The sequence below is a fragment of the Streptomyces sp. NPDC059169 genome (genome assembly GCF_042755225.1).
Classification (GTDB): domain Bacteria; phylum Actinomycetota; class Actinomycetes; order Streptomycetales; family Streptomycetaceae; genus Streptomyces.
This window is the reverse complement of the sequence record NZ_JBHZCF010000004.1, coordinates 406,455-458,414: the sequence shown is the minus strand read 5'-3', so window position 1 is coordinate 458,414 and position 51,960 is coordinate 406,455. Positions and strand designations below refer to the sequence as shown.

Sequence of the window (51,960 nt, the reverse complement as noted above, 5' to 3'; positions counted from 1 at the left end):
TGGGGGGGGGGGGGGGAGGGGGGGGGGGGGGGGGTGGCGGGGAGGGTGCGGGGGGGGGGGGGGGGGGGGGGGGGGGGGGGGTGGTGGGGGGGGGGCGCCCCCCCGCCCCCGCAGGCGCGCCCTCCTGCGCAAATGCAGTACGTTCAGGGCATGTCCCAGCCCGCTGATGCCCGCCGACGGAACTCCCGAGCCTCCGCCACCACCGATGCCCCGGAAAGCGCCGCAGGCAGTCGCGCCGCAGCCCAGCGGCTCAAGATGCGGCGCGAACTGGCCGCAGCGGCCATGGAACTGTTCGCCACCAAGGGGTACGAGGCGACGACCGTCGACGAGATCGCTGCGGCGGCCGGCGTCGCCCGGAGGACTTTCTTCCGGCACTTCCGCTCCAAGGAAGAGGCGATCTTCCCGGACCACGACGACACGCTCGTTCGGGCCGAGGCCGTGCTGAACGCCGCTCCGGCCCACGAGCACCCCCTCGACACGGTGTGCCGGGGCATCAAGGAAGTCATGAAGATGTACGCGGCGTCGCCCACGGTCTCGGTGGAGCGCTACCGCCTCACTCGTGAGGTGCCTACGCTGCGGGAGCGCGAGATCGCTTCGGTGGCCCGCTACGAGAGACTCTTCACGCGCTATCTGCTGGGCCACTTCGACGAGCGCGACCACCACGACGGCAACGACGACCCGCTGCTGGCCGAGGTGGCCGCGTCCGCCGTGGTCACCGCGCACAACCACGTGTTGCGCCGCTGGCTGCGGGCGGGCGGTCAGGGCGATGTGGAGACGCAGCTGGACCACGCGTTCGCGATCGTCCGCGAGACCTTCGGCACGGGGATCGGCGCCGGACGCTCGGGAGCCGACCGGAAGCGCACGGCCGCCGTGCAGCCGGCCGGAGAGGTTTTGGTGGCGGTAGCGCGCACGGACGCACCACTACCCGAGGTCATGCGCACCATCGAGCAGGCACTCAGGCAGCAGCGAGGCTGAACGGGCACCAACCGGCCGCACCATGATGACGCCACGTCAGTTCCGGGTTCCCGCAGGGTCGCTGCACCGCCTTCCCGGCGGCACCGGGCCCCGGCGCAAACCCATCCGGAGCCGGTGACACCAGCCACACCCACCGGACACCCAACCGACAGGCTCGAACACGAGACGTGACGGCCGCCCCCTCCGGGGCGGCCGTTTGTCCTTTCCGGCGGCCTTTGTGTGATCGATCATCGCGCACCTCGATCGATCATCGCTCATCTGTGACGAACAGATTGCATCTGAGTGAAATTCTTGGCACCCAGTGTCTTGCGACCTGGCACGGCGTGCCATACGTTGAAGGTGTCCGGGCGGCCGGCGTGCAGAGATCCCTCGTACGCCGGCTGTCCCCGCAAGCCTCTCCGGCCTGCGCGCCCGGGCGCCTGCGTCACAGGCAACTCCCCCTCACCGCGCGGGGGAACCCTCACCCCGCGCACACCAGCGCTGCCACAGCACCACCCCCGCCGAACCGACGGCACGTCCCAGCAACACACCGACGTTCCCCTCAGCGTTCTCGTCTCGAACGCCTCCCCGACCTCCGGCCCGCCGGACACGGGGAGAACCATTCGCCGGAGGCAACACCGTGAAGGAAATCCTGGACGCGATCCAGTCGCCGGACACCACGTCCGCCGACTTCGCCGCACTTCCGCTCCCCGAGTCGTACCGTGCGGTGACCGTGCACAAGGACGAGGTCGACATGTTCTCGGGCCTCACCACCCGGGAAAAGGACCCCCGCAAGTCGATCCACCTGGACGACGTCCCGCTTCCCGAGCTCGGCCCCGGCGAGGCCCTGGTCGCCGTCATGGCCAGCTCGGTCAACTACAACTCCGTCTGGACCTCGATCTTCGAGCCGCTGTCGACCTTCGGCTTCCTGGAGCGCTACGGACGCACCTCCGAGCTCGCCAAGCGCCACGACCTGCCGTACCACATCATCGGCTCCGACCTGGCGGGCGTGGTCCTGCGCACCGGCCCGGGCGTCAACGCCTGGAACCCGGGAGACGAGGTCGTCGCGCACTGCCTCTCGGTCGAGCTGGAGTCGAGCGACGGCCACAACGACACGATGCTCGACCCCGAACAGCGGATCTGGGGCTTCGAGACCAACTTCGGCGGCCTGGCAGAGATCGCCCTGGTCAAGTCCAACCAGCTGATGCCGAAGCCCAGGCACCTCAGCTGGGAGGAGGCCGCGGCCCCCGGCCTGGTCAACTCCACCGCCTACCGCCAACTCGTGTCCCGCAACGGCGCCGCGATGAAGCAGGGCGACAACGTGCTGATCTGGGGTGCCAGCGGCGGCCTCGGTTCCTACGCCACCCAGTTCGCCCTGGCCGGCGGCGCCAACCCGATCTGCGTCGTCTCCAGCCAGCAGAAGGCTGACATCTGCCGCGCCATGGGCGCCGAGGCGATCATCGACCGCAACGCCGAGGACTACCGGTTCTGGAAGGACGAACAGACCCAGGACCCCAAGGAGTGGAAGCGCTTCGGCAAGCGCATCCGCGAACTCACCGGCGGCGAGGACGTGGACATCGTCTTCGAACACCCCGGCCGCGAGACGTTCGGCGCCTCCGTCTACGTGACCCGCAAGGGCGGCACCATCGTCACCTGCGCCTCCACGTCCGGCTACAACCACGAGTACGACAACCGCTACCTGTGGATGTCGCTGAAGCGGATCATCGGCTCGCACTTCGCGAACTACCGGGAAGCGTGGGAGGCCAACCGCCTGATCGCCAAGGGCAAGATCCACCCCACCCTCTCCAAGGTCTACTCCCTGGAGGACACCGGCCAGGCCGCCCACGACGTCCACCGCAATGCCCACCAGGGCAAGGTGGGCGTGCTGTGCCTCGCCCCCGAAGAGGGCCTGGGCGTGCACGACCAGGAGATGCGCGGCAAGCACATCGACGCCATCAACCGCTTCCGGAACATCTGAGGTCCGTTAGATGACAGAGCGCCAGAAGGACCGGCCGTGGCTCATGCGGACGTACGCCGGCCATTCCACGGCCGAGGCGTCCAACGAGCTGTACCGGCGCAACCTCGCCAAGGGCCAGACCGGCCTGTCGGTCGCGTTCGACCTGCCGACGCAGACCGGGTACGACCCCGACCACGTCCTCGCGCGCGGCGAGGTCGGCCGGGTCGGGGTCCCGGTCTCACACCTCGGTGACATGCGCCGGCTGTTCCAGGACATCCCCCTGGAACAGATGAACACCTCGATGACCATCAACGCCACCGCCATGTGGCTGCTGGCGCTCTACCAGGTGGTCGCCGAGGAACAAGGCGCCGACATCACCAAGCTCCAGGGGACGACGCAGAACGACATCGTCAAGGAGTACCTGTCACGCGGGACGCACGTCTTCCCGCCCGGCCCGTCGCTGCGCCTCACCACCGACATGATCACCTACACGGTGGCGAACATCCCCAAGTGGAACCCGATCAACATCTGCAGCTACCACCTGCAGGAGGCCGGAGCCACGCCCGTCCAGGAGATCGCGTACGCGATGTCCACCGCGATCGCCGTGCTGGACGCGGTGCGCGACTCCGGACAGGTGCCGCAGGAGAAGTTCGGGGACGTCGTCGCACGGATCTCCTTCTTCGTGAACGCGGGGGTCCGCTTCATCGAGGAGATGTGCAAGATGCGCGCCTTCGGCCGCATCTGGGACAAGGTCACGCGCGAGCGGTACGGCATCGAGAACGCGAAGCAGCGACGCTTCCGCTACGGCGTCCAGGTGAACTCCCTCGGACTGACCGAAGCGCAGCCGGAGAACAACGTCCAGCGCATCGTGCTGGAGATGCTGGCCGTGACGCTCTCCAAGGACGCCCGCGCGCGTGCCGTGCAGCTCCCGGCGTGGAACGAGGCGCTGGGCCTGCCCCGGCCCTGGGACCAGCAGTGGTCCCTGCGCATCCAGCAGGTCCTCGCGCACGAGAGCGACCTGCTGGAGTACGAGGACATCTTCGCCGGCTCCCACGTGATCGAGGCCAAGGTGGAGGCGCTGGTCGCCGACTCGCTGGCGGAGATGGACCGGATCCAGGAGATGGGCGGCGCGATGGCGGCCGTCGAGTCCGGCTACCTGAAGTCGCAGCTGGTCTCCTCGCACGCGGAGCGGCGGGCGAGGATCGAGGCCGGGGACGAGAAGATCGTCGGTGTCAACATCTTCGAGACCACGGAGACGAACCCGCTGACCGCGGACCTGGACACCGCGATCATGACGGTCGACCCGGCCAACGAGGCCCGCGTGGTGTCCAAGCTCCACGAGTGGCGCGACAACCGCGACGAGAGCCGGGCCCAGGAGGCCCTGGCCGCGCTCAAGGCCGCGGCGGCGGGTGACGCCAACCTGATGGCCGCGACCGTCGAGTGCGCCCGCGCGGGCGTCACCACGGGCGAGTGGGCCTGGGCCCTGCGGGACGTCTTCGGCGAGTTCCGCGCCCCGACGGGCGTCTCGTCCGCGCCGGTCGCCGTGACCGCGGAGGAGGGCACCCCGCTCGCCGTCGTACGGGAGAAGGTCGCCCGTACCGCCGACGAGCTGGGCTCGGGCCGGTTGCGCCTGCTGGTCGGCAAGCCCGGCCTGGACGGGCACTCCAACGGGGCCGAGCAGATCGCCGTGCGGGCGCGTGACGCCGGCTTCGAAGTGGTCTACCAGGGCATCCGGCTCACACCCGAGCAGATCGTCAGTGCCGCCCTCGCCGAGGACGTGCACTGCGTGGGTCTGTCGATCCTGTCCGGCTCGCACGCCGAGCTGGTGCCGGACGTACTGGACCGCCTTCGGGAGGCGGGCGCCTCCGACGTCCCGGTGATCGTCGGCGGAATCATCCCGAACAGCGATGCCGAGGACCTGAAGCGCGCGGGTGTGGCCGCCGTCTTCACCCCGAAGGACTTCGGCATCACCGAGATCATCGGACGTATCGTCGACGAGATCCGGAAAGCGAACAAGCTCGACCCCCTGGAGGTCCTCGCATGACCAGCCCCGTGAACCGCCTGCGGCCGCGCCGCTCCTGCCTCGCGGTCCCCGGTTCGAACCCGCGCTTCCTGGAGAAGGCCCAGGGGCTGCCGGCCGACCAGGTCTTCCTGGACCTGGAGGACGCGTGCGCACCGCTGGCCAAGCCCGAGGCCCGACACACCATCGTGAAGTTCCTGAACGAGGGCGACTGGACCGGCAAGACGCGCGTCGTGCGGGTCAACGACTGGACCACCCACTGGACCTACCGGGACGTCGTGACCGTCGTCGAGGGCGCGGGCCAGAACCTCGACTGCATCATGTTGCCGAAGGTGCAGGGCGCCGAGCAGATCGTCGCCCTCGACCTGCTCCTGACGCAGATCGAGAAGACGATGGGCTTCGAGGTCGGCAAGATCGGCATCGAGGCGCAGATCGAGAACGCCCAGGGGCTGAACAACGTCAACGCGATCGCCCAGGCGTCCCCGCGGGTGGAGACGATCATCTTCGGCCCGGCCGACTTCATGGCCTCCATCAACATGAAGTCGCTGGTCGTCGGTGAGCAGCCGCCCGGCTACCCGGCGGACGCGTACCACTACATCCTGATGAAGATCCTGATGGCCGCCCGCGCCAACGACCTCCAGGCCATCGACGGGCCCTACCTCCAGATCCGCAACATCGACGGCTACCGCGAGGTGGCGCAGCGCGCCGCGGCACTCGGGTTCGACGGCAAGTGGGTGCTCCACCCGGGCCAGGTCGAGGCGTCCAACGAGATCTTCTCGCCCTCGCAGGAGGACTACGACCACGCCGAGTTGATCCTGGACGCGTACGACTACTACACGTCCGAAGCCGGCGGCAAGAAGGGCTCCGCGATGCTGGGCGACGAGATGATCGACGAGGCCAGCCGCAAGATGGCCCTGGTCATCTCCGGCAAGGGCCGGGCCGCCGGCATGCAGCGGACCAGCAAGTTCGAGACCCCCGCCGACTAGGAGCCCTGAGAACCATGCAGTTCGGACGCACGTACGAGGAGTTCGAGGTCGGCGCCGTCTACAAGCACTGGCCCGGGAAGACGGTCACCGAGTACGACGACCATCTCTTCTGTCTCCTGACCATGAACCACCACCCCCTCCACATGGACACGAACTATGCGGAGAAGACGACGGACTTCGGCAAGAACGTCGTCGTGGGCAACTACATCTACTCCCTGCTGCTCGGCATGTCCGTTCCGGACGTCTCCGGCAAGGCGATCGCCAACCTGGAGATCGAGTCACTGCGGCACGTGGCGCCGACCTTCCACGGCGACACGATCTACGGCGAGACGACGGTCCTCGACAAGACCCCGTCCAGGTCCAAGTCGGACCGCGGCATCGTCTACGTCGAGACCAAGGGCTACAAGCAGGACGGCACGCTCGTGTGCGTGTTCCGCCGCAAGGTGATGGTCCCCACCGAGACGTACATCAAGGAGCGGGGCGGCGAGCAGCCCGGCCGCCCGGAGCTGAACGAGCCCGAGAAGAAGGCGGAGAAGTAAGCCATGGCCCGACTCGCCCAGACCGCAGGTCTGACCGATGTCCAGCAGGAGATCCTCCGCACCGTCCGGGACTTCGTCGACAAGGAGATCATTCCGGTCGCGACGGAGTTGGAGCACCGTGACGAATACCCCCAGGCGATCGTCGACGGGCTCAAGGAGCTCGGCCTCTTCGGACTGATGATTCCGGAGGAGTACGGGGGGCTGGGTGAATCCCTGCTCACGTACGCGCTGTGCGTCGAGGAGATCGCACGCGGGTGGATGTCCGTCTCGGGCATCATCAACACCCACTTCATTGTTGCGTACATGCTTAAGCAGCACGGCACCCAGGAGCAGAAGGACCACTTCCTTCCGCGCATGGCGGCCGGCGAGGTGCGCGGCGCCTTCTCGATGTCCGAGCCGGGTCTCGGGTCCGACGTGTCGGCCATCACGTCCAAGGCGGTGAAGGACGGCGACGAGTACGTCCTCAACGGCCAGAAGATGTGGCTCACCAACGGCGGGACGTCGACCCTGGTGGCCGTCCTCGTACGGAGTGACGAAGGACACCCCGAGGGCACCGCCCCGCACAAGTCGATGACGACCTTCCTGATCGAGAAGGAGCCCGGCTTCGGGGAGGTCCGCCCGGGCCTCACCATCCCCGGCAAGATCGACAAGATGGGCTACAAGGGCGTCGACACGACCGAGCTCATCATGGACGGGCTGCGCGTTCCGGCCGATCGGGTCCTCGGCGGCACGACGGGCCGGGGTTTTTACCAAATGATGGACGGCGTCGAGGTCGGTCGCGTCAACGTGGCGGCACGTGGTTGCGGCGTCGCCCAGCGTGCCTTCGAGCTGGGCGTCTCGTATGCCCAGCAGCGTCACACTTTCGGCAAGCAGATCGCGCAGCACCAGGCGATCCAGTTCAAGCTCGCGGAGATGGCTACCAAGGTCGAGGCCGCTCATGCGATGATGGTCAACGCAGCGCGCAAAAAGGACTCCGGGGAGCGAAACGACCTGGAGGCAGGGATGGCGAAGTACCTCGCCTCCGAGTACTGCAAGGAAGTCGTCGAGGACGCCTTCCGGATCCACGGCGGCTACGGCTTCTCCAAGGAGTACGAGATCGAACGCCTCTACCGCGAGGCTCCGATGCTGCTCATCGGCGAAGGTACCGCCGAGATCCAGAAAATGATCATTGGTCGTCGACTCCTCGAGGAGTACCGGTTCCAGGGCTGAATGGGGCTTTTGAGTCGGTTCGGCCGCGAAGAAGATCACACCCCGTTATCTTCTTCCGGCCGCCGACTCGGCTTCTGGCTTGCCCAGTTGCGGCCCGCAACCGATAGCATCGCCAAAAAGCCGCCGTCCCCCTTGTTGCCAGTGCGGCATCATCCGCTACGAAGGTCATCCATGCCCCACAGCCAAACCTCTGCACCTCGCGACAGCCAGTTCGGCGTACGCCTCGCGCGCGGAGCATCGCCGTGGCTCCTGCCGACCGTCGCGACGGCGGCCCTGAGCCTGGCGCGTGCGCGCCGTTCGAAGCGTGCCGCCGCCATCGCCGTGCCCGCCACCGCGCTCGCGGCGGGCATGCTGTGGTTCTTCCGCGACCCCGAGCGCGAGATCGCTCAGGGTCGGGTCATCTCCCCGGCCGACGGCGTGGTGCAGAGCATCATGCCGTGGAAGGACGGGCGTACTCGCGTCGCCATCTTCATGAGCCCTTTGAATGTCCATGTCAATCGGGCTCCGCTCGCCGGCACCGTGACGTCCGTCGAGCACGTGCCCGGCGGTTTCGTTCCGGCTTTCAACAAAGAGAGCGAGAACAACGAGCGCGTCGTCTGGCACTTCGACACCGAGCTCGGTGACATCGAGATGGTCCAGATCGCCGGTGCCGTGGCCCGCCGCATCGTTCCCTACGTCCCCCAGGGCACCAAGGTGGAGCAGGGCGAGCGTATCGGTCTGATCCGCTTCGGCTCGCGCGTCGACATCTACCTCCCCGAAGGTGTCGAGGTGGCCGTCGAGGTCGGCCAGACCACGACTGCGGGGGTGACTCGCATTGACCGTGATTGATCCCGACACACAGGCGGGCTGGGCCTCCGAGGCCGGGTCCGGTTCCACGGACGAAGCGGAGGAGATGCCCCTCTCTCTGCGGCTGTCGATAGCGGACACCCTCACGCTCGGCAACGCGACGTGCGGATTCATGGCGGTGTACTTCACCACCACCGGGATCCTCATCCCGCACCTCGTCGGCAGCGGTGAGAGCGGCATGGCGCGGCACTCCGCGGCGACTGCAGTGATCCTCATGCTCTGCGCGGCGGTCTTCGACCTCTTCGACGGGCTGGTGGCGCGCAAGCTGCGCAGCTCGCCGATGGGTGCCGAGCTGGACAACCTGTCCGACCTGATCAGCTTCGGCCTGGCCCCGGCCTACTTCGTGCTCGTCTACGGCATGGTCGCCGACGACGCCCACCAGAAGGTCTCGGCCGTCGCGGCGATCGTCGTCCTGCTGGCCGTCGTACTGCGGCTGGCCAGATTCTCCTGCGTGACAATGAAGGACGGCATGTTCCAGGGCATGCCCAGCCCCTTCGGCGCGCTCACCGTGGTCTCGATCGTGCTGCTGGAACTGCCGTTCATCCCGACGCTGCTCGCGATCATCGGTACGGCCTGGCTGATGGTGAGCAGGGTCGAGTACCCGAAGCCTCGGGGCGTCCTCGCGGTGGCCATGCTCGGTTGGATCGTGTCCGCCATGGGCCTGCTGGCGGCCTGGGCCTTCGACGCCCCGGGCGGGCAGATGCTGCTGCAGACGGGCTGTGCACTGCAGATCGTCCTGGCGGCGACCATCCCGCTGTTCGCCACGGCACGCCGTGTGAACACCTTCCGCGACAACCGTCGTGAGGCGCGGGCCTCGGCACAGCTTCCGTAGCGGTAACGGCGGTCTTCCGCACAGGAGAGAGGGCCCGGGTGCACTGGCACCCGGGCCCTCTCCTGTTGCACGGCGCCGGCTCCCCCCGGTGCGGCGCCCTCACGGTGGTTCTGCTGTCACGGCTTCGGTGTTCCACCCGGGGCCGTGAGACCCGTGCGAGGCTGCGGGCGGCACGGCGCAGTCTCAGGCGGCGTGCACGGGCAGTGGCAGGCTCGCCCACACCGTCTTGCCCCGCGGTGGCGTCAGCGACCACGACCAGTCGTCGCTCAGCTCGTCGATCAGCCCCAGGCCCCGGCCGGCGGGCTCCGGTCCACCTGCGGCGGGCAACCGCGGGGGTTCCGGACTCGGGTCCGCGACGGAGCACACGAGGCTCTCGGGGTGCCTGAAGAGACCCAACCAGAGCGGATACTCCGCGAGGTCCCCCGACGCCTCGGGGGTGAGCGCGTGGTGCACGGCGTTGGCGACGAGTTCGCCGGCGATCGCCGCCATGTCGGACACGAGGTCCTCCAGCGCCCAGTCGTTGAGGGTGAGGGCGACGAACCGCCGGGCTTGGTCCGCGTTCTCGGGCCGACCATCCAACCCGCAGGCCGCGAACCCGCCCAAGCCGAACAGTTCGCCGAGCTCGTCGGCCTGCCGGGCAGCGCGCTGCCCCCCGGACGACGGTTTCGCGCCGCATTCCGTGGTGGAAGCCCGGCTACCGCGCCCGGCCGCCGTGGTCGAAATGGTTGACATGTGAATCGTCACTGCTCATGTCCCCCTGCAGGCCTCGGTGTTCGATGCTGCCGCCGCCGGTGCAGGACGAGTATTGTCGAGACCGCCTCAAAAATGCAATTGCATCTGGGATTGCATTGGCCAGATCCGGAGCAAACTGATGTGCGAAACACGGAGGGGTTTGTGGGCATGGAGTTCCGCAATGGAATAACGGCCGATACTCTGTCGTCGGCGAAATGGATCAAGAGCAGCCACAGCAATGCCACCGGCAACTGCGTGGAAATGGCAGCTCTACCGGGCGGGCAGGTGGCCGTGCGCAACTCCCGCGACCCGCACGGGCCGGCGCTCGTCTACACGCGCGAGGAGATCGCCGCCTTCGTCGCGGGGGCCAGAGACGGCGATTTCGACGCCATGATTGGCTGAAATCGACTGCGTGACGCACCAGTTCCCCATGGCTCACGCCCCTGGGTACGGGATAGTGTCGTCGTCTTCTCAATGCACCCCAGGAGCACCCGATGGCTGCAGTGGAACGGAGCCCGTCGTTGTTCGCCGGGTCGATGGGGGCGGTCGAGAGCAACCCGACCGCCCTGAAGGTGATTCTGGGCGGCAAGCTGCGCGAACTGCGCACCGCCGCGGGGCTCGATCCCTCCGCGGTCGACGTACGACTCGGATTCTCCCGTTCCAAGACCAGCCGCATCGAACTGGGGCGGCACGGCTGCAAGCCGGCCGACGCACTCGCCCTGCTGAACCTCTACGGCGTGCAGGACGAGGAGCGCGTCTCGGAGTTCCTGCGTCTGGTGGAGCAGTCCCGAAGGACCGACTGGTGGCGTTCGTTCAGTGATGTCCTCTCGGACTTCTTCGCACCACTGGTCGCACTCGAAGGCGCGGCAGCGACGATCCGCACCTACGAACCGTTCTACGTGCCGGGGCTGCTCCAGACGCCCGCGTACGCGCGGGCCGTCATCCAGTCCGGGCCCGGACACCTCTACGCGCACGACGTCGAACGCCGGGTGGAACTCCGGCAGGAACGCCAGCGCCAGCTCGGGGTGTCCAACGGACCGCGCCTGTGGGCCGTGATCGACGAGTCCGTGCTGCTGCGCACCGTCGGTGGCCGGGACGTGATGCGCGATCAGCTCATGCACTTGGTCGCCATGGCCCAGCAGGCCAGGGTCACCCTGCAGATAGCCCCACTGGACGTGACCGCATCGGTCGGTGTCGGCACGGGCGTGACCTATCTGCGGTTCGCCCTGGGCGACCTCAAGGACGCCGTGTACATCGAGCACCTGACCGACAGCACGTTCAGCCAGAAGCCGCAGGTCGTCGAGCAGTACCGCGACATGCTGGACCGACTGGGAGCGTGTGCCCTGACGCCGAGGCAGACGCGCGCGATGTTGGAAGAGCGGTTGTCCTGCCTGTGAGCGCGGCCGTGCCCGGGCGGAGGTCCGTCCCGGGCACGGCGCCTGGTCGCGACGGCTAGCGGATGCGGCCGACGCCGCCCCACTCGATCCATTCGTCGGTCAACTGGACGGGCGCGAGATCGGTGTCGGGACGCCAGGTCGAGACCTCCACCAGACCGGGTTCGAGGATCTCCAGGCCCTTGAAGTACTCGGTGACTTCGTGTTCTTCACGCACCCGGCCCCAGTGCCCACCGGTCGCCTCGGCCATGAAATCGGTGACGAACTTCCTGATCTCCGGACGGTCACTGACGAGTTGGCAGACGACGAGGAAGCTGCCCGGCACCAGGCGCTCGGCGACCCTGCGGACCAGACCCGCCGGGTCGTCGTCGTCCGGGATGCAGTGCAGGACGGAGACGAACAGTGCGGCGACCGGCTCGCTGAAATCGATCAGCCGGGTCGTCTCCTCGTGGCCGAAGATGCCGTCGGTGTCCCGCATGTCGGCCTGGATGACCGCCGTGCGGTCGTTCTCCTCCAGCAGGGCGCGGCCGTGGGCGAGCACGATCGGATCGTTGTCGACGTAGACGACGCGTGCCGTCGGATCCACGGACTGGGCTACCTGGTGGACGTTGTCCTGGGTCGGCAGTCCGGACCCGTGGTCCACGAACTGGCGTATGCCGTACTCCGTCGCCAGGGCGTGCACCACGCGCCGCAGGAAGCGGCGGTTGTTGACGGCGAGCACCTTGCTGCTGGGGACCTGCTGGAGGAGTTGCTCGCACGCGTCGCGGTCGGACTGGTAGTTGTCGTCACCCCCCAGCAAGAAGTCGTACATACGGGCCACGCTCGGCACCTTGGTGTCGATGGCGTCCGGGCGCCACGACTCGCGCTGCATCCAGTCCTCATTCACGTCCGGGGTTCGGTCGGGTAGGACGCACATGCTAGGGAGCCCCGGGAAGGCGGGACAGGTCGTTCACGAGTCGGTGGCAAAGGAAGGGCCTCTTTCAGCCATACGTGGCAACGGCTCGGGCCCGACGGGGAAGCCGGGGCCCCGGCCATGCCGGGGGGCGGGAGCCCCGGTGCGGTAAGCGGTGGCGACGCTAGGCCAGGAAGTCCTGCGCGATCTTCTCTGCGACCCGTTCCAGGAGGGGACCCGCCTGCGCCATGCAGACCGCCGGATCGGGTTCGAGGTCCAACAGCGGGTAGGCACGCCGGATGCCCGCCGTGCGGAGGTCCTCCGGCGCGAGTGCGAGCCGGCCGCAGACCGCGACGACGTCGACGCCCTCCGCACGGGCCGCCGCCGCGACACCGGCGGGGGCCTTGCCATGGAGGGTCTGCTCGTCGAGCGAGCCCTCACCGGTGATGACGAGGGTCGCCCGTGCCAGAGCCGGGGCGAAGCCCAGGATGTCGAGCATCACGTCGATGCCGGGGCGGAAGCGCGCACCGAGCGCGACCAGCGCGCCGTAGCCGATGCCGCCCGCCGCGCCCGCGCCGGGCAGCTCCGCCTGCTCCGGGCCGAGGACCGAGGCGTACCGGACGAGCGCGGCGTCGAGTGCTGCCACGTCCTGCGGTGAGGCACCCTTCTGCGGACCGAAGACGGCGGGAGCGCCCTTCGGTCCGGTCAGCGGATTGTCCACGTCGCTGGCCAGCACCAGATCAACGCCCTCGAATCGGGCGTCCAGCCCCGAGAGGTCGGCCGACGCGATGTCGGCGAGGGCGCCGCCGCCGGGCCCGACCGGCTCGCCGTGCGCGTCCAGGAAGCGTGCGCCGAGTGCGGCGAGCATCCCGGCCCCGCCGTCCGTGGTCGCACTTCCGCCGACCCCGAAGACGATCGTCCGCGCCCCGGAGTCGAGAGCGGCGCGCAGAAGTTCCCCGGATCCGTACGTCGTCGCGGTGAGCGGCGCGAAGACTCCCGCGGGGAGGTGCTGGAGACCGGACGCCTCCGCCATCTCGACCACCGCGACAGTGTCCCGCAGGGCGTACGACGCCGTGACGGGGGAGCCCGTCGGCCCGGTGACGCGCACCTCCCGGCGCTCGAAACCCGCCGCGACCGCAGCCGCTACCGTCCCGTCGCCGCCGTCGGCGACGGGCAGGGTCTCCACAGGCAACCCGGGAACGGTCCGCCGGAGCCCGGTGGTGACCCGCTCGGCGACCTCCACGGCCGTGAGGGAGCCCTTGAACTTGTCCGCCGCGACGAGCACGTGCGCGGCGGTAACTGCTCCGTTCGCCACCTTCTATCCCTTGCTTTCGAACAGGCAGTCGCGCCGCCCCGACCCTATCCGCACCCCGATGGGGCATGCCACCCCCGTCGGGTGACGGTGATCGTGGCACGGGCGGGCTCAGGGACGATCGCCGCACGCACACGGGAGAATGCGGGATCAAAGCGGACAGAAATTGACCTATATCATCTCCTGCAGTACGGCTCGGACCGTGTCCCCCGCGCGTCCCGGGCCGGAACGGAGTACACCGGAGTCATGAATCCTCCGGCCCCACCTGCCCGGCACTCCGACACGGCCGACCGGATCCTCGGCGGCTGGCTGGGCAGGATCGCCGGCAACATGCTCGGGAAGCCGGTGGAACGTGGTGACTACTGGACACGCGACCGGATCGACCGCTACCTGCGGGTCACCGGTGCACTGCCGCTGACGGACTACCTGCCCGAGCCGCCACCGGACGCAACGGGTTTCGAGCTGCGCCCCGAATGGCGCAGCTGCGTACGAGGCCGGATCCACGGCAGCTGCCGCGACGACGACGTCGACTACGCCATCCTCGGCCTCCATCTGCTGGAGACCCACGGCTTCGCCTTCACCACCGAGCAGGTCGGCGAGCTCTGGTTGCTGCGACTGCCGTACCTGCAGACCTTCACCGCCGAGCGGGCCGCGTACCGCAACCTCACGGCCGGTCTGAAGCCGCCGCTCACGGCCACCCACGACAATCCCCACCAGGAGTGGATCGGCGCGCTGATCCGGGCCGACATCTTCGGCTGGACCTGCCCGGGCGACCCCCACCGCGCCGCCGCGCTCGCCCGCCGGGACGCCGTGCTCTCCCACACCGGCAACGGCGTGTACGGGGCGATGTGGGCGGCCGCGGTGATCGCGGCCGCCTTCGCCGCCGCCGATGCGCGCGAGGCCGTGGAAGCGGGTCTGGAGCACGTCCCGGCGGGCAGCCGCCTCGCCCGGACCGTACGCCGCACGACCGCCCTGTACGAAGCGGGCGTCGCATGGCCGGAGGCACTGGCCGAGCTGGACCGGGAGACCGGAGGACTCAGCTGGATCCACACCGTGCCCAACGCCGCGGTCATCACCGCCGGACTGCTCTACGGTCAGGGGGACTTCACCACCACGATCGCCCTCACCGTACGCGGCGGACTCGACACCGACTCCAACGGCGCGACGGCGGGGTCGGTCGCCGGGGTGCTGGGCGGCGCCTCGGGCATCCCGCCGCAGTGGACCCGGCCGCTGGAGGACCGGGTGCGCAGCGCGGTGTTCGGTTTCGACGGCGCACGGATCGGTGAACTGGCGGACCGGACGGCACGATTGGCCGCAGCCTGACCGGAAATCCCCTCCCACCGCCCCCCTTGACCGCAACAATGGCCGGGTGCCCGAGTACATGGATGTTGAACTGACCGACGGTTCGCACGTGCGGATGGAACTGTCCGGGGCCGGTGACACGCTCGCCGTGACCGACGGCAAGGCCGTTTCCGACGACCTGCCGGAAGGCTTCGGATCGGCGGTGCCCGTCGCCCGGGGAGGTGGCGAGGCTCGGGCGACGACCCGGGCCGCCGACGCACTGCGGACGGTCCTCAGGCCGATGGGTCCGCTGCTGGACGAGATCCACTCGGCCGTGGCCGGCGCCGAGAACGCCCCTTCGGAGATCACGGTCGCGTTCGGCGTGGAGATCGGGCAGGACCTCAAACTGGGCATCGTCGGGGCGAACGGCAAGGCCACGATCACCGTATCGGCCACCTGGCAGCCCGGGCAGCGGCAGAACTGACGCATGGCCTGGTTCAGACGACGGTCGACGGCCCCGGCCGCGCGCCTGTCGATGCTCCACGCCGACGGGCGTGCGGCGGGCGCTGCCGCCCTGCTGTCCGCCGGTCGCGTACTGACCTGTGCGCACGTCGTCAACGACGCCTTGGGGCGGGACCCGTACGAGACCGTGCCGCCCGAGGGCCGGGACCTGACCGTCGCCCTGCACCACGACGTGCCCGGAGAAGGCCCCTCGTACCGATCGGCACGGCTCGCCGTCTGGGTTCCGCCGAGGCCCTCCGCGTCCCCCCTGGTCTGGCACGGCGACCTCGCGGTCCTCGACCTGACCGAGCCCGCACCGTCGGGAACACGACCGGTGGTCTGGCGGGACATGGCCGAGGGGATGCCCCTGCGGGCCTGGCACGGCGGCGGAGCGGCGATCACCTTCGCGGACACCCGCGTCAAGCTTCAGGAGGGCGCCGTGGGGTACCTGGACGGGGAGCTGTCCGGGGCCGCGATCGGGCCCGGATTCAGCGGTGGTCCGCTCTGGTGTCTGGACGACACCACTGTGGTCGGGCTGGTGGTGGCCCACGTGCTCCCGGACCGCGACCGGCCGCTGGGTACCCAGGACACCGTGCGGCGCAGCTGGGCGGTACCGTGGGGGACCATTCGGGACGAACTGCACCGGGCCGGCGCGGCGCAGGTGCTCGCCGACTGCACGGTGCACGCCCCGGGCGACCGGGACTCCCCCGCGACCGCAGCCCTGACCGCCGAGCTGTGGCAGCTGCTGGGCGATCCGGTGCGCCGCGCGCAGCACGCCCGTGCCCTTGCGATCGCCCTCGGCTACGGCACCCCCCGGGGCGACTCCGCCCCCGCCGTCGAGGAGCTGGCCGGGCTGCTGGTCGCCGAGGAGCGGGCGCTGGCGACACTGACCGAGTCGCTCGCCCCCGCCTGCGGCGCCGGAACGGGGCGAGAAAGCTTGGACCGGCTGCTGTTCGCCGGCCAGCTGGCCGGGGCGCGACTGCTGTCGGTGGACGAACACCGTCGGCTCGTCACCGAGCTGGAGAAGGTGGTGGCGACCGATGCGACCCTCCTGCCGCGCGCAGCGCGAGAGGCCCTGCGCTACACCCCGCTGCCGGCGCCGCTGCGCGCCGCCCGGCTGACCTGTGGGGCCGTCGACCGGGTGGTGACGGAGCTGGAGGCCTACCGGCACTGCGGTCCGCTACCGGACGGCACGCCCCCGGTGCCCACCCTGCTGACCGTGGTCGAGTACGCCGCCGCAGGCGCGTGCGCCGACTCCCGGCAGGCGTTGTCCGGCTGGTCGGACCGGGTCGCGGGGCGGCTCGGGGTCCACCCGGCCGCGCTCTCCCAGCGACGCGGCGACGCGGCGACCTGGGCCGCCCACCGTCCCTCGCCGGTGGTGCGCCTCGTGGCCGAGGTGACCGCGGTGCCCGGCGACCGCGAGCGCCGCTTCCGCTGCGAGGTCTGGGAAGTACGCAGGGACGGCGCGGCCGCCCGCCTCGTCCCCGCGGACCCGCCCCGCAGTGCACCGGAGATCGGCCGGCTGATCCACGAGTCCGCGGAGCGCGCCGCGCACGACGGTGGCCCGGCGGTGGAGCAGATCGACGTGGTCGTGGGCCGTGACGGTCTCGACCTCGACGTCGACGAGTGGGACGCGGGCGGTCCGGTGGAATTCCTCGCCGGGGTGCCGCTGGGCGTCACGTACCGGATCGCCCTGCGCTGCCCCGAGGTGAGCGCCCGCGCACCGCGCCGGGACGCCGAGCTGCGCCGCCGCTGGGAAAGCGGGCACACCGGCCCGCTGGTGGTGGACGAGCACTGCGCCTCTCCGGAGCGGTTGTACGCGCTGCTGGAGACCAGCCATCGGGACACCGCCCAGGTCGTCGTGCACGGCGGGCGGGCGGACCGGCAACGGCTGCTGCAGTTGTGCCTCGCCGTCGGTGTTCCGGTGGTGCTCTGGGACCGTGAGGCCGAGGGACTCGAGCACGCCCACCGCCTCGACGCGGTCGTGCCCACCGGCCCCCTGCACCAACTCCCCGAGCGGGTCAGACACTTCCGGGCCGAGCGTTTCGGGGCGCCCGACCCCGGCTCCGCACGGCCCTCGCTGGTGTGGGAGGACGCCGAACTCCCGCTGCCCAACACGCTCGAACTGCTCGACCCCTTGGAAGGAGCGGACATCCGATGATGGATCGTCAGGCAGGGGCGGCCGACTGGCGGCTGTTCCGGGGCGATGGCGAGCCCCGTGAGGTCGTCTTTCCCGAGGCCCCGCCCTGGCGGCGGTTCGGGGGCACGGACGACGGCGACGCCGACGGTGGTGTGCACCGGGCTGCGGCGCGCGGGCACCTTCCGTACCAGATCGCCGCGGCCGAGGCCGACGTGGTCAACGCCGCCCTGCATCTGCGGCGTCCTCTGCTGGTGACCGGGCGCCCCGGTACGGGCAAGTCGTCCCTGGCCCACGCCATCGCACACGAACTGCGGCTCGGCCGGGTGCTGAGGTGGCAGGTCAACAGCAGGGCCGCGCTGCAGGACGCCCTCTACCGCTACGACGCGATCGGACGGCTGCGCGAGACGAATCTGCGGAGGGACCAGGACGGGGCGGCCGCAGAGCCCGACATCGGCTCCTACGTACGGCTCGGACCGCTCGGCACGGCGCTGGTGCCCGGCCCGCGTCCGCGTGTGCTCCTCGTCGACGAGCTGGACAAGGGAGACGTCGACCTGCCGAACGACTTGCTGGGCGTCTTCGAGGAGGGCGAGTTCGAGATCCTCGAACTGGCGCGGCTACCCGAGGAACAGTCGACCGTCGAGGTCCTGACCGCCGATCCGCGCTCACGCACCCGAGTGGTGCACGGTCGGGTGCGCTGCTCCGCGTTCCCGGTGGTCGTCATCACCAGCAACGGCGAGCGGGACTTCCCGCCCGCGTTCCTGCGCCGCTGCGTCCGCCTCGACCTGCCCGAGCCGGACGAGGACCGTCTTCTGGAGATCGTACGGGCCCATCTCGGCGACGGGGCGGAGCTGGACCGTGCCGACGACCTGCTACGCGTCTTCCTGGCCCGGCGAGGACGCGGCGAACTGGCCACCGACCAGTTGTTGAACGCCGTGTTCCTCCGCAGGGGCGGAGTGGACCTGGACGCCGGCGGGCTGCTCGACGCGGTGCTGCACCGGCTGGGCGGGACGGTGTAACCGGGGTGTGGCAGGAGTTGCGGCGCGTCCTCGGCGACGGCGGAACGGAGTTGGCGCACGAGGAGCTGCTGGACGCGGTGTGGCTGGCGGAGCGGCTACCGCCGGGCGCTGCCGCGGCCCTCGCAGCCGCGGGCTCCGGTGCTGAGGGGGCGGACGGCGGGCGGCCCCCGCCCTACCCACCGTCGTCCGACCGCGGCCCGGCCGGCCCGGTGGCGAGCGCGCCGGCACCGCACGACACCGGCGGGAACGGCGCGCCGCCTCGGCACGGTGCCGGTCCCGGTGCCGCAGTGCACGGCGCTCCCGCGGCCGGCTCCGCGGGGTCCTGCGCCCCCTCGCGCCCCGCGACACCGGTACGCGTCCCGGAGGCGCGGGCGCTGGCCTCCGCCGAGCTTCGACTGGGCCGCGCACTGCGACCGCTCAAGCATCTGCGGCCCGACCACCGCGCCGGGGAGCTGGACGAGTCCGCCACGGTCACGGCCATCGCGGACACCGGCGTGCCCGACGTGGTGCTGCGCCCCGCCCGCACCCGCTGGCTCGACCTGGTGCTCCTCGTGGACGACGGAGTGTCGATGCTGCTGTGGCAGCGGCTCGCGGCGGAGACGCGGAGGCTCTTGGAACGCAGTGGCGCGTTCCGTGACGTGCGGGTCTACGGCCTGGACACCCGTGGCCCCGACGCGCCGGTGCTGGGCAGGCGTCCCTTCTCCCCGGAGCCGCGGTCGCTGTCGCTGGACGCGGTCGCCGACCCGGGAGGCCGCACGATGCTGCTCGTCGTCAGCGACGGGGTCGGCCGGGCGTGGCGGGACGGGCGTATGCACCGGGTACTGGAGCGGGCGTGCGGACTGGGCCCGGTCGCGGTGCTGCACGCCCTGCCGGAGAGGCTGTGGGACGGTTCCGGGATCCGCGCGGAGCGCTGGCGGGTGACGGCCCCGAGACGGGGCGGTGCCAACCGGACCTGGCAGGTCGCGGACCCGGTGCTGCCGCCCGACGTTGCCCCGTACACGGGTGTGCCGGTACCGGTGCTCGCCCCCGATCCGGCGTCGGTGGGCGCCTGGGCGCAGCTCGTCGGCTCGGCCGGGGCGTCGGCGGTGTTGCCCCTGCTGGCCCCGCGCACCCCGCCCCGCCGGTATGCGGCCACGCGCACGAACGACGGCGACGGGCTGCTGCGCTTCCGCGACGCGGCCAGCCCGGAGGCCTACCGGCTGGCCGCCCATCTGGCCGCGGTGGCACCGTTGTCGGTGCCCGCGATGCGGCTGGTGCAGGACGCACTGGGCGGGACCGACACGGGCCACCTGGCGGAGGTCTTCCTCGGTGGCTTGATGCAGGGCGTCGACGGAGGGGAGCAGGACCTGCTGCCGCAGCACCGCGGATTCGACTTCGCGGAGGACGCACGGCGCATCCTTCTCCACACGGTCCCGCCCGCCGAGCTGGTGCGCAACACCATGGCCGTCACGGCCCGGATGGCCGAACTCGCCGACGGCACCGCGCACTTCCCCGCCTGGCTGCCGCATCCCACCGGCGGGGACGAGGTGGCATCCGGTGCACGACCGTTCGGGTGGCTGGACGACCGGTTGCTGCGCCGCCTCGGCATGCCGGTGGCCCGTGCACCGGCCGGTACCGGCGAGCCGCTCGCGGCAGCGGCCACCGCTCCCCCGGCATCCGTGGAACCGCAGGGAGCGACGGGGGTGGCGGGCGTCGCCGCGGCGTCCCCGCACGCCGCGGGACCGTCCGACGGCACCGAGCCGTCCGACCCGGCGGCGCGCCCGCCCGCGGACGAGCTCTGTCGGGCCTCCGCCCCCGAAGTCCGCCCGGTGCGCGCTGCGCCGCCCCCGCTCCCCCTGGGCCGCGACGACGCGGGCGGTGTGGTGTCGCTCGACCTGAACGGTCCGGAACACGGCGGTACGGGACCGCACGGGCTGCTGCACGGGGGCACGGACCCCGAACGCGGCGCGCTGCTCTCCGGACTCGTGCAGCGGCTCGCCGAAACCGCCGGCGCAGCCGGCCTCGCGGTCGTCTGCGCGGACCACGACGGTGCACTGCGCCGCTCCGGGCTCGCCTCACTACCGCAGGTCCTGTGGTGCGAGGCGGTCGGCGGCCGTCCCGAACTGCTGCGCGAGCTAGCGGCCCTGCTGGCCGGGGAACGGCGGCGGCGCGCCACGACGCCCCCGAACGCGGAGCCGCCCCGGCTGCTCGTCGTCCTCGGTGACCTCGACCGCACGGCCGGCAACGAGGAGCCCTTCTTCACCCTCGTCGACGAGGTCACGTCCCTCGGCAGGTGCGCGGGGGTCCACGTGCTCGTCTCGCAGCGCGTCTCCCGGAGTCCGCTGGTCGACCTGCTGGCCCCGTCGTTCACGATCGATCTCGAGCCCCCACGGGCGAGACTGCTCCGCAACAGAGGCGCGCCGGTCGCCTTCGACCCCCTACCCGTCCGCACCCAGCCGGCCCGTGAGCACGACCACGACGCACGGTACGCACACGGCGTCGAGCTGCTGCGCGACGGCCGTCCCGAACTCGCTCTGCGGGTCCTCGGCGAGGTCGTCGCCACCCGCAACCAGGTGCTGGGAGCCGGTCACGCGGCCACGCTCACGTCCCGCTACGCACTGGCCGCGGCACTGCTCGCACTGGCCAGGTACGCCGAGGCCCTCACCGAGTACCGGCAGGTGGCACAGTCCCGGTCGCGCCTCCTGGGCACCGACCACCCCGACACGCTGGACGCACGCCAGCGGACGGCCCTGGCCCTCGGACTGCTCGGCCGCCACAGCGAGGCCCTGACCCAGTACCTCGACGTGCTCTCCAAGCGCGAACGACGACAGGGCACGGCACACGAGGACACCTTGGGCTGCCGTCACGGGGTGGCGTCCACGCTCAGCGCCATGGGCCGCCTCGTGGAAGCCTCCAAGGTGGCGCTTGAAACGTACCGGGCGCGCAGCGAGGTGCTGGGCGAGCTGCACACCGACACGCTGGACACCCTCCATGAACTGGCGCGCACCACGGCCCGCATGGAGGACTGGGCCGAGGCGGCCGCACTGTTCGAGAAGGTGGCGGCGGGCAGGGCCCGGACGCTCGGTCCTGGCCATCCCGATACCGTCACCGCCGCGCGCAACGCCGCCTCGGCACGCCGGCGGCGCCCTTCGGAACGGACTCCCCTCCCCCCTGGACGCTGACGGCGGGATCGGACCGCCCGATTTTCACTCGCAGAACCGACGCTGCGGTGCGTACGCTCGCGGCATGACTCTCCTCGCCATCCTCAGCGGCGCAGGCATCTCCACCGACTCCGGCATCCCCGACTACCGTGGTCCGAACGGACTGTGGCGGCGCGATCCGGAGGCCGAGAAGCTCGTCACCTACGAGTACTACATGGGCGATCCGGAGATCCGGCGGCGCTCATGGCGGATGCGCCGCGACGCCCCGACGCTCCGTGCCGAGCCGAACCCGGCGCACCGGGCGGTCGCACGACTGGAGCGCGAGCAGAACGGCGTCGCCGTGCGGGTGATCACCCAGAACGTGGACGGGCTGCACCAGCTGGCGGGCGTGCCGGCGCGCAAGGTCCTCGAACTCCACGGCACCGCACGGTCGGTGGTGTGCACCCGCTGCCAGGAGCAGTCCTCGATGGCGGACGCGCTCGCCCGGGTCGCCGCGGGCGAGGACGATCCCGCCTGCCTGAGCTGCGGCGGGATCCTGAAGTCGGCCACGGTGATGTTCGGGCAGCGACTCGATCCCGTGCTGCTCGGCGAGGCGATGGGGATCGCCAAGGCGTGCGAGCTGTTCATCGCGGTGGGCTCCAGCCTCCAGGTGCAGCCGGCCGCGTCGCTCGCCGGGATCGCCGCGGACGGCGGCGCACGGCTCGTCGTCGTGAACGCCGAACCGACGCCGTACGACGAGCTCGCCGCCGAGGTCATCCGCGAACCGATCGGCACCGCCCTGCCCGCCCTGTTGGAGCGGATCGCCGCGGAGGGCTAGAAGACGCCGTCGGTGCGTCAGGGCCGACGGGCTGTACACCGGGGGCCGGCAGGATGGCGCCGGCCGTGCCGGCGGTCCGGTGGCGAGGGCTGGTGTCCGGGCCCGGCGGGTCTCAGAAGAGCGCGTCGTCCGGCGTACCGCTCTCGAACGCCAGCAGGCGCTGCTTGCGGTCCAGGCCGCCGCCGTAGCCCGTGAGACCGCCGGTGGAGCCGATCACCCGGTGGCAGGGCACGATGATGCCGATGGGGTTGCGGCCGTTGGCGAGGCCGACGGCCCGGGAGGCCCCGGGGCTGCCGAGAGCCTGTGCGAGCTCTCCGTAGCTGCGGGTCTCGCCGTAGGGGATCAGGCACAGTTGGTCCCACACACTGCGCTGGAACGGGGTGCCCGCCAGGTGCATCGGCAGGTCGAATCTCCTGAGCTCCCCGGCGAAGTAGGCCTCCAGCTGGCTGATCACTTCGCCGAAGGGGCGCGGGTCGGGTTCGCCGAACGTCTCCTCGGCCGGCCTGTGGCGTTGTCCCACCATGTACAGGCCGCTGAGTACGGAGTCGGTGGCGACCAGGGTGAGCGGGCCGTAGGGGCTGTCGGTGACGATGTGCGTGCGTTTCACGGTGCGGGTTCCTCAGCTGGGCAGACGGTTGATGGGGTGGTCGCCGGTGGCCCACAGGTACTGGACCGCGTAGGCGCGCCACGGGCGCCACACCGCCGCACGGGCGGTGAGCGCGGAGGGCGACGACGGCAGGCCGAGTTCCTGGGCAGCACGGCGGATGCCCAGGTCGGTGGCGAGGAACGCGTCCGGGTCGCCCAGCCCGCGCATAGCGATGACCTCGACGGTCCAGGGTCCGAAACCGGGCAGGGCGGAGAGCCGGGCGCGGGCTTCGTTCCAGTCGCTGTCGACGCCGAGGCTGAGCGAGCCGTCGGCGAGTGCAGCGAAGAGCGTGGTGAGGGTCGCGCGCCGGCTTCGCGGGAAGGCGAGGGTTTCCGGGTCGACCTCGGCCAGTGCCTCCGGCGACGGGAACAGGTGGGTGAGGCCGCCTTCGGGGTCGTCCACGGGGGCGCCGTGGGCGACCACCAGACGGGCCGCGTGGGTACGGGCCGCGGCCGTGGACACCTGCTGGCCGAGGACGGCCCGTACGGCGAATTCCGCCGCGTCGACGGTGCGCGGGACGCGTCTGCCCGGCGCCTTGTCGACGAGGGGCGCGAGCAGCGGATCGGTCCGGAGCTGTTCGTCGACGGCCACGGGGTCGGCGTCCAGGTCGAGTAGACGGCGGCAGCGGCTGATGGCGAGGGTCAGGTCGCGCGGGTCGGTGAGCGAGAGTCGGCAGGCGATGTGGTCCGGGTGGGGGGAGAGGGCGACGACGCCGTGCCCGTTGGGGAGGGTCAGGGTGCGCCGGTACGCTCCGTCGCGCCACTCCTCGACCCCCGGGACGGCGGTGGCGGCGAGGTGCCCGAACAGGTTGTCGGGGTTGAGCGGCGCGCGGTACGGCAGACGCAGGGCGAGCACCCCCGGAGTCGCGGTCCGCGGGTACGTCGACCGGCCGGCCACGCGGGTCCGCAGCTGGCTCGGTGACAGTGCGAAGACCTCGCGGACCGTGTCGTTGAAGGTCCGGATGGAGGAGAAGCCCGCGGCGAAGGCGACCTGCGCCATCGGCAGGTCCGTGGTCTCGACGAGCAGCCGGGCGGTCTGCGCGCGCTGTGCGCGCGCCAGGGCCAGTGGTCCGGCACCTACCTCGGCGAGCAGTTGGCGTTCGATCTGCCGGGTGGAGTAGCCGAGCCGTGCGGCCAGCCCGGGGACGCCTTCGCGGTCGACGACGCCGTCCTGGATGAGGCGCATGGCCCGGGCGACGGCGTCGGCACGGGCGTTCCACTCCGGGGAGCCGGGGCTGGTGTCGGGACGGCACCGCTTGCAGGCCCGGAACCCTGCTTGCTGGCAGGCCGCCGCACTCGGGTAGAACGTCATGTTCTGCGCCTTGGGCGGGACGGCGGGGCAGCTCGGCCTGCAGTAGATCCGGGTGGTCAGCACCGCTGTGAAGAACCAGCCGTCGAAGCGGGCGTCCTTGGACTGGACGGCCCGCAGACAACGCTCGGTGTCGGTGTGCATGGCGGAATGCATGGATCAAGCATCGGGCAGCGCGGCCGGGGGCGCTGGCGAAAAAGCGACATCAACCCGAAGGGGCCGGTGCATCCCCGGATCACCGGCAGGCACCCGCCGCCGACGCCGGCGCCTCGGACCGTTGCCCCGCTGCGCGGACGAGGCCCCCGCGCGGAGGCGGTCCGGGACGGGGACACGCCCGTCCCGGACCGGACGAGGGTCCCGCGCGGGGGCGGTCCGGGGCCGGTGTCCACGCACGCCGGCCGGGGCGGCATCAGGAGAGGGCGCCGCCGTGGGAGGGAAGCAGGAAGCCCCTTTCGCAGGAGCCGCCCTCGAAGTCGCTCGGGTTGTTGCCGATGTTGGCGGTGATCGTGTACCCGCTCCGGGTGAGCCCGACCCGGCAGCGCTTCTTGCCCTCGACGTTGCCCTCCCCGTGCTTCCGCGTGCACACGGCGTCCACGGCGTAGCCCGCGTCCCGCAGTCGTCCACGGACGGAGGACGAGGAGGTGCGGGCGGTGACGAACAGGACGGCAACGTCGTGTCCGGCCGCCCAACGGGCCACCTCGAGCACCGGTTTGTTGGCTCGCCCCGGGTGGTGGTGGGTCTCCAGGGCCGTGTTGTCGATGTCCAGTACGGCGGCGAGCTTCCGGCCGTCCTGTGCGGTCCGTCCGCGCAGCCACGGGATCACCGGGGCGACGGTCCGCTTCACGTCCGCCTGCCACGTTGCGTAGCCGGGTGCGTCGCGGACGGCCGAAGCGTGGACGGGCGTGGCGGCGGTCGGCGACGCACCGGAAGCGCGACGGCGGCTGGGAGGGCGGTACGAAGCGTCCTGACGGGTCTCACTGCTTCTTCCTTCCAGTGGGTGACGTTACGTCAGGAGACCAGCGGGTCCCGGGGGCGCCCCGGGGACGACGAGGTGGCGCAGACGGGAAGAGTGCGGGTCCCACGGCCAACTGACACGCGTCAAAGCCCGATTACCTCCGGGCCGGCGCGTCCCCAGCCGTCCGGCTCCGGACGGTCGACCATGCCACGGCTCGGCCCTCAACCCAGCTGCGCCGCGAACACCTCGTACGCCCGCTCGTCGAAGAGCACGAAACGCACTTCTTCCACGTCCGTCTGCGTCCGGCGGACCGTCTCGACGGCGATCCGCGCCGCGTCCTCCAACGGCCAGCCGTAGATGCCGGTGGAGACCGCCGGGAAGGCCACGCTCCTCGCACCGAGCTCGTCGGCCACCCTGAGCGCTTCACGGTGGCAGGACGCCAGTAGCTGCGAGCGGTCCTCGTGCGCGCTGTACACCGGGCCCACCGTGTGGATGACCCACTGTGCGGGGAGGTTCCCCGCCGTCGTGGCCACCGCCTGACCGGTCGGCAGGCCCTTTCCGTAGTGCGAGGCCCGCAGCCGGCGACATGCTCCGAGGATCTCCGGTCCACCACGCCGGTGGATCGCCCCGTCGACGCCCCCGCCACCGAGGAGTGAGGAATTCGCCGCGTTGACCACGGCGTCCGCGTGCTGCTCGGTGATGTCACCGCGGACCAGGGTGATGTCGGTGCTCATGCCCCCATGATGACCGCAGGGGCCGAGCGGCGCGGCACGGGCAGAGGGCGTCCGGGCAGCGGACGCCGGGAACACGGGCAGCCGCGGCGGCCCCGCGTCAGCGCGTGGCCCGCAGGTGCCGCCACACCGCCTTGGCCGCGTTGTGCCCCGACATTCCGTGGACCCCCGGCCCGGGGGGCGTGGCGGACGAGCAGAGGAACACCGCCGGATGCGCCGTGGAGTACGGGAAGAGGGACGGCTTGGGCCGCAGCAGCAGCTGGAGACCGCTCGCCGCGCCGCACGCGATGTCTCCGCCGACGTAGTTGGCGTTGCGTGCGGCGAGCTCCGGCGGGCCTGCGGTCGCCCGGGCGAGCACGCGGTCTCGGAATCCGGGTGCGAAGCGTTCCAGCTGGCGCTCGATCGCTTCCGTCAGATCGCCCTTCCATGCGTGCGGAACGTGGCCGTACACCCAGAAGACGTGCTTGCCCTCGGGCGCTCGGGACGGGTCGACCAGGCTGGGCTGGGCGCTGATCAGGAAGGGCGTCATCGGGGGGGTACCTCCGGACGCCTGGCGGAGCGCGGTGTCGATCTCCCTGCTGCTGGGGCCGACCTGCACGGTCCCGGCCCGACGCGGCTCCTCCGCCGTCCAGGGCACGGGGCCGTCCAAGGCATAGTCGATCTTGAAGACGCTCGCGCCGTACCGGTAGCCCTCGTAAGCCCTGCCGAGGCCGGCGATACGGGCCAGCGCGGTCGGTGAGGTGTCGAAGACGTAGGCGCGGGCGGGCGGCAGGTCGTCGAGGCGTTTGATCTCGGACCCGGTGTGGATCGTGCCGCCGAGGTCCCGCACGTAGGCGGCGAGGGCGTCGGAGATGGACTGCGAACCGCCGCGGGGCAGTGGCCAGCCGCCGGCGTGCGCAGCGAGGGCGAAGACCAGGCCGACGGCACCGGTTCCGATGCCGTGCAGCGGGGCGATGACGTGGGCGACCAGTCCGGCGAACAACGCGCGGGCCCGATCGTCGCGGAACCGTCGCAGCAGCCAGCTGGACGGCGGGAGTCCGGTGAGGCCGAAGCGGGCGAGGGTGACGGGGTCCCGGGGCAACGCCGTGAGTGGCAGGGACATGAAGTCCCGGGCGAGGGAGTCCCACTTGCCCAGGTACGGGGCGACCAGCCGGCGGTACGCACCGGCGTCCCGCGGGCCGAAGGACGCCGCGGTCTCGGCGACGGAACGGGAGAGCACGGCCGCACTGCCGTCGTCGAACGGGTGTGCCATGGGAAGGGGTGGGTGCAGCCACTCCAGCCCGTACCGCGCCAGCGGCATGGCCGTGAACGCGGGCGAGCCCGCGCCGAGCGGATGGACGGCGGAACACGGATCGTGGCGGAAGCCGGGCAGCGTGAGCTCCTCGGTCCTCGCTCCGCCGCCGACGGTGTCGAGAGCCTCGAACACCGCGACCGCGAAGCCGCGGCGCGCCAACTCGGCGGCCGCGGTGAGTCCGTTGGGCCCCGCCCCCACGACGACGGCATCGAGCATCGACGGCACCTTCGGACTCCTTCGTCAGCCGGTGGCAGGAGATCCAGCATATTCGGCCCCGCCGACGGCGGAGCCAGTGACTACGACACAGCCGTCCCACCGGCCCCTGCCGGACACCATCGTCCTCGCCCGGCAGGGGCCGGCCGGGGCGTCCCCCAGCGGGTGCAGCCGGGTGCCGCGCCCCCGGCGGCCCGCGGACGCACGGCGACGGGCGGCTGCAGGGCACCTGCTGCCGTCCCGATCGGTCCCGGGGGCGGGACGCCCGGCCGGCAAGCCCCCACGGAGCGCACTCGGGCCGCACACGGGTCCGGGCCCCGCCGACGGGAGCAGTCGCGCAGGACTCACCGGTCTTCCCCTGGCCGGCCGGATGCTAGTCGGCCTGGGGGGACAACAGGAGGGAACGGATGCGTCGCGCCGTGGCCCCGTCACGCGCGGCGGTGAAGGGCAGGGCGTTGCCCCCCGTGATGCGGAAGGGTTCTCCGGAGAGGGTGAGATGGGCTCCGCCCGCCTCGGTGACCAGCAGCAGGCCCGCCGCGTGGTCCCAGGCGTTCTCCCAGGAGAACGCGGTCCCGTCGAGCTCTCCGCGGGCCACCGCGAGGTACTCCAGGCCCGCGGATCCACAGGGGCGGGGGTGGATCCCGTCGGTGCGCAGCGAGAGGAGTGCCTCCTTCTGCGCGGGCGTGGTGAAGTCCGGGTGGGACGTGGCGACTTCGAGATCCGCACCGGGTGCGGGCGAGCCGGATCGTATCGGCGTGCCGTTCACCCGCGCGCCGTGACCCCGCACGGCGACGGCCATCTCGTCCAGCGCAGGGGCGTACGTCCAGGAGGCGAGCAGCTCCCCGTGCCGGGCGAGGGCGATCAGGGTACAGAAGCCCGGGTCGCCGTGGACGAACTGCCGGGTGCCGTCGACCGGGTCGACGATCCACACCGGGGCATCGCCCTGAAGCGCGTCGTACACCGCGGGGTCGGCGTGCACCGCCTCCTCGCCGACCACCACGGAGCCGGGCAGGAGCGTGGTGAGGGACGCCGTCAGATGCTCTTCGGCACTGCGGTCGGCAACCGTCACCAGGTCGTGCGGGCCGTTCTTCTCGACGATCTCGTGGGCGGCGAGCTGACGGAAGCGCGGCATGATCTCCACGGCGGCCGCCTTGCGGACGGCTTCCTCGACCTGGGCGAGGGACGCCGACTCCCACGGGTCACCCGTCGTCCCGGACAGAAACTCTTCGGTCATGCGTCCAGCAAAGCACGCCCCACTGACATCGCGGCCGCCGCCCGGTGACGCGTTGCTGGACGCCCAGCTTCCGCTTGGTGGACGTCCGATGGCCGCACGGTGTCCGGTCAGCGGCCCGCGGCGTAACCCCGTACACCGCGGGCGTTCGCGGCGGAGGACGGGACCGTTGCCTCCGGGTCCCGCCCGACCGGCCACGACCGGCCCGCCCGCCACGCCTCCCCGGTCGAGTAGCGAGGGCCGCATCGCCGCAGTTCCACGGTCACCACCGGGTCGGTGCGCGCCTCCACGGTGACGGCGGCCAGGTGCATCCGACGGGGCCGGAAGGAGCCGGGAAACCCGTCGTCGTGCCGGTTCGACGCGCGATCGCACCCCGGCGGTCGAGCCCGTCAGCACCGGCAGCACCAGGTGGCGGCCGGCCATTCGGGGGACCCGACGCGTGCCGCCGCGGTCGCGCCGGTCCTGCGGCGGGTCCGTCCGGCGCGCCCACCGGTGCCGGGCTTGCCCCGCATTCCGGTCGCACCGCCCGGACTTCCGGCCGCACCGCCTGCGCTTCCGGGTACCCACCTGGCGATCGGGCGGCCCCGGACGCGGCGGTCAGGCCGCGCCGCGGGCCAGGAGCAGCAGCGCGTCCGTGAGGTCCTCCGCCGGTGATCCCGTGGCCAACCGGCGCAGCTGCAGGCCGGTGACGAGGGCGACCGTGGTCGCGGCCAGGCGCTCGGCGTCGCGCACCCCGAGCGCCGTGAGGATCTGGACGGCGAGCCGGTCGTACGCCGTGAAGCACTCGGAGGCCGCCTCGCGCAGCCGCTCGTCCCGGCCCGCCTGGATGTACAGCTCGAAGGGGGCGATGCGCTCGCTGTCGAACGCCATCCCGCCCGCGACCTCGCCCGCCAGGACGGCCGCTCCGTCCACGTCGAACCCGTCGGCCCGGCACTCCTCCGCCAGCTCGGTGAAGCGTCGGGTCTCCTCGCGCACGAAGTACAGCAGGGACTCGCGCAGCAGCTCGTGCTGGCTCGTGAAGTGGTAGGTCACCGAACCCAGCGAGACGCCGGCCTCCTTCGCGATCCGCCGGTTGGTGACGGCCGCGATGCCGTCCTGGCCGATGATGCGCAGGACGGCGCCGATGATGCGCTGCCGCGTCGACGGAGCAGGTATGGCCGGCGCGGAGGACTCGCTTGACATGTGCGTCATTGTTCCACCGGCGCGCCTCCGACGATCACGGGGCCGGGGTGGCGCTCGTACCAGCGGCGCTCGGCCTCCAGCTGGGCGGCGAGCGAGATCAATCGTTCCTCCCCGCCGGCCGGGCCGAGCAGCTGGGCGCCGACGGGCAGCCCGTCTCCGGTGAACCCGGCGGGGACGCTCACCCCGGGCCAGCCCAGGACGTTCCACGGCCAGGCGTAGGGACAGGCGGCGGCCATGGTGGCGTTGGTGCGCCAGGCGCTGAGGCCGTCGAAGGTGCCGACCGTCGGTGGAGGCGCTGCGGTGGTGGGGGTGAGGACGACGTCATAGGTGTCGAACAGGGCTCCGACGCGGGCGTGCTGGCGGGCTTCCCGGGCGCGTGCGGCACGCACGATCCTGCCGCCGAGCAGCCTTCCGTTGCGCAGGGCCGTCCGGGTGCGGGGGTCGAGCAGCGAGGGCTCCGGGTGGAGGGCGGCGAGCTCGGCGATCCCGGCGGTTCCCCGGGGGACGAATCCGAGGCCGATCAGTCCGTAGCGCGGCCGTGCCTCCTCGACGTGGTGGCCGAGGCGGGCCAGGGCTTCGGCGATCTCGGTGACGGCGCGGCGCACGTCGGGATGGGGCCTGGTCCCGGTGAGGGTGAGCGGCGGGCGCCAGGCCAGGGCGATCCGCAGGACGCCGGGGTCACGGCGCGCGGCGGCCGAGGCGTCGATGGCGTCCGGCCGGTGCAGGTCCTCGGGATGGGGTCCCTGGACGACGTCGAGCAGCAGCGCCGCGTCGGCCACGGTACGAGCCAGCGGACCGTTGACGGTGAGGCCCTGGAAGGCATCCGTGTGCGGGTGGACGGACACCCGGTCGCGCTGCGGCTTGATGCCGACCAGATGGGTCCAGGCCGCGGGGATCCGGATGGAACCGGCGCCGTCCGAACCGAGGGCGGCGGGTACGATCCCGGCGGCGACGGCGGCCGCGGAGCCGCCCGAGGAGCCGCCCGGCGTGTGGTCCGTGGACCAGGGGTTCCGGGTGGCGCCGAAGGCGGGGCCTTCGGTGAACGCCCACTGGCCCAGCTCGCACGAGTTGGTCTTGCCGACGATCACGGCACCCGCGAGGCGAAGCCGGCGCACCACCTCGCCGTCGGCGGGGGCGGGCGCGAGATCGCCCTGGCAGCCGAAGTGCGTCGGCAGCCCGGCCACGTTCGTGTCGTCCTTCACCGCCACGGGCACGCCCAGCAGGGGCAGCTGCTCCCCCGACGCGAGACGCAGGTCGGCTTCGGCGGCCTCGGCGAGTGCCTGTTCGGCGCGTACGTGCCGGAACGCGTTGAGGGTGGGTTGGCTCGCCTCGATGCGCTCCAGGGACGTCCGGACGAGCTCCGCGGACGTGACCCGGCCGGCTCTGAGTGCGGCCGCCTGGTCGACGAGTCCCGCGAATTCCCCTGTGGACATGACCACCCTCGCTCCCTATTGTTCGTTCGAACGAACAGAACTGGAGGGTAACCAGATGCGCATCACCGGATCAACCGTTCTGCTTACCGGTGTCACGGGTGGCATAGGCGCCGCGCTGGCCGCCGAACTCGCCGACCGGGGCGCCCGGTTGATTTTGACGGGCCGCCGCGCGGACGCCCTCGACCCCCTCGTCTCGGCCTACGGCGCCCGGGGGATCGTCGCCGACCTCGCCGACGCGGACGACGTCGAGCGGCTCGCCCGCGAGGCTGTCGGCACGGAGATCCTGATCGCCAATGCGGCCCTGCCCTCCAGCGGCGCGCTCCTCGACTACACGCCCGAACAGATGGACCGCGCCCTCGCCGTGAACCTCCGGGCCCCGGCGATGCTCGCTCGGCTGCTCGCCCCGGCGATGGTCGAGGCGGGACGGGGCCACCTGGCCTTCGTCGGCTCGATCTCCGGCAAGACGGCGACCAAGTATTCGGCGCTGTACAACGCGACCAAGTTCGGACTGCGCGGCTTCGCCCTCGGCCTGCGCCAGGACCTGCACGAACACGGGGTCGGCGTGTCGGTCGTGCAGCCCGGTTTCGTACGGGAAGCGGGCATGTTCGCGGCCACGGGGGCCGAGCCCCCGGCAGGGCTGCGCACGGTCTCACCGCGGCAGGTGGTCGAGGGCGTCGTCCGGGCGGTGGAGCAGAACCGGGCCGAAGTCAACGTCGCACCGCCCGAGATGAAGGTGCTCAGTGCGATCGGCGGTCAGTTCCCCGGCTTCGCGGAGCGCGTCCAGCGCCGCTCGGGGGCGGCCGACCGCACCCTGGGCAAGGTCGTCGAAGCCCAGCGCAGAAGCCGCTGACCCGTCCGGCGGACGGGCCCGGCCGGACGGCTTCGGGGGCGCCGGCCGGGGTCCCGCCCGGCCCGCTTGCACGTCACGGGGCCCCGCCGGGCCTGGCGCCTGGCCGGGGTTCAGTGCTCCTTCTCGCGGGACGGCAGCATCAGCAGGGCGTAGAGCAGCATCGACGCCGCGAGTCCCACGGCCCAGCCGTAGTTCGCGAGGGGCTTCAGCACCGGGATCAGCCCGTTCTCGGGGAAGGGGCCCTTCCCGGGTTCGGAGTGCGAGCCGCCCACGGCCAGCACCCCACCCACCACGAAGGCGAGGACCGCTCGCCAGTTCCAGCCGGCCGCGTACCAGTACTGGCCGCCGGGCCGGTAGAGGTCCGCCAGTCGGAGGCGGGTGCGGCGGATGATCCAGTAGTCGGCGATGAGGATGCCCGCGACGGTGCCGAGCAGCCCGCCCACCAGACCCAGCCAGGTGAAGATGTACAGCTGGGGGGTCGCGGTGAGGTGCCACGGCATGATGAGGACGCCGACGACGGCCGTGATCACCGCACCCCTGCGGAAGTTGATGTGCTTGGGCGCGAGATTCGCGAGGTCGTAGGCGGGCGAGACCACGTTCGCCGCGATGTTCACGGAGATCGTCGCGACCAGCACGGTGATCAGGGCGTACAGGAGACCGAACACGCTGTCGGCCTTGCCCGCGAGCTCGACCGGGTCCCAGATCGGCGCGCCGTACACCGCCTGGGATCCGGAGGTGACGAACACCGACAGCAGGGCGAACAGGGTCATGGTCGTCGGCAGGCCCAGCGTCTGGCCCCAGACCTGGGCCCGCTGACCGGCACCGAACCGGGTGAAGTCCGGGATGTTCAGCGACAGGGTCGACCAGAAGGCGATCATCCCCATGAGGGAGGGGAAGAAGACGGCCCAGAAGTCGGGGCCCCAGCCGAGCGCGGAGGGCTGGTCGAGGAGCGGGCCGAAACCGCCCGCCTTGGCCGCGATCCATCCCAGCAGCACGAACGCACCCACGATGACGAACGGCGCCGCCCAGTTCTCGAACCGCCGCAGGGTCTCCATCCCGCGGTAGATGATGGCCAGTTCGAGTGCCCAGAACAGGATGAAGCAGACCCACAGGGTCCACGGCTGGCCCGCCACCTCCGCGGCCTTCGCCCAGCCGCCGAAGATGTTGCCGAGCAGGATGAAGACGCCCTGGCCGCCGATCCAGGTCTGGATGCCGAACCAGGCGCACGCGACCGCGGCACGGGTGAGCGCCGGGAGGTTCGCACCGCGCAAGCCGAACGAGGCGCGGGCGAGCACCGGGAACGGGATGCCGTACTTGGGCCCGGCGTGCCCGGTGAGCAGCATCGGCGCCAACACGATCACGTTCGCGAGGGCGATCGTGAAGACGGACTGCTTCCAGTCCATGCCGAGCGCCACGAGCCCGGAGGCCAGCAACCAGGAGGGGATGTTGTGGGCCATCCCGACCCACAGCGCACAGAAGTTGTACGTCGTCCAGCGGCGCCGGGCGACCGGGACGGGCAGCAGGTCGCCGTTCACGAAGCGGCTGCTGCCTTCGGGAAGCACGCCGGGGGCGAGTTCCACCCGGCCCTCGGCATCGGTCACCTGGTCGGAGGATTGCGGAGACGGGGGAACGGTCGCGGTCATGGCTGCTGGACCCTTCGGCGGTAGGGGGCCGGTTCAGCGGTGGGGCTCGGTCAGCCGCTGAGTTCGGGGATGATCTCGGCGCCGTACGCGTCGATCGTCTCCTCCCTCGCGTCGTGCATGTTGTAGACGGCGAACTGGTCGACGCCGAGGTCGCGCAGTGCCGTCAGCTTCTCGATGTGCGCGGACGCCGGGCCCAGCAGGCAGAACCGGTCGACGATCTCGTCGGGCACGAAGTCCGTGGACGGGTTCCCCGCCCGGCCGTGGTGGCTGTAGTCGTAACCGTGCCGTTCCTTGATGTACGCGGTGAGGGCCTCCGGCACCATGTCCGAGTGTTCGCCGTAGCGCGCGACCAGGTCGGCGACGTGGTTGCCGACCATGCCGCCGAACCAGCGGCACTGCTCGCGGGCATGGGCCACGTCGTCGCCGACGTAGGCGGGGGCCGCGACGCAGATGGTGATCGCGTCCGGATCGCGCCCCGCCTCGACGGCGGCGGTCCGCACGGCCTTGACCATCCATTCGGTCAGGAACGGGTCGGCGAGTTGGAGGATGAAGCCGTCTGCCTTCCGGCCGGCGAGGGCGAGCGCTTTCGGGCCGTACGCCGCCATCCACACCGGCAGCCGACCCTCACGGATCCACGGGATCCGCAGGGGTTGGCCGTCGACGACGGCCTCCCGCCCCTCGGCGAGGTCCCTGATGACGTCCATCGCCTCGCCCAACCGGGCCAGGGTGTTGGGTTTGCGGCCGGCCACCCGCATCGCGGAGTCGCCCCGCCCGATGCCGCACACGGTGCGGTTGCCGTACATGTCGTTGAGGGTGGCGAAGGTGGAGGCGGTGACCTCCCAGGTCCGGGTCCCCGGGTTGGTGACCATCGGACCCACGTGCATCCGCTCCGTGTGTTCCAGGATCTGGCTGTAGATCACGAACGGTTCCTGCCAGAGGACCGCCGAGTCGAAGGTCCAGCCGTAGCGGAATCCGTTGCGTTCCGCGCGCCGCATCAAGCCGACCACCGCCGACGCGGGCGGGTCGGTCTGCAGGACGAGTCCGAAGTCCACCGGGTCCTCCTAGTTCAAGTACTGGCACGTGGAGCGCGGGGTGAAGACCCCGTGGCCGGCTCTGCCGGTGAACTCCCGCTGGTCGATGACGACTTCGCCCCGGGAGAGCACGGTGTCGACCCGTCCCGTGATCCGTTTGCCCTCGTAGGCCGAATAGTCGACGTTCATGTGGTGGGTCCGGGCCGACAGCACCTGCTCGGCGTGCGGGTCGTACACGACGACGTCCGCGTCGGCGCCCGGCGCGATGGTGCCCTTCTTCGGGTAGAGGCCGAACATCCTGGCGGGTGCGGCACAGGCGATCTCGATCCAGCGGCGGCGCGAGATGTGCCCGTCGATCACCGCTTGGTGCAGCAGGTCCATCCGGTTCTCCACCCCGGGGAGCCCGTTGGGGATCTTGGAGAAGTCGCCCCGGCCCAGCTCCTTCTGGCCGCTGAAGCAGAACGGGCAGTGGTCGGTCGAGACGACCTGGAGGTCGTTGGTCCGCAGTCCCCGCCACAGTGCGGCCTGGTGTTCCCTGGGCCTGAGCGGGGTGCTGCAGACGTACTTCGCCCCTTCGAAGTCCGGCTCGGCGAGATTCTCGGTGGAGAGGAACAGGTACTGGGGACAGGTCTCCCCGAAGACCGGCAGTCCCTTCCCGCGCGCCTCGGCGATCTCGTCGACGGCTTCCTCGGCCGAGACGTGGACGACGTACAGGGGCGCTCCGGCGACCCGCGCGAGCTGGATGGCGCGGTGCGTGGCCTCGGCCTCCAGCAGCACCTTGCGGACCTCGCCGTGGTAGCGGGGGTCGGTCTCGCCGCGTGCCAGGGCCTGTTCGACGAGCACGTCGATCGCGATGCCGTTCTCGGCGTGCATCATGATGAGCCCGCCGTTGGCGGTGCCGCGCTGCATGGCCCGCAGGACCTGTCCGTCGTCGCTGTAGAAGACGCCGGGATAGGCCATGAAGAGCTTGAAGGAGGTGACGCCCTCCTCGACGAGTTGGTCCATCTCCTTCAGCGAGGCTTCGTTGACGTCGGAGAGGATCATGTGGAAGGCGTAGTCGACGGCGCAGTTGCCGTCGGCCTTCGTGTACCAGGCGTCGAGCCCTTCGCGGAGCGTGTGGCCCTTCGACTGCACGGCGAAGTCCACGATGGTGGTGGTGCCGCCCCAGGCGGCGGCACGGGTACCCGTCTCGAAGGTGTCGGAGGCGGACGTCCCACCGAACGGCAGCTCCATGTGGGTGTGCGCGTCCACGCCGCCAGGGAGGACGTACTTCCCGGTGGCGTCGATGGTGCGGTCGGCGGTCCACCCCCCGGCGACCGCGGAGCCATGCGCGGCCAGGGCGGCGATCCTGCCGTCCTCGATCAGTACGTCGGCGTGGGTCTCCTCGGCCGCGGTGACGACGAGTCCGCCGCGGATCAGGGTGCGGTTGCTCATGGTTTCCCCTTGCGTGGGATGGATCAGACGCTGCGCAGGGCCCGTTCGAGGATCGCTGCGCCTTCCTCCGCCTCCGCGACGGTGAGCGACAGCGGCGGCGCGATCCGCAGCACGCTGGTGTTGTGCCCACCGCCCTTGCCGATGAGCAGACCGCCCTCGCGGGCGGCCTCGAGGACGGTCGTGGCGGCCTCGGGGGACGCGTCGTCCGTACCGGGCCGGACCAGTTCGATGCCGATCATCAGTCCGCGACCTCGTACCTCGCGAACGGCGGGAACCGCGGCCGCGACGGCCCTCAGCCGCTCGATGAGGAGTCCGCCGACCCGGCGCGCGTTGCCCTGCAGATCGTGTTCCAGCAGGTACGAGAGGTTCGCCAGGCCCGCGGCCATGGTGACGGGCGAACCGCCGAAGGTGGAGATGGAGTTGGCGTCGAGGCAGTTCATGATGTCAGCACGGCCGACGACACCTCCGATGGACATGCCGTTGCCGATGCCCTTGGCGAAGGTGAGCAGGTCCGGGGGGCCGTTGTCAGCATGGGCCTGCCAGCCCCAGAAGTGGTCTCCCGTCCTGCCCCAACCGGTCTGTACCTCGTCGGCGATCCACAGGATGCCGTGCCGGTCCAGCACCTCGCGGAACGCGGCGTACAGCCCGTCCGGCGGCGAGGTGAAACCGCCGACACCCTGGACCGGTTCGGCGATCAGTGCGGCGACGTCGTGGGGGTGGCCCAGCAGGTCCTCCAGGTCCGCCACGCACGCCTCGGTGAACTGCGCGTCGGTGAACGACGCGAAGGGACCGCGGGTCCTGACTCCGCCGTGCACGTACAGCGTCTGCACCGGGGAGAGTCCGGTCGGGGACCAGGCCCGGTTCCCGGTGATGGAGACGGCCGAGAAGGAGCGACCGTGGTAGCTGTTGCGCATCGCCAGGATCTGGCCGGAGTTGCGGTGGGCGGTGGCCAGCAGCAGCGCCGTGTCGTTGGCCTCGGTGCCCGAGGTGGTGAAGAAGACGCGGGCGTCGGGGATGCCGGAGAGCGCGGCGACGCGCTCCGCCAACTCGACCATGGGACGGTTGAGGTACAGCGTCGAGGAGTGGATGATCCGCGCGGCCTGCTCGCTGACCGCCTTGGTGACCTCGGGCAGGGCGTGGGCCGTCATGGTGGTGAGGATGCCGCCGAAGAAGTCGAGGTAGCGGTTGCCGTCCGCGTCCCAGACGTGCCGTCCCTCGCCGTGGGTGATCTCGATGGGCTGCCGGTAGTAGAGGGCGACCCAGTCCGGGATCACGGCGCGGTGCCGGTCGTGGAGGTCCGGGCGGCCTTCGCGCGGAGGCAGCGGGCTCACGGCTGCACCAGCCCGTCGTAGGCGTCGGGCCTGCGATCTCGGTAGAACGCCCACTGCTGGCGGACCTGCTCGATCAGACCGAAGTCCAGGTCCCTGACGACGAGTTCTTCCCGCTTGTCGCTGGCGACGTCGCCGACGAACTGGCCTCGCGGGTCGACGAAGTAGCTGGTGCCGTAGAAGTCGTTGTCGCCGTACTCCTCCTGGCCGACCCGGTTGATGGCGGCGATGAAGTACTCGTTGGCGACGGCCGCGGCCGGCTGCTCCAACTGCCAGAGGTACGCGGAGAGACCACGCGAAGTGGCCGACGGGTTGTAGACCAACTGGGCTCCGTTGAGGCCGAGTTGCCGCCAACCCTCGGGGAAGTGCCGGTCGTAGCAGATGTAGACGCCGACCTTGCCGACGGCGGTGTCGAAAACCGGCCAACCGGCGTTGCCGGGCTTGAAGTAGTACTTCTCCCAGAAGCCCTTGACCTGGGGGATGTGGTGCTTGCGGTATTTGCCGAGGTAGGTGCCGTCGGCGTCGATCACAGCGGCGGTGTTGTAGTAGAAACCGGTCGTCTCGACCTCGAAGACGGGGACGACGACCACCATGCCGGTCTCCCGGGCCAGGTCGCGCATGCGCAGGACGGTGGGCCCGTCGGGGACCGGCTCCGCCCAGCGGTAGTGCTCCGGATCCTGCACCTGGCAGAAGTACGGCGCGTTGAAGACTTCCTGGAATCCGATGACCTTGGCGCCCTGTCGAGCCGCCTCACGGGCGTGCTCCTCGTGCTTGGCGATCATCGACTCGGTGTCGCCCGTCCATGTGGCCTGGACGAGGGCGGCACGTACGACATGTGTCATGAGCTGCTCCTTCGACAAGACGTCAGAGCCTCTACGCACGTAGATATTCTGCGTAGGAGGAGAAGGTAAGCCCCGTCACACACGGGGGCAAGACCATCGCCGTCAACCGGCAGTGTCGATCATGTTTCGCACTCAAGCGGTCGAGACACAGCGCGTAGCGTATGTTTTCAGCCGGAGATGAGTCGGGCGGCACGCAGGGCGAGCACCAGGTCCCTCTCGCGCCCGGCGGAGACGACACGGGCCGCGGACAGCAGTTGCGGAACGAGGCGGTGCGGGTCGGCGGTGGCGATCCGGGCGCTCTCCTCGGGCGGGTGCACCCGCACGAAAGCCTCGACCAGCACAGCCGCCTCGCGGGCGGCTCCGGCCTCGTGCAGCACGAGCACGGCGTCGGCGATCTCCTCGGCCGGGCGGGCAACGCCCTGACGCAGCAACTGCCCGCAGTCCGCTTCCCTGCCCGCCGCCGCAAGCGCCACCGCCGCGGCGGCCAACCGCCCGGGCGGCAGGGACGCGACCTCCCAGAGCAGGGTCGCCCAGTCGGCGTCGAGCGCGGCGCGGTGCAACTGGGCCGCGAGGACGGGAAGGCGTCCGGCAGGGCCCGCGGCCGCCTGGCACAGCAGCGCGTGCGCCTCACCGCTGCGACCCTCGCCCCTCAGCCGAACCAGCGCGGCGACGGTCCGCACGGCCTCGCGGCCGGCCTCGGCGTCCTCCGGAGCATCCGCGTCCCCCGCACGCGTCCCGGCGGGGTCCTTGCCGCCGCCCCCGGGGAACCTGGCCCCCCGCGGCTGGGCCTCGGCGACGGGGAGCACGGGACCCGGCGGCTCCGATGCGCCGACGGATTCCTCCGCGTCCTCGTCGAGCCATGCGTACCGAGCGCCGCGCGGTCGTCGCTTCCCGCCTCCGAGGCCCCGGCGTGACCGCGGGGTGCGCGTCGTCGGCGCCTCTTCCCGTTCCCGCCCGTCCACCCGGCGATCGGCGACGTCCGGACCACCACCGACAGGCCGGAACCACGAGTCCCGCGGCTCGGACTCCGGCGCCGCCCCCCGCTCCTCGACGGCTCCCTTCGCAGCGGCCGGCGGCTCCCCTCGGGCGTCCGGTGCCGCACGTCCACCGGGCCCGTCCTGCGGGCCGTCGACCCGCCGGCTTCCGCCGCCGGCGGGGTACGCCGTCACGCCGGGGCCCAGCGAGCCGAGACGGCCGGTCAGTTCGGCGCACCGCGCGGACGCGCGGGCGTAGTCGTCCTTCGCCCAGGACAGCTGATGGGCGAGACGCGCGTGCGTCGGGGCGTTCTCGGGCAGGGCTGCCAACTGCCGCACCAGTGCCTCACCGCGCTCCGCCGCACGCGCCTGCTCGCCGCGCAACACGCCCAAGCGCTCCCGGAGGGCGGCCCCACCGAGGCGGCGGTCGTGCGCGGCGGCCGCGGCGAAGTGCAGCGCCCGGGCCCGCGCGACCTCGTCACCGTCGGCGGCGAGGTCGTCCAGCAGGGACTCCACCACGTCCCACGGCGGCACCTCGAAGCCGTCGAGACACGCGCGCATCCCTTCCGGGTCACGCTGCGAGAAGACCCCGTACCAGCCGCCGCCCCGGTCGAGCCGTCCGGCCAGCCCCCTGAAGTACTCTGCGAACACCCCTGCTTCCGCCGGGAGTTGAGGTCCCACCATCGCCGCCCCGCCTCTGCCTTCCGTTGCAGGCATTCGACCCCAGGCGTGTTACGGGACGGCTACGCGGAGTTTTCGCCGATGGTGCCGATGGCTCAACGTGTCCGAACGGTGACGGCGATGCCCGTGTGCGGGCGGCTGCCGAGCCGAAACACGGCGGCAGGTCGGTCGACGAGCCAGAACTGCCAGGTGTACTTGCGGGCGAGGAGCTTCCTCACCTTCGCCAGTTCCGGCCCCTGAAGCAGCCGCGCGTCCCCGTCGGCGGACTCGGCACCGTCCGCCACCCGGCCCCGGACGTCGCACGGGGTCACGGTGACCTTCGGATCTCGGCGGAGCCGCTTGACCTTCCATGAGTCCGAGCGGGTCCAGACGAACAGTTCGTCTCCGTCGACGGCGAACCACACGGGTGTGGCCACGCCCGTCCCGTCCTTCCGGAACGTGGTGAGGCTGATGTACTTGGCACGGTCCAACTCTTGGAGGTCCACAGGCGCGAGACTACGCCCCGCCCCGGCCACCGGCATCCCTGGAACCCGCATCCCGCCCGCGTCCGCGGCGAAGAGACCGGCGCCTGCCGCGGCCCGGCCCCGACCGGTTCCCGGGTCGGGGCCGGGCGCGGGGTACGGAGGGGAAGCGAGGTGCCCGGCGATGCCGGCTGCGCCGGACACCGCCCCGACCCGGACGGCTCCCCCGGGGACCCGCCCCGGGCCCTCCCCGCGACGGGCGCCTCAGGGGAGGATGTCGTCGCAGGCGATGGGCAGGTGCCGGGGCCCGCGCAGGACGGCGTTCTGGCGGTACTCCGGGGGGTCCTCCAGGAGCCTCGGGTTGACCAGTCGGCGTGCGAGCTCGCTCAGCGCGACCTGTGCCTCGAGCCGGGCCAGGGGCGCGCCGAAGCAGCTGTGGATGCCGCTCCCGAAGCCCAGGTGCTGGATGTCCTTGCGGTCCGGGTCGAAGGTGTCCGGGTCGGCGAACCGCTGCGGATCGCGGTTGCCCGCGGCGACCACGAGCCAGAGCGAAGCGCCCTTGGGAATGGTGACGCCGCCGATGTCGATGTCCGCGAGCGTGGTGCGATTCGGCATCAGCTGCACCGGCGGCTCGTACCGCAGCAGTTCCTCCACGATGGGGACGGCCAACTCGGGTCGGTCCCGGAGCCGTTCGAGGACATTCGGGTGGCGGAGCAGAGTGAGCATCCCGTTGGTGATGAGGTTGACGGTCGTTTCGTGGCCGGCGATCAGCAACAGGGCGGCGGTGCTGAGCACCTCCATCGTCGTCATCGTGCCGTCGGCGCCCTGCCCGCGCGCCAGTTCCGACAGCATGTCGTTCCCGGGGTTCTTGCGGCGCTCCTCGACCAGGCCGGCCAGGTACATGCCGAGCTGGGTACGGGCCTCCTGCGTCAGGCGGTTCCGTTCCGTAGGGTCCTCCCCCGGCATGGGGTCGAGGCTCGCGGCGAGGGTGTCGGCCCAGGTGTGGAAGCGGGCCTCGTCCTCCCGGGGGACGCCCAGCAGCCGGCAGATCACGGTCACCGGGAACGGGTAGGAGAACTGATCGACCAGATCGATGCGCTCGGTGCTCCCGATGCCGTCGATGAGTCCTCCCACGATCGTGCGGAGCTCGCCCTGCATGTCGTGGATGCGGCGGGGGCTGTGCGGCGGCCCGAAGGAGCCGTTCGCCATCCGGCGCAGCCGGTCGTGCTCCGGCGGGTCCAACCGGATGAAGCTGGGTGGCAGGGCCGACTCCTCTTCCGCATCCGACACGTCGGGGCCGCCCTGCACCGTCATGTTGCGGGAGTCGGAGCTGACCCTCGGGTCGTGCAGCAGGCTCTGGATCTCGTGGTACGTGCTGACGACGAAGGCGCCGTCGCCCTCGTTGTGCACGGGCGCCTTGCGGAGCTCCGCGTACAGCGGATAGGGGTTCGGACGGCTCTTGTAGTCGATGATCTGCCGCAGGAGCGTGGGTTGGGTCATGACGAGTCCTCGTGGGTAGCCCGCGGCTCAGTGCCGGGCAGGGGTGAAGGTCATCCGCCGGTCCGCCGGCGAGTAGCCGCTGAGCGTCACGGTGGGGCCGTGGGTGGGGACCGAAGGGTCGGGGAACTCGGCGGGAACCGGTCGCTGCCCTTCGGGACGACGGTCCACCGTCGGGTACGCCGGCGGGAACGACGCGGTCGTCTCGATCAGCTGCTGGTAGAACTGCAACCAGCGCGTCTGGTCGAAGGTGACGGCACCGATGACGCGCCCCTGGTAGCCGTAGACGGCGGCGAACCGGTGCTCGGCGAGCGAGCCCTGGGTCACCAGGATCTCCTCGCCCATCGACGGGACGCCGACGGACTTGATGTTGATCCCGAACTGCGAGGACCAGAAGGACGGCATGCTCAGGTGCGGCCGCCGGTCCGCGCTCTCGCTCAGCATGTTGTGCGCGGCGGTCTCTGCCTGGGTCACGGCGTTGCCCCAGTGCTCCAGGGACAGGAACTGGTAGCCGAACAGCGCGTGCGGGGAGCGGGCCACGTCACCGGCCACGAAGACGTCGTCGGTGACGATGCCCCGGAAGTCGAAGGCGCGGCAGCCCGCGTCACAGGCGATGCCCCGCGGCCCGGCACCGAGCCCCGACCCGTTGAGCCATTCCGTGTTGCGGGTCGCACCGAGGCACACGACCACCACGTCGGCCTCGATGGTGGAACCGTCGGACAGGTGGGCGGTCCGCACCCGCCCGGCGCTGTCCCCCTCCAGTCCGGTGACCATGACGCCGGTGCGCAGGTCCACGCCGTTCTCGTGGTGCAGGTCGGCGGCGACCCGTCCGATGACGCCGCCGAGCGCCCCGACGAGGGGCGCGTCCCCGCGCTCGGCGACGGTGACCGTGATCCCGCGTTCCCGGCAGGCCGAGGCGATCTCGGAGCCGGTGAATCCGGCACCGATCACCAGCACCCGGCGCGGCCCTTCGGACAGTCGCCGCTGGAACGCCGCCGCGTCGTCCCTCGTGCGCAGCACGAAGACCCCGTCCAGCTCTGCTTCCTGCTCGTTCGGCCACGGACGCGCCCGCACGCCGGTGGCGATCAGCAGCCGGTCGTAGTCGACTTCCTCACCGTCGGCGAGCCGGACCTGCTTCGCGGACATGTCGAGCCCCGTGGCCGGCAGGCCGAGGCGCCACTCCGCGTCCAGTTTCCGCTTCCGGGGCAGCGCGGTGCGCTCGGCCGTCGCCTTGCCCAGCAGGACCTGCTTGGACAGCGGGGGTCGGTCGTACGGCTCGTAGGGCTCGTCGCCGATCATCGTCAACGAACCGGCGAAGCCCTCCTCCCGAAGCACCTCCGCGCCCCTGAGCCCGGCGAGTGAGGCTCCCACGACCACGATGCGCCCTTCGCGCTTGAGCCACTCCACGTATCCGTCACTACGCACGGGACGCCTCCTCCAGCGGTGCGTCCCCGTCGGCATAGTCGACGAGGATGGCCTGCACGGGACACGCGGACACGGCCCGCGCCACGTTCTCCCGCTGTTCCTCATCGGCGTGGGGGTTGTAGAGCAGCGCCTCGTCGCCGTGCATGGCGAAGACGTCGGGCGCGAGAAAGGCGCACTGCGCGTACCCCTGACATCGGTTGAGATCGACGACAAGCCTCACCGGGATCCGCCCTTCCATGGACTGGTCATTCCTCGTCATCAGCATGGAAGAGCGGGCGGGGTACCGCGCGTCGGGACGGCCGTCGGAGTGACGGTCAGGTGGCGTTGACGGGGTCAGGGCCGGCATCGGGATCGGGCTGGATCCGGAAGCCCACGCGGAGGATGTACAGGCTCACCATGAGCGCCCAGAACGGGAAGACCAGTTCGGACCAGGGCACGCTGGGCCCGGCGAACAGCAGGATCAGGCCGGCGATGTAGCCCAGCACGGTCAACTGTCGCGGCAGGACGCCGAGGCGGCGCCCGATCGCTGAGGTCGCGAACGTGAACACGGCAGCCATCCGCATCGCGTACGTCGTCATCAGGGTGTAGGCGAAGTGCTGGCCGAAGACGCCGCTCTGCTGCCCCGAGGACCTCCCGGTGTCCAGGACCCCGCCGGCGGCCGCGGCGGCGCCGAAGAGGGACGCGACGAAGAGCAGTCCACTGCCCAGGAACACGGTGGCGATGAACTTGTCCTCGCGCTCGCCGGTCAGCGAGCGCAGGGCGCCCATGAACCACAGGAAGAAGATCCCGGCGAACGGGACGATTCCGAGGGCCGCGCTCACCGCCTTCTTCGCCTCGGGGCTCACGGCGGCGTTCACGTCGTCTGCGCCCTGTGGGAGCCCGACCCGGACCAGCACGATCGCAGCGGTGAGAAGCAGGGCGAACACCACCCCGGCCGCTCCCGCCGCCCGGGGCGTCTTGAGTTGCTGTTCCCTCGACTCCATGGGACGGCTCGCTTTCTCCCCCCTACCAGCAAGCCGCCCAGCTGAGGGGCTCGCCACCGGGATCACCCGCGAGGGTGACCGTGCGGGGGCGATCACCGCCCCCGCACCGGGGATCGCGCCGCGTGCGGAGCAGAGATCAGGGCAGCCGGGGCGAGCCCGCCGGACGGACCACCATCGCCGAGCCGCCGCCCCTGCGGACCTTCTCCGCGGCGGCGAGCCAGCGGCCGTCGGGGAGGCGCTGGACGCCCGTTGCCGCGCCGATCTCCGGGTTCTGGCGGAACGCGTGTCCCAACGACTCCAGTTGCGCCCGCAGGGGGCTGTTCCACAGGCCCGGTTCGAGCTCGGTGGTGGGCTGGTTGCGCTGGCTGGCCCGCGGGGCCGCGATCGCCTCGACGAGGGGCAGGCCGCGGTCGAGGACTCCGGTGAGGGTCTGGAGGACGGTGGTGATGATCGTCGCGCCACCGGGGGAACCGACGGCGAGTACGGGCCGCTGGTGGCGGTCGAGGACGATCGTCGGGGAGATCGAGGAGCGCGGGCGCTTACCGGGACCCGGGAGGTTGGGGTCGTGCACCGCCGGGTTCGCCGGCGTGAAGGAGAAGTCGGTCAGCTCGTTGTTGAGCAGGAAGCCGCGTCCCGGAACGGTGATCCCACTGCCGCCCGTCTGTTCGATGGTGAGGGTGTACGCAACGACGTTGCCCCACTTGTCGGCCGCCGTCAGGTGCGTGGTGTTCTCACCCTCGTACGTCGTCGGCGCCGCCGGGCCGACGCCGGCGCACGGTGCGGGGTTGCGCGGGTCACCGGGCGGGAGCGGACTGGTCAGGACGGTGTCGTCGTGGATCAGGCAGGCGCGTGAGTCGGCGTAGCGCTGGGACAGCAGCTCCCGCACCGGCACGTCCTCGAACGCCGGGTCGCCGACCCACCGTCCACGGTCCGCGAAGGCGATCCGGCCGGCCTCGATGAAGCGGTGCAGGTACGCCGCCTGCGGGGCGGCGGACAGATCCGTCCGCTCCAGGATGTTGAGTGCCTCGCCCACGGTCGTGCCGCCTGAGGACGCGGGCCCCATGCCGAACACGTCGAGGCCCCGGTACGAGGTCTTCGTCGGGCGCCGCCGCTCCGTCCGGTACCCCGCGAGATCGCGGAGTGTCAGGTCACCGGGCCGCACGATGCGCGTCGCCCCCTCCCGGACGGGTGGTTTGCGCACGGTGTTCACGATGTCGCGGGCGATGCGGCCGCGGTACAGCGCTCGGGTGCCGTGGCGGCCGAGCTCCGCATAGGTGCGGGCCAGGTCGGGGTTCTTGAAGACGGATCCGACCACCGGCAGCTGTCCGCCGGGGAGGAAGAGCTGCGAGGTCGCGGGGAAGTCCCGGAACCGCGCCTCGTTCGCCTGGGTCTGGGAACGGAAGGTGTCGTCGACGGTGAAACCGTCCTTCGCGAGCCGCTCCGCGGGTTTCAGCAGTTGCCCGAGCGGCCTGCTCCCCCAGGCGTCGAGCGCGGTCTGCCAGGTCGCGGGCGTGCCGGGCGTTCCCACGCCGAGGCCGCTGGTCACGCCCTCCTCGAAGGGGATGGGCTTGCCGTTCTCGGTGAACAGGGAGGCGTCGGCGGAGCGGGGTGCGGTCTCGCGGCCGTCGATCGTGTGCACGGTGCGGGACCCGGCGTCGTAGTAGACGAAGAAGCCTCCCCCGCCGATGCCTGCCGAATACGGCTCGGTGACGCCGAGTGCCGCGGCCGTCGCGACCGCGGCGTCCACCGCGTTGCCGCCGCGTCGGAGCACCTCGATGCCGGCGGCCGACGCATCGGCGTCGACGCTCGCGACGGCGCCCCCGTACCCGACCGCCACCGGTGCTTTGACGGGCACGCCGGTCGCCCCGTCGGACGTCGGTGGCGCGGCGGCGCCGGCCGACAGTACGACCAGGACGACGGCGGGAACCGAGACATGACGGGCGATCCTGCGACGCATGTGCACCTCCAGCCAACGGACGTCCGCGCAGCGTAACTTCACCGCAGCCTCGCCGTCAGGACCGCGTCGAACACCGGCCTGTCTGCCACGGTCGTGCGCACCCGCGAACGGAGGGCCTGGTACAGCGTTCGACGGGTATTGCCGAAAGGCCGTCGACACCGAGGCGTGCGGCCCCGCCGTCGGCTGCTCGTCGCGGACGTGACCCGCCCGGCGCGGACGCCGCTGACCGCCGTGGGAGGTGCGGACCAGCCGGCGGGCTAGGGCCGGGTGGAGCCGTGCGCTCGCGGGCGGATCGGCTCCAGATGCACCGGCAGCGATTTGAGGCCGTTGATGAAGTTGGAGACGAGCCGTCGGGGTGGCGCTGCCACGGTCCAGGAGGGCAACAGCACCATCGCCTCCTCGTGGAGGACGCGCAGTTGGAGCCGGGCGAAGTGCGCACCGAGGCAGACGTGCGGTCCGTCTCCGAAGGACACATGGGGGTTCGGGGTTCGGGACAGGTCGAGCCGGTGGGGAGCGGTGAAGACCCGCTCGTCGTAGTTGGCCGAGGCGTGGAAGACGACGACCTTGTCGCCCGTGCGCACCCCGCAGCCGCCGAGGGTGACGTCGCGGGTCGCGGTGCGTCGGAAGGAGAGCACGGGCGGGTGCCAGCGCAGCAGTTCCTCGACCGCGGTACCGACGGCGACCTCTCCTGCACGCAGCCGGCTCTGTTCGTCGGGGTGCTCGGCCAGTGCGAGGAGTCCACCGGGTGCGGCGCTGCGGACGGTGTCGTTCCCGGCGACGGTGAGGAGGAAGAAGAACATCTCCAGTTCGGCGTCCGACAGTCCGGACACCGCGAGCCCGGTCATCACGTCGTCGGCCGGGTTCCGGCGCTTGTACGAGGCGAGCTCCTGGGCGTAGTCGAACATCTCCCGCAGCATCGCGGGCGACCGCGGATCGACGGGTCTGCCGTCTTCCCCGAGAACCGGCGGTTCGTCCGGGTCCTGGTAGCCGATGACGCGTTCCGTCCAGGACAGCAGCAATCCGCGATCGCTCTCGGGCACGCCGAGCAGATCGGTGAGGTTCAGCAGGGCGTAGTCGTCGGTGACGGTGGCGACGAGGTCGGTGACGGGGCCCGCCGCACGGGCTGCGCCGAGGAGTTCGCGGGCGCGGGTGCGTGCGGCGGCGGTGAAGCGGTGGACGCGGCCTGGCGTAAAGGCGCGGCTGACGAGGCGGCGCAGCCGTCCGTGGTCCGGCCGGGGCTCCCCAGGGCCCGGTGGTGCTCCGGCCGGGTGCGAAGCCGGGTCCTGGTTGAGCATCATCCGGCGGATGAAGGGCAGATCGGCCGGATCGGGGTCGCGGATCTGGGTCGCCCCGATCCAGGAGGAGTAGGTAGCTGCGTCCTTGAGGACCCGGACGACGTCGGCGTGCCGGGTCACCGCCCAGAATCCCGGCCCGGCGGGCCAGCCGAGGACGGCGTACTCGTCCTGCCACGCCACCGGGTGGTGGTCGCGCAGCGTTCGGAAGTCCTCCTGGGGCAACCCGTCGGCGTAGCGTCGGGGGTCGAACACATCGGGAACGGCGGCGGTGCTCACCCGTCGGCCCGCAGGAAGTCCTCGACGGCGCGGATCAGCTGGAGGGGGGTCTCGTCCATGGCGTGGTGCCCCGCCCCGGTCAGCTCGGTGAGTTCACCGCAGGCGTAGGTCCGCAGCCAGGTCTCCCGCATCAGTTCCGCGGTGACGGCCGGGTCCAGCACACCGGTCAGGGCCAGGGCCGGGACGGCCGATCCGGCGACGTCGGCGTGGAAGTCCTCCACCGCCCAGGAGTCCAGCCAGGCGCGGAACGCCTTGGGGTCGCTGCGCCGCACCGACCGCAGCACCATGCGGTCGAGCCACGCGGCCGGCCGCACGGAGCCGGTGGTGAGGTCGATGATGGTGCGGCGGTTGGCCGGCCGGTCGGCCGAATCGGCGAAGAGCCCCCATTGGTCGGGGGGCATGGGCAGCCCGTTCGCCGGTACCGGGGAGATCCCGACGAGCCGCCGCACCCGCCCGGGAGCGAGGACGGGCACCCGCTGGATCACCGCACCGCCCATGGAGTGCCCGATGAGGGAGAAGCGGTCCCAGCCGAGGTGGCCGGCGAGCACGAGGACGTCGGCGGCTCCTTCACCAGTGGTGTACGCGCCGGGCATGCCCATGGCTTCCCCGTAGCCGCGCAGATCGACGAAGGCATAGGTGAACGATTCCAGGTCGAGGTCGGGGCGTACGACGGCGTAGGCGTCGCGGTCGGCGAGCCAGCCGTGGACGGCGATCACCCGGTGCGGGCCGTCGCCGAGCACCGTGTGCGGAAGCACGAAGGGAGTCACGTCTTCTCCGTTCACAGGACGGCGGAGTCCGGAGTTCGGCCGTACGGCACAACGTTGGCTCCGGTCCGATGGAAACGCCAGGGGGCAGAACCGGCGCACAGTCGCCACCCGCCGCAACCGGAACGGGGTGGTGGTCCGCGCGGCGGGCCGGCGGGACGGAGCGCCCCCGCGCCGGCAGCCTCCCCTCGGGGGCTGCGGGCCGAGGAGCCGGTGATCAGCCAACTCGACTGCCGGGAAACGGAATTCGGCCCTGCACAGCGGTGCAGCACACGTGCGGCCCGCGGGGGGACTACGGAACCTCCCCGTCCAACAATCGTTACTTTCACGTAACTTACTAAACAGTTACCCGAGGTAAGCCCAGCCGGTTACCGTCGGGTCACTTTGACACTGGCACGAGTCAGGAGTGACCGATGGGACACCCCCGCAAGGCCCTGCGCACCACGACGATCGGGACCGTCTCCGCGGCCCTCCTGGCCGGCACCGTCCTCGGACTGGCACCGGCGGTTCCGGCGGCGGCCGCCGACAGGGCGGGGATACGCTTCGTCGACATCACCGGCGACGGCGGCACCGTGCTCAAGGCCAACGTCGTCACCCCCGCGGGCTCGGACGGCTCCCGCACCTACCCCGTGATCGTGCTGCCGACCAGCTGGTCCGTGCCGCAGGTCGAGTACCTCGCCCAGGCGAAGAAGCTCGCCGACTCGGGCTATGTGGTGGTCACGTACAACGTGCGCGGCTTCTGGCAGTCCGGCGGGGAGATCGAGGTGGCGGGCCCGCCGGACGTGGCCGACGCCTCCCACGTGATCGACTGGACGCTGGCCCACACCCCCGCCGACCCCGACCGCGTAGGCATGGCCGGCATGTCGTACGGCGCGGGCATCAGCCTGCTGGCCGCGGCGCACGACAAGCGGGTCAAGGCAGTGGCCGCCCTCAGCGGCTGGGCCGACCTGATCGAATCCATCTACAGCGAGCGGACCCAGCACATCCAGGCGGTCAGCCTGCTCGGCAGCACCGGATACCTGACCGGCCGCCCCAGCGCCGAACTCCGACAGATCCTGAAGGACTTCGCGGCGTCCAACCTGACCAACGAGAAGGAGATGATCGCCTGGGGCAAGCGGCGCTCGCCGGCAACCTACCTCGACGACATCAACAGGAACGGCACCGCCGTCATGCTCGGCAACGCCTGGGGCGACACCATCTTCCCGCCCAACCAGTACGCCGACTTCTACGAGCGGCTCACCGTGCCCAAGCGGCTGGAGTTCCGCCCCGGCGACCACGCCACCGCCGAGGGCACCGGCCTGCTCGGACTGCCCAACGACACCTGGACCAGCGCCCACCGCTGGTTCGACCACTACCTCAAGGGCGACGACAACGGCGTGAACCGCGAGCAGCCCGTCCGCATCAAATCCCGGTCCACCAGAGGCTACGAGACCTACCCGGACTGGAAGTCGGTGGGCGCGGACTCCCGGAAGATCGCCCTGGGCGGCACCAAGAAGATCCACGCGAACGTCAACTCCGGTGCCGACGGCGGGTTCGTGGTGCTCTCCAGCGCCCTGGACCAGTTCCTGAAGCTGCCGCCGATGGCCTCGATCCCGCTGCTGCCCCGGTCGTTCGCCGCCGTCTGGCAGTCCGGGCGACACGGCTCGACCCAGCACATCAGGGGAACGACGAAGCTGCACACGACCGTCACCAGCACCAAGGCGAGCGGCACCCTCGTCGCCTACCTCTACGACGTGGGCCCGCTCGGCCTCGGCAAGCTGGTCAGCAACGCGCCGTACACGTTCTACGACAAGACCCCGGGCAAGCCGTTCGCCGTGGACCTGGACCTGTTCTCCACGGCCTACGACGTCCCGGCCGGCCACCGTCTGGCCCTGGTCGTCGACACGGTCGACCCGCTGTACATCGAGCACAACCCGTCCGGCGCGCAGCTGACCTTCTCCTCGCCGAAGACCGACCCGTCGTACGTGTCGGTTCCACTGCGCAAGGAGTGATCTCCGGCCGCTGCCGGGCCGGGCACGGCTCTACGAACTGTCGCCCGGCCCTGCCGTCCTCGTGTACGGCACGCCGTACACCTCGACGTCGTCCAGCCCGGTCGGGAGATCGACTGCCATACGCTGCCCTGCCCCATTCTCAGCGGTGTCCCGGTCAGCGCAAACTATCCAGGCCGGTAGGGCACTTCACGCCCGACACGCATAAATAGGGCATAAGCCGCATTTAACATCTGAACGGTACAGTCGTACGCTCAGGCCTCTGCCGCCTCCGCGTACACCTGCGACAGCTCGGGCGCCCCCTGGACAGCCCAGTCCAGACCCGCCTCCACCACATTGATCTCGCGACCGGACGCGAGACGGACGACGGGGTGGCCACCCGGCCAAACGTGCCAGGTGGCCCCCCGAACGGTCCGGACGATCACCGTGCCCAGGTAGAGGCCCGCGTCGTTGCCGAGCCAGGGCAGTTCCTCCGGGTCTTCCCGCCAACGCGGCGGCAACTGGTCGAGGGCTTCCAACGACGCCGGGCTGTCGTCCAGTTCAAGCCCCTGCTGTCCCACCCGGACCCGTAGCAGCTCGCACTCGGAGAGCAGTTCGGCCACACCCTCCGGATCGCCTCCGACGGCGGAGGCCAGCGGCTGCGTCCGTGCACCACCGTGCCTCTTGCGCCAGCTGTCCAAGAAAGGGATGTTCATACGGATCAGACTCGCATTCCCGAGGACGGACGCACCACTGGGCGCGCGGAACGCACTCCGGAGGCCGTGCCCCCGGAGCGGAACGGCTCAGAGGTCGACGTCGACCACGACCGGTGCGTGGTCCGAGGCTCCCTTGCCCTTGCGCTCTTCACGGTCGACATAGCAGTCCTTGACGGCTTCGGTGAACGCCTCGTTGCCGTACACCAGGTCGATGCGCATCCCCCGGTTCTTGGGGAAGCACAACTGACGGTAATCCCAGTACGTGAACGGATGGT

The 51,960-nt window shown here is 71.2% G+C and carries 45 protein-coding genes (1 of these 45 cut by a window edge); 18 read left to right on the top strand and 27 right to left on the bottom strand.

Annotated elements, in window-relative coordinates:
- The first annotated feature begins 132 nt into the window (after nucleotides 1-132).
- From ACFXOM_RS10570 to pssA, 8 genes are all read left to right on the top strand, one after another.
- Nucleotides 133-975, top strand: a complete 843-nt coding sequence (locus ACFXOM_RS10570) for a TetR family transcriptional regulator (RefSeq protein WP_384942016.1) — start codon at nucleotides 133-135, stop codon at nucleotides 973-975.
- Between the two features lie 619 nt (nucleotides 976-1,594).
- Nucleotides 1,595-2,932 carry a crotonyl-CoA carboxylase/reductase gene (gene ccrA, locus ACFXOM_RS10565; protein WP_384944397.1) on the top strand — a complete coding sequence of 446 codons (1,338 nt, stop codon included), beginning with the start codon at nucleotides 1,595-1,597 and terminating at the stop codon, nucleotides 2,930-2,932.
- Between the two features lie 10 nt (nucleotides 2,933-2,942).
- The gene (locus ACFXOM_RS10560; RefSeq protein WP_385037638.1) at nucleotides 2,943-4,955 is read left to right on the top strand and encodes a protein meaA; all 2,013 of its coding nucleotides are present in this window, start codon (nucleotides 2,943-2,945) and stop codon (nucleotides 4,953-4,955) included.
- A complete protein-coding gene (locus ACFXOM_RS10555; RefSeq protein ID WP_384944393.1) occupies nucleotides 4,952-5,917 on the top strand; it encodes an HpcH/HpaI aldolase/citrate lyase family protein in 966 nt (321 codons plus the stop codon). Before ACFXOM_RS10560 ends, ACFXOM_RS10555 begins: the two co-directional genes overlap by 4 nt.
- A 14-nt stretch (nucleotides 5,918-5,931) precedes the next feature.
- Nucleotides 5,932-6,456, top strand: a complete 525-nt coding sequence (locus ACFXOM_RS10550; protein WP_384942008.1) for a MaoC family dehydratase — start codon at nucleotides 5,932-5,934, stop codon at nucleotides 6,454-6,456.
- 3 nt (nucleotides 6,457-6,459) lie between these two features.
- Entirely contained in the window at nucleotides 6,460-7,665 is a 1,206-nt protein-coding gene (locus ACFXOM_RS10545) for an acyl-CoA dehydrogenase family protein (protein WP_384942006.1), read from the top strand.
- Between the two features lie 171 nt (nucleotides 7,666-7,836).
- The gene (locus tag ACFXOM_RS10540) at nucleotides 7,837-8,493 is read left to right on the top strand and encodes a phosphatidylserine decarboxylase (RefSeq protein ID WP_384942055.1); all 657 of its coding nucleotides are present in this window, start codon (nucleotides 7,837-7,839) and stop codon (nucleotides 8,491-8,493) included.
- Complete coding sequence (pssA, locus tag ACFXOM_RS10535) at nucleotides 8,480-9,343, top strand: CDP-diacylglycerol--serine O-phosphatidyltransferase (RefSeq protein WP_384942004.1); 864 nt, start codon at nucleotides 8,480-8,482, stop codon at nucleotides 9,341-9,343. The genes ACFXOM_RS10540 and pssA overlap by 14 nt, the downstream gene beginning before the upstream one ends.
- A 183-nt stretch (nucleotides 9,344-9,526) precedes the next feature.
- Here pssA and ACFXOM_RS10530 read toward each other — a convergent pair whose 3' ends face one another.
- Complete coding sequence (locus ACFXOM_RS10530; RefSeq protein WP_384942002.1) at nucleotides 9,527-10,075, bottom strand: ATP-binding protein; 549 nt, start codon at nucleotides 10,073-10,075, stop codon at nucleotides 9,527-9,529.
- A gap of 168 nt (nucleotides 10,076-10,243) precedes the next feature.
- On the opposite strand from ACFXOM_RS10530, the gene ACFXOM_RS10525 reads away from it, so the two are divergent.
- Entirely contained in the window at nucleotides 10,244-10,477 is a 234-nt protein-coding gene (locus tag ACFXOM_RS10525) for a DUF397 domain-containing protein (RefSeq protein ID WP_384942054.1), read from the top strand.
- Between the two features lie 92 nt (nucleotides 10,478-10,569).
- A complete protein-coding gene (locus tag ACFXOM_RS10520; RefSeq protein WP_384942000.1) occupies nucleotides 10,570-11,472 on the top strand; it encodes a helix-turn-helix domain-containing protein in 903 nt (300 codons plus the stop codon).
- A 55-nt stretch (nucleotides 11,473-11,527) separates the two neighbouring features.
- Here ACFXOM_RS10520 and ACFXOM_RS10515 read toward each other — a convergent pair whose 3' ends face one another.
- Both ACFXOM_RS10515 and ACFXOM_RS10510 read right to left on the bottom strand, forming a co-directional pair.
- A complete protein-coding gene (locus ACFXOM_RS10515) occupies nucleotides 11,528-12,340 on the bottom strand; it encodes an SAM-dependent methyltransferase (RefSeq protein ID WP_384944391.1) in 813 nt (270 codons plus the stop codon).
- 205 nt (nucleotides 12,341-12,545) lie between these two features.
- Nucleotides 12,546-13,676, bottom strand: a complete 1,131-nt coding sequence (locus ACFXOM_RS10510) for a glycerate kinase (protein WP_384941996.1) — start codon at nucleotides 13,674-13,676, stop codon at nucleotides 12,546-12,548.
- A gap of 243 nt (nucleotides 13,677-13,919) precedes the next feature.
- Here ACFXOM_RS10510 and ACFXOM_RS10505 point away from each other — a divergent pair, with 243 nt between their 5' ends.
- The 6 genes from ACFXOM_RS10505 to ACFXOM_RS10480 all read left to right on the top strand — a co-directional run bounded on the left by ACFXOM_RS10505 (nucleotide 13,920) and on the right by ACFXOM_RS10480 (nucleotide 22,568).
- The gene (locus tag ACFXOM_RS10505) at nucleotides 13,920-14,996 is read left to right on the top strand and encodes an ADP-ribosylglycohydrolase family protein (RefSeq protein ID WP_384944390.1); all 1,077 of its coding nucleotides are present in this window, start codon (nucleotides 13,920-13,922) and stop codon (nucleotides 14,994-14,996) included.
- Nucleotides 14,997-15,042: 46 nt separating this feature from the next.
- Nucleotides 15,043-15,438 carry a CU044_2847 family protein gene (locus ACFXOM_RS10500; RefSeq protein ID WP_384944388.1) on the top strand — a complete coding sequence of 132 codons (396 nt, stop codon included), beginning with the start codon at nucleotides 15,043-15,045 and terminating at the stop codon, nucleotides 15,436-15,438.
- A 3-nt stretch (nucleotides 15,439-15,441) separates the two neighbouring features.
- A complete protein-coding gene (locus tag ACFXOM_RS10495; RefSeq protein WP_384944386.1) occupies nucleotides 15,442-17,616 on the top strand; it encodes a trypsin-like peptidase domain-containing protein in 2,175 nt (724 codons plus the stop codon).
- Nucleotides 17,613-18,611, top strand: coding sequence for an AAA family ATPase (locus tag ACFXOM_RS10490; RefSeq protein ID WP_384934498.1), 999 nt, complete (start codon nucleotides 17,613-17,615; stop codon nucleotides 18,609-18,611). Before ACFXOM_RS10495 ends, ACFXOM_RS10490 begins: the two co-directional genes overlap by 4 nt.
- 5 nt (nucleotides 18,612-18,616) lie before the next feature.
- Nucleotides 18,617-21,772 (top strand): SAV_2336 N-terminal domain-related protein, encoded by a 3,156-nt coding sequence (locus ACFXOM_RS10485; protein ID WP_385037635.1) that lies wholly within the window; start codon nucleotides 18,617-18,619, stop codon nucleotides 21,770-21,772.
- A 64-nt stretch (nucleotides 21,773-21,836) separates the two neighbouring features.
- A complete protein-coding gene (locus tag ACFXOM_RS10480) occupies nucleotides 21,837-22,568 on the top strand; it encodes an NAD-dependent deacetylase (protein WP_384934493.1) in 732 nt (243 codons plus the stop codon).
- A gap of 112 nt (nucleotides 22,569-22,680) precedes the next feature.
- Here ACFXOM_RS10480 and ACFXOM_RS10475 read toward each other — a convergent pair whose 3' ends face one another.
- From ACFXOM_RS10475 to ACFXOM_RS10440, 8 genes are all read right to left on the bottom strand, one after another.
- Nucleotides 22,681-23,175, bottom strand: coding sequence for a methylated-DNA--[protein]-cysteine S-methyltransferase (locus ACFXOM_RS10475; protein WP_384934490.1), 495 nt, complete (start codon nucleotides 23,173-23,175; stop codon nucleotides 22,681-22,683).
- Between the two features lie 12 nt (nucleotides 23,176-23,187).
- Nucleotides 23,188-24,666: an AlkA N-terminal domain-containing protein gene (locus ACFXOM_RS10470; protein WP_384934546.1), complete on the bottom strand. Its 1,479-nt coding sequence runs from the start codon at nucleotides 24,664-24,666 to the stop codon at nucleotides 23,188-23,190.
- Between the two features lie 265 nt (nucleotides 24,667-24,931).
- The gene (locus ACFXOM_RS10465) at nucleotides 24,932-25,366 is read right to left on the bottom strand and encodes an HAD family acid phosphatase (RefSeq protein WP_384944383.1); all 435 of its coding nucleotides are present in this window, start codon (nucleotides 25,364-25,366) and stop codon (nucleotides 24,932-24,934) included.
- 332 nt (nucleotides 25,367-25,698) lie between these two features.
- A complete protein-coding gene (locus tag ACFXOM_RS10460) occupies nucleotides 25,699-26,211 on the bottom strand; it encodes an O-acetyl-ADP-ribose deacetylase (protein WP_384934485.1) in 513 nt (170 codons plus the stop codon).
- Nucleotides 26,212-26,308: 97 nt separating this feature from the next.
- Nucleotides 26,309-27,727 carry a phytoene desaturase family protein gene (locus ACFXOM_RS10455; protein ID WP_384934481.1) on the bottom strand — a complete coding sequence of 473 codons (1,419 nt, stop codon included), beginning with the start codon at nucleotides 27,725-27,727 and terminating at the stop codon, nucleotides 26,309-26,311.
- A 361-nt stretch (nucleotides 27,728-28,088) separates the two neighbouring features.
- The gene (locus ACFXOM_RS10450; protein WP_385037632.1) at nucleotides 28,089-28,949 is read right to left on the bottom strand and encodes an inositol monophosphatase family protein; all 861 of its coding nucleotides are present in this window, start codon (nucleotides 28,947-28,949) and stop codon (nucleotides 28,089-28,091) included.
- 594 nt (nucleotides 28,950-29,543) lie between these two features.
- Complete coding sequence (locus tag ACFXOM_RS10445) at nucleotides 29,544-30,128, bottom strand: TetR/AcrR family transcriptional regulator (RefSeq protein WP_384934475.1); 585 nt, start codon at nucleotides 30,126-30,128, stop codon at nucleotides 29,544-29,546.
- 5 nt (nucleotides 30,129-30,133) lie between these two features.
- Nucleotides 30,134-31,561, bottom strand: a complete 1,428-nt coding sequence (locus tag ACFXOM_RS10440; protein WP_384934472.1) for an amidase — start codon at nucleotides 31,559-31,561, stop codon at nucleotides 30,134-30,136.
- Between the two features lie 55 nt (nucleotides 31,562-31,616).
- On the opposite strand from ACFXOM_RS10440, the gene ACFXOM_RS10435 reads away from it, so the two are divergent.
- On the top strand, nucleotides 31,617-32,411 hold the full coding sequence (locus ACFXOM_RS10435) for an SDR family NAD(P)-dependent oxidoreductase (RefSeq protein ID WP_384934543.1): 795 nt from the start codon (nucleotides 31,617-31,619) through the stop codon (nucleotides 32,409-32,411).
- A 110-nt stretch (nucleotides 32,412-32,521) separates the two neighbouring features.
- Here the strand turns inward: ACFXOM_RS10435 and ACFXOM_RS10430 are convergent, their stop codons facing one another.
- The 14 genes from ACFXOM_RS10430 to ACFXOM_RS10365 all read right to left on the bottom strand — a co-directional run bounded on the left by ACFXOM_RS10430 (nucleotide 32,522) and on the right by ACFXOM_RS10365 (nucleotide 49,005).
- Nucleotides 32,522-34,054: an NCS1 family nucleobase:cation symporter-1 gene (locus ACFXOM_RS10430; protein ID WP_384934469.1), complete on the bottom strand. Its 1,533-nt coding sequence runs from the start codon at nucleotides 34,052-34,054 to the stop codon at nucleotides 32,522-32,524.
- 50 nt (nucleotides 34,055-34,104) lie between these two features.
- Nucleotides 34,105-35,106 (bottom strand): TIGR03842 family LLM class F420-dependent oxidoreductase, encoded by a 1,002-nt coding sequence (locus ACFXOM_RS10425; protein ID WP_384934466.1) that lies wholly within the window; start codon nucleotides 35,104-35,106, stop codon nucleotides 34,105-34,107.
- Between the two features lie 9 nt (nucleotides 35,107-35,115).
- Nucleotides 35,116-36,519, bottom strand: a complete 1,404-nt coding sequence (hydA, locus tag ACFXOM_RS10420; protein WP_384934463.1) for a dihydropyrimidinase — start codon at nucleotides 36,517-36,519, stop codon at nucleotides 35,116-35,118.
- A gap of 23 nt (nucleotides 36,520-36,542) precedes the next feature.
- Nucleotides 36,543-37,850 (bottom strand): aspartate aminotransferase family protein, encoded by a 1,308-nt coding sequence (locus ACFXOM_RS10415; RefSeq protein WP_385037629.1) that lies wholly within the window; start codon nucleotides 37,848-37,850, stop codon nucleotides 36,543-36,545.
- Nucleotides 37,847-38,689 carry a nitrilase-related carbon-nitrogen hydrolase gene (locus ACFXOM_RS10410; RefSeq protein WP_384934458.1) on the bottom strand — a complete coding sequence of 281 codons (843 nt, stop codon included), beginning with the start codon at nucleotides 38,687-38,689 and terminating at the stop codon, nucleotides 37,847-37,849. Before ACFXOM_RS10410 ends, ACFXOM_RS10415 begins: the two co-directional genes overlap by 4 nt.
- A gap of 167 nt (nucleotides 38,690-38,856) precedes the next feature.
- Nucleotides 38,857-40,314 (bottom strand): UL36 very large tegument protein, encoded by a 1,458-nt coding sequence (locus ACFXOM_RS10405; protein ID WP_385037626.1) that lies wholly within the window; start codon nucleotides 40,312-40,314, stop codon nucleotides 38,857-38,859.
- Between the two features lie 125 nt (nucleotides 40,315-40,439).
- The gene (locus ACFXOM_RS10400) at nucleotides 40,440-40,829 is read right to left on the bottom strand and encodes a PPOX class F420-dependent oxidoreductase (RefSeq protein WP_384934452.1); all 390 of its coding nucleotides are present in this window, start codon (nucleotides 40,827-40,829) and stop codon (nucleotides 40,440-40,442) included.
- Nucleotides 40,830-41,069: 240 nt separating this feature from the next.
- Entirely contained in the window at nucleotides 41,070-42,305 is a 1,236-nt protein-coding gene (locus ACFXOM_RS10395; protein WP_384934451.1) for a cytochrome P450, read from the bottom strand.
- Nucleotides 42,306-42,332: 27 nt separating this feature from the next.
- A complete protein-coding gene (locus ACFXOM_RS10390) occupies nucleotides 42,333-43,763 on the bottom strand; it encodes an NAD(P)/FAD-dependent oxidoreductase (protein ID WP_384934449.1) in 1,431 nt (476 codons plus the stop codon).
- Nucleotides 43,720-43,947: a ferredoxin gene (locus ACFXOM_RS10385; RefSeq protein WP_384934541.1), complete on the bottom strand. Its 228-nt coding sequence runs from the start codon at nucleotides 43,945-43,947 to the stop codon at nucleotides 43,720-43,722. Before ACFXOM_RS10385 ends, ACFXOM_RS10390 begins: the two co-directional genes overlap by 44 nt.
- Nucleotides 43,948-44,041: 94 nt before the next feature.
- Entirely contained in the window at nucleotides 44,042-44,710 is a 669-nt protein-coding gene (locus tag ACFXOM_RS10380) for a hypothetical protein (RefSeq protein WP_384934446.1), read from the bottom strand.
- 136 nt (nucleotides 44,711-44,846) lie between these two features.
- Nucleotides 44,847-46,667: a gamma-glutamyltransferase gene (ggt, locus tag ACFXOM_RS10375; RefSeq protein ID WP_385037623.1), complete on the bottom strand. Its 1,821-nt coding sequence runs from the start codon at nucleotides 46,665-46,667 to the stop codon at nucleotides 44,847-44,849.
- A gap of 257 nt (nucleotides 46,668-46,924) precedes the next feature.
- Nucleotides 46,925-48,238, bottom strand: a complete 1,314-nt coding sequence (locus tag ACFXOM_RS10370) for a cytochrome P450 (RefSeq protein ID WP_384934441.1) — start codon at nucleotides 48,236-48,238, stop codon at nucleotides 46,925-46,927.
- A complete protein-coding gene (locus ACFXOM_RS10365) occupies nucleotides 48,235-49,005 on the bottom strand; it encodes an alpha/beta fold hydrolase (protein WP_384944369.1) in 771 nt (256 codons plus the stop codon). The genes ACFXOM_RS10370 and ACFXOM_RS10365 overlap by 4 nt, the downstream gene beginning before the upstream one ends.
- 410 nt (nucleotides 49,006-49,415) lie before the next feature.
- Between ACFXOM_RS10365 and ACFXOM_RS10360 the strand changes: the two genes are divergently transcribed.
- Nucleotides 49,416-50,993 carry a CocE/NonD family hydrolase gene (locus ACFXOM_RS10360; RefSeq protein WP_384934435.1) on the top strand — a complete coding sequence of 526 codons (1,578 nt, stop codon included), beginning with the start codon at nucleotides 49,416-49,418 and terminating at the stop codon, nucleotides 50,991-50,993.
- 251 nt (nucleotides 50,994-51,244) lie between these two features.
- Here ACFXOM_RS10360 and ACFXOM_RS10355 read toward each other — a convergent pair whose 3' ends face one another.
- Nucleotides 51,245-51,685 (bottom strand): DUF6278 family protein, encoded by a 441-nt coding sequence (locus ACFXOM_RS10355; protein ID WP_384934433.1) that lies wholly within the window; start codon nucleotides 51,683-51,685, stop codon nucleotides 51,245-51,247.
- Between the two features lie 87 nt (nucleotides 51,686-51,772).
- On the bottom strand, nucleotides 51,773-51,960 hold the 3' portion of the coding sequence (locus tag ACFXOM_RS10350; protein ID WP_384934430.1) for an exodeoxyribonuclease III. Its footprint extends 592 nt past the window's final position; the window shows 188 of its 780 coding nt (coding positions 593-780); its start codon lies beyond the right edge, outside the window; the stop codon is at nucleotides 51,773-51,775.

Excerpts from the sequence above, each read along its gene's own strand:
- ACFXOM_RS10355 (WP_384934433.1), bottom strand. The coding sequence starts at position 51,685 with ATGAACATCCCTTTCTTGGACAGCTGGCGCAAGAGGCACGGTGGTGCA.
- ACFXOM_RS10555 (WP_384944393.1), top strand. The coding sequence starts at position 4,952 with ATGACCAGCCCCGTGAACCGCCTGCGGCCGCGCCGCTCCTGCCTCGCG.
- ACFXOM_RS10435 (WP_384934543.1), top strand. The coding sequence starts at position 31,617 with ATGCGCATCACCGGATCAACCGTTCTGCTTACCGGTGTCACGGGTGGC.
- ACFXOM_RS10395 (WP_384934451.1), bottom strand. The coding sequence starts at position 42,305 with ATGACCCAACCCACGCTCCTGCGGCAGATCATCGACTACAAGAGCCGT.
- ACFXOM_RS10410 (WP_384934458.1), bottom strand. The coding sequence starts at position 38,689 with ATGACACATGTCGTACGTGCCGCCCTCGTCCAGGCCACATGGACGGGC.
- ACFXOM_RS10490 (WP_384934498.1), top strand. The coding sequence starts at position 17,613 with ATGATGGATCGTCAGGCAGGGGCGGCCGACTGGCGGCTGTTCCGGGGC.
- ACFXOM_RS10570 (WP_384942016.1), top strand. The coding sequence starts at position 133 with ATGCAGTACGTTCAGGGCATGTCCCAGCCCGCTGATGCCCGCCGACGG.
- ACFXOM_RS10390 (WP_384934449.1), bottom strand. The coding sequence starts at position 43,763 with ATGCCGACGGGGACGCACCGCTGGAGGAGGCGTCCCGTGCGTAGTGAC.
- ACFXOM_RS10440 (WP_384934472.1), bottom strand. The coding sequence starts at position 31,561 with ATGTCCACAGGGGAATTCGCGGGACTCGTCGACCAGGCGGCCGCACTC.
- ACFXOM_RS10430 (WP_384934469.1), bottom strand. The coding sequence starts at position 34,054 with ATGACCGCGACCGTTCCCCCGTCTCCGCAATCCTCCGACCAGGTGACC.
- ACFXOM_RS10520 (WP_384942000.1), top strand. The coding sequence starts at position 10,570 with ATGGCTGCAGTGGAACGGAGCCCGTCGTTGTTCGCCGGGTCGATGGGG.
- ACFXOM_RS10445 (WP_384934475.1), bottom strand. The coding sequence starts at position 30,128 with ATGTCAAGCGAGTCCTCCGCGCCGGCCATACCTGCTCCGTCGACGCGG.
- ACFXOM_RS10450 (WP_385037632.1), bottom strand. The coding sequence starts at position 28,949 with ATGACCGAAGAGTTTCTGTCCGGGACGACGGGTGACCCGTGGGAGTCG.
- ACFXOM_RS10550 (WP_384942008.1), top strand. The coding sequence starts at position 5,932 with ATGCAGTTCGGACGCACGTACGAGGAGTTCGAGGTCGGCGCCGTCTAC.
- ACFXOM_RS10480 (WP_384934493.1), top strand. The coding sequence starts at position 21,837 with ATGACTCTCCTCGCCATCCTCAGCGGCGCAGGCATCTCCACCGACTCC.
- hydA (WP_384934463.1), bottom strand. The coding sequence starts at position 36,519 with ATGAGCAACCGCACCCTGATCCGCGGCGGACTCGTCGTCACCGCGGCC.
- ACFXOM_RS10560 (WP_385037638.1), top strand. The coding sequence starts at position 2,943 with ATGACAGAGCGCCAGAAGGACCGGCCGTGGCTCATGCGGACGTACGCC.
- ACFXOM_RS10460 (WP_384934485.1), bottom strand. The coding sequence starts at position 26,211 with ATGAGCACCGACATCACCCTGGTCCGCGGTGACATCACCGAGCAGCAC.
- ACFXOM_RS10515 (WP_384944391.1), bottom strand. The coding sequence starts at position 12,340 with ATGCAGCGCGAGTCGTGGCGCCCGGACGCCATCGACACCAAGGTGCCG.
- ACFXOM_RS10360 (WP_384934435.1), top strand. The coding sequence starts at position 49,416 with ATGGGACACCCCCGCAAGGCCCTGCGCACCACGACGATCGGGACCGTC.
- ACFXOM_RS10505 (WP_384944390.1), top strand. The coding sequence starts at position 13,920 with ATGAATCCTCCGGCCCCACCTGCCCGGCACTCCGACACGGCCGACCGG.
- ACFXOM_RS10540 (WP_384942055.1), top strand. The coding sequence starts at position 7,837 with ATGCCCCACAGCCAAACCTCTGCACCTCGCGACAGCCAGTTCGGCGTA.
- ACFXOM_RS10530 (WP_384942002.1), bottom strand. The coding sequence starts at position 10,075 with ATGTCAACCATTTCGACCACGGCGGCCGGGCGCGGTAGCCGGGCTTCC.
- ggt (WP_385037623.1), bottom strand. The coding sequence starts at position 46,667 with ATGCGTCGCAGGATCGCCCGTCATGTCTCGGTTCCCGCCGTCGTCCTG.
- ACFXOM_RS10545 (WP_384942006.1), top strand. The coding sequence starts at position 6,460 with ATGGCCCGACTCGCCCAGACCGCAGGTCTGACCGATGTCCAGCAGGAG.
- ACFXOM_RS10525 (WP_384942054.1), top strand. The coding sequence starts at position 10,244 with ATGGAGTTCCGCAATGGAATAACGGCCGATACTCTGTCGTCGGCGAAA.
- ACFXOM_RS10380 (WP_384934446.1), bottom strand. The coding sequence starts at position 44,710 with ATGGAGTCGAGGGAACAGCAACTCAAGACGCCCCGGGCGGCGGGAGCG.
- ACFXOM_RS10470 (WP_384934546.1), bottom strand. The coding sequence starts at position 24,666 with ATGCACACCGACACCGAGCGTTGTCTGCGGGCCGTCCAGTCCAAGGAC.
- ACFXOM_RS10495 (WP_384944386.1), top strand. The coding sequence starts at position 15,442 with ATGGCCTGGTTCAGACGACGGTCGACGGCCCCGGCCGCGCGCCTGTCG.